Raw genomic sequence first — 56,588 nt, 5'->3', positions numbered from 1 at the left:
ATTTCCTGCTGGGTACGGTTAACGATCACACCGGCAACCATACCGGCACGCAGGCCCTGGCTGGCACACATGGTCAGCAGCGTGGCGGATTCCATTTCATAGTTCATCACGCCCATCGATTGCCATTCTTCCATCGAGCCTTTGAAACGACTAACGACGCGCCCGGAGAAGGTATCGTAACGTTCCTGGCCTGGATAGAAGGTGTCGGAAGACGCGGTTACGCCGATGTGCGTGGTCGCGCCTGCTGCCTTGGCAGCTTCGACCAGTGCGGTAGTACAGGCGAAGTCGGCCACCGCCGGGAACTCCATCGGCGCGAAGTGCAGGCTGGCACCGTCCAGACGAACCGCCGCGGTGGTGACCAGAACGTCACCTACATTGATGTCTGACTGGATCGCACCGGTGGTACCAATACGCAGGAAGGTGCGAATACCCAGCTGTGCCAGCTCTTCAACCGCGATAGACGTCGAAGGACCGCCGATACCGGTGGAACAGACGATCACTGCCTTGCCGTCCAGCTCTGCACGCCAGGAGGTGAATTCACGATGGGAAGCCAGGTGCACCGGATTTTCCATCAGCTTGGCAATTTTCTCTACGCGCTGCGGATCGCCAGGAACGATGGCAAGCTGGGCCCCTTGTAAATCGTTTTTGGTCAGGCCGAGATGGAAAACGTCAGATTGAGACATACGAGACTCCTCATAGATCATGTTTATTGGGAGGAACAAAAAAGTACTCTACTGAAAATCGCCACGCAATTTCGTGACGGCAATCACTACAGACAAAGAAACAGAATGCAATCTACATAACTCTTGTGACTAAAGTCACAAAAATTAGCAAGACGCCCCGCCTGTTGGCCCCAATAGCCACCAGTCTAGTCGACAAATCGCCCCGCCGGTTTCCCCTGCTACTCGGAGTTTATCAAGGCGGTTTGCCAATAAATCCCCTATGCAGTCACAGAAAAATAGCCTTGGTTTGTCGGGGACTTAGCCCGAATAAGCGGAACTAACGCACCTTATGGTACTAATGCAGGTCAACTTGCGTAATAGCATGATAAAAAGACAATAAAAACGCGGTAAAGCCGGATATTTAATCGTTTTTTACAGACTTGACTGAAAATGCTCCACTCGATGCCAATAACGGGTAATCTTTCCTATAGTTAATCGCAGCGCTTTTCTCTATTGATTGCACGGAGACCGCAATGAAAACCGATCATGTGATGACATTAAAACAGGCCCAGGGGGGATTCACCCCGGCCGTAACCCCCCTGGCGGCTTCTACCATCCTCACCGACGAGCAGGGCATTCATACCGGGGAAACCACCATTCCTTCTCAGGGTGACAACCTGCCTGCCTATATCGCCAAACCGGCGGACCACAGCGGCCCCTTCCCGGTCGTTCTGGTGGTACAGGAGATATTTGGCGTACATGAACATATTCAGGACGTGTGCCGTCGTCTGGCGAAGCAGGGTTATCTGGCGATAGCGCCGGAGCTGTACTTCCGTCAAGGGGATGCCCGGGAATACACCGACATCAGCGAACTGTTCCAGAATCTGGTGAGCAAGGTGCCGGATCGTCAGGTGCTGGCGGATCTGGATCATGCTGCCCATTGGGCAACGCGCCACGGCGGCGATGCCGGCAAGCTGGCGATTACCGGTTTCTGCTGGGGCGGGCGTATTAGCTGGCTCTATGCCGCGCACAACCCGCAGTTAAAGGCTGCGGTGGCCTGGTACGGTAGGTTGGTGGGTGAAAAAACGCTGAATTCGCCAAAACACCCGGTCGACGTTGCGACACAGCTGACGGCACCGGTGCTGGGACTTTACGGCGGCCAGGACAGCAGCATCCCGCTGGAGACGGTGGAAAGCATGCGTCAGGCGATCCACGCCGCCAACGCCAATGCCGAGATCGTGGTGTATCCCGAGGCCGGCCATGCCTTCAATGCCGACTACCGGCCCAGCTACAACGCCGAAGCGGCAGAGGATGGCTGGCAACGTATGCTGGCTTGGTTCGCGCAGCACGGAGTGCCAGGCGTTAAATAGCCTCTCATCTTAAGGCTGCCCGATCGGCAGTCATTTGCGATATGAAAAAGGGCGCCGAAGCGCCCAGAATAATCTACACCCAAATGTCGCTATCAGACCTGCTGTTCACGCAGGCGCTGTGCGGCCAGCACCATGTTGGTCAGCGACTGACGGGTTTCCGGCCAGCCACGGGTTTTCAGGCCGCAGTCTGGGTTCACCCACAGACGCTCAGCCGGGATGTTCTGCGCAGCTTTGCGCAGCAGCGCTTCGATCCATTCCACGCTTGGCACGTTCGGCGAGTGGATGTCATACACGCCCGGGCCAATCTCATTCGGGTACTCAAACTCTTTGAAGGCTTCCAGCAGATCCATATCAGAACGCGAGGTTTCGATGGTGATCACGTCGGCATCCAGCGCCGCAATGGAATCCATGATGTCGTTGAACTCGCAATAACACATGTGAGTGTGGATCTGCGTGTCGTCTTGCGCGACAGCGGCGTTCAGTTTGAAAGCCTCCACCGCCCAGTTCAGATAGGCAGCCCAGTCGGATCGACGCAGCGGCAAACCTTCGCGCAGTGCAGGCTCATCAATCTGGATAATGCCGATACCGGCTTTTTCCAGATCTTCCACTTCGTCGCGCAGCGCCAGGGCAATCTGTTTGGCGATCACTTCGCGGGTCACATCTTCACGCGGGAACGACCAGCAGAGAATGGTGACCGGACCGGTCAGCATGCCTTTTACCGGCTTGTCGGTCAGCGACTGAGCATACTTCGCCCACTCGACGGTGATGGCTTCAGGGCGACTGATATCGCCAATGATCACCGGCGGTTTTACGCAGCGGGAACCGTAGCTCTGTACCCAGCCGTTTTGAGTGAACACGAAGCCGTCGAGGTTTTCACCGAAATATTCCACCATGTCGTTACGCTCGGCTTCGCCGTGCACCAACACATCCAGCCCCAGGCGTTCTTGTTCAACAATCGCCTGTTTGATGTGTTCGCTAATGCTGGTGCGGTAGTTATTGCCGTCCAAACGCCCCTGCTTGAAGTCCAGACGCAGGCCGCGAATTTCCGTGGTTTGCGGGAAAGACCCTATCGTGGTGGTCGGCCAGGCCGGCAGGTTAAAGCGCGCACGCTGTGCCTGAGCACGCTCGGCGTAAGGGCGCTGACGTTCGCTGTCCTGTGCGGTAATCGCCGCCAGGCGTTGGCTTACCTGCGCATTATGCACGCGGCTGGACTGGCGACGAGCGCGGATTGGTGCGCTATAGGCGTCCAGTTCGGCCTGCTTTTCTGCACCCGGTGCGTTCAGCGCCGCGCTCAACAGGGCCAATTCGGTGCATTTTTGCAGAGCAAAGGCGAACCAGCTTTTCACCTCTTCGTCCAGGCGAGTTTCCACGCTCAGATCGATAGGGCTGTGCAGCAGTGAACAGGAAGTGCCGATCCACAGTGGGCGGCTGCCGACCAACGGCTGCAGGCGTTCAAACCAACTGCTCAGATCCGCACGCCAGACGTTGCGACCATTGATGACGCCCAGAGACAGCAGCCACTCTGTTGGCAGCGCCTTGTTCAATGCGTCGATATCGTCATGACCTGCAACCAGATCAACGTGCAGCCCCTGAACCGGTAGCTCGCGGACGGTGTCGAGATTATGGCCCACGCTGTCGAAGTAGGTGGTCAGCAGCAGTTTTACCTGACCTTGCAGCGCTTCGTAAGCCGGCTTGAAGGCGTTCAGCCATTCCTGCGGCAATTCCAGCACCAGTGCTGGCTCGTCAATTTGTACCCACTCCACGCCGCGTTGCGCCAATTCAGCCAGCACCTGCTGGTAAACCGGCAGGATGTCTTTCAGCAGCGACAAACGGTCAAACGCTTCACCTTTCACTTTACCCAGCCACAGATAGGTCACCGGCCCCAGCAACACCGGCTTGATTTTGTGGCCCAGAGCCAGCGCTTCGTCCACTTCTTCCAGCAGTTGGGTCCATCCCAGTTTGAACTGCTGACCTTTGTGAAATTCAGGCACCATGTAGTGGTAGTTGGTGTTAAACCATTTGGTCATTTCTGCCGCCGCTGCCGGTTTTCCGGTTGGTGCGCGACCACGGCCGATGCGGAATAGCGTATCCAGATCGATTGAGCCATCCGCATTCTGATGACGTGCCGGCACGTTGCCCAGCAGCAGGCTGGTGGTCAATACATGGTCGTACCAAGCGAAATCGCCGACCGGCACCAAATCCACTCCGGCCTGCTGTTGTTGTTGCCAATGGCGAGCGCGCAGCTCGCGGCCAACCGCCAACAGTTCTTCCTGCGTTGAGTTACCAGCCCAGTAGCTTTCCTGAGCTTTTTTCAGTTCACGTCTTAGCCCAACGCGAGGAAAACCCAGTGTGTGATTTAAAATTGCCATCGTCATATTCCCCATTTAGCCGTCCAGATGTTTACACATCCATAATCCGCAGGTACTGTATTAACCACAAGCGCAATTTATTCACTGTCACTGTGAAGGACTCTCATGATCGAACTGAAACACTTACGGACGCTGCAGGCGCTGCGCAATACCGGCTCGCTGGCGGCCGCGGCGGCCCAACTCCATCAGACACAGTCTGCTCTGTCGCATCAGTTCAGCGATCTGGAGCAGCGTCTGGGCTTCAAGCTGTTCGTTCGCAAAAGCCAGCCGCTGCGCTTTACCGCGCAGGGAGAGATCCTGTTGCAGTTGGCAGAACAGGTACTGCCGCAAATCCAGCACGCGCTACAGGCGTGTCACGAACCTCATCAGGCCACGTTGCGCATCGCCATTGAATGCCACAGCTGCATTCAATGGCTGACGCCCGCGCTGGATAACTTCCGTCAGAGTTGGCCACAGGTGATCATGGACTTCAAATCCGGCGTGACCTTTGATCCGCAGCCGGCGCTGCAACAGGGTGAACTGGATCTGGTGCTGACCTCCGACATTCTGCCGCGCAGTGGGCTGCACTATTCACCGATGTTTGATTTCGAAGTACGCCTGGTGCTGGCGCCGGATCATCCATTGGCCAGCAAGCTGCACATTGAGCCTGAAGATTTGATTGACGAAACGCTGATGATTTACCCGGTACAGCGTCAGAGACTGGATATCTGGCGCCATTTCCTGCAGCCCGCAGGCATCAGCCCGGCGCTTAAAAACGTGGATAACACCCTGTTGCTGATCCAGATGGTATCGGCCCGCATGGGGATCGCGGCGTTGCCGCACTGGGTGGTGGAAAGTTTTGAACGCCAGGGGTTAGTGGTGACCAAAACCCTGGGGGATGGGCTTTGGAGCCGCCTGTACGCGGCGGTACGGGACGGTGAACAGCGCCAGGCCGTCACCGAAGCCTTTATCCGCTCGGCTCGGCAACATGCCTGCAACCATCTGCCATTCGTGCGTGATGCTGCACGCCCAAGCGCCGGTGTCGCCAGCGTCAAACCGCTGGCTTCGCAACCCTAAATATCAGGGCAGCTCGCGCTTGGGCTGCCCGTTTATTTGCTGACTATTTTAGGCGCCACCCAACGGCGATGCACCCACAGCGAAGCGACAATCACCGCCCCGCCGATAATGAAACTTGGCCAATGCGGCTGTTGCTGCCAGATGGCCAGATTAACCAACAGTCCTGCCGGCACATGCATGTTATTCATGATGCCCAAAGTACCGGCATCCACCTGCGTTGCGCCGTAGTTCCACATGAAATAACCCAGCCCGGAAGCCACTACGCCCAGCCAGACCAGAATGCCCCACTGCAGGTTAGTGGTTGGCAGCTGCTGCGGATTGCCCCACAGGCACCAGGCGACCACCGCCACGACCAAGGCCCCCAGATAGAACCAGGAAAATGCGGTGTGTTGCGGCAGCGGGTGCACTTCCATCAACCGTTTGTAACCGACCATGCCGATGGCAAAGCTGATGTTCGCCGCCTGCACCAGCAACAGCCCCCACCAAAAATGCTCGCTCAATTGATGATATCGAATAATCGCAGCGCCCAGCACCGCCAATAGCGCACTGAACACATAACCCCAGCGCAGGCGCTGTCCACTGATCAAGTCATAAATCAGCGTAACGTACAGCGGCGTCAGCACGGTAAACAGCAGGAATTCCGGCACCGTCAGGTACATGTACGCGCGGAAGCTGAACAGATACATGATGCCAAGCTGGCAAGCCCCCACCAGCATGTACAACAGGATCACTTTTGGCTTGATGTTGCGCCAGCGCAGGAAAGGCAGGAACACCGCCGCCGCCAGGCCGATGCGCATCAGCACCGAGAACCAGCTGTCGACCTGGCCCGCCAGGTATTCGCCAATCAGGCTGAAAGAAAATGCCCACAGGATGGTAGTAATCACCAGAAGCAGCACGATGGGTTCACCCTAAAGATTCAGAAAGGGCGATTGTAACGGAAGGCAGAAAGGGGTGTAGCGAAAAGAAGGTTTACATCTGAGCAAAATACAAACTTTCAGCAAATTTGCACCGCTGGGTTAGGCTTAATAAAAGACGAGGAGAACATCATGAAAAGTTATCATCTGCTCTATGGCCTGTTGCTGCTGTCCGGATTGGCCACCGCGGCCAACGGCGTCACCGAGCTCAGCTCGCAACAGCAGTTTCTCAACCAACGCACTCAACAGGCGCAGCAACAGCGTATGTTGAATAATCAGCAGCTGGATCAGCGCCGCCTGCAACAGCAGCGGCAGTTCGATAATAACCAGCAACAACTGCAGCAAACGGCGCCAAACGGTGGGAAGTTGTTACCCAACGGCAACCAGCCGCGCAGCCCATTTAACCGCACAGCACCTGCAGTCCCCCAGGCACCGCTGCCGGCTAGCCCCGCACGCCCATGATGGTCAGGATCAATGGCGTAGTCACTGCTGCCAGCACGGTGGACATCACCAGGCTGGTGGCGGCAGGCCCGGTCAATACGTTGAACTGGCGTGACATCAGGTAAACATTGACCCCGACCGCCATCGAACCCAGCAACACCACCACCCGGGTTTCCATCGGCGGCAGGTCCATCATCCAGGCCAGTAGCCAGATGATCAGCGGTTGAACAATCAGCTTGAGGAAACAGATGCCGCTGCTGAGGCGCCAGCCTTCGCTGATGCGATACTCCGCCAGCCCCATACCCAGCACTACCAGCGACAGCGGTGCGGCAACCTGACCAAGCATGCTGACCGGCTGGTCGACAAACGTCGGCAGCGGCAAGCCGGTCAGGCTGAACAGCGTGCCGGAAAGAATGCCGATAATCAGCGGGTTGGTCAGCACGCTACGCGCCGTTTTGATAAAGCCCTGCAGCGTCGGCGAACCATTGCGCGCCCATTCGATGGAGATAGTCACCAGCGTCCAGAGGATCAGGCCGTTAAACACCAATACCAATGCCACCGATGGGATTGCCGCCTCGCCAAGCATGACGCTGGCGATGGGCAGGCCCAGCATCACGTTATTGGAGAAAATTCCACCCAACGCGAAAACCGATCCCGCCACTCCATCCAGTTTAAACACCCGACGCGCGGTGATGCGACCGATCACGAACACAATCAGGCAACTGCCGAAAAAGGCGATCAACAGGCGGGCATCTACCGCTGGACGCTGCGAAAAGTCGCACATCATGCGGAACAACATGGCGGGGAGAGCCAAAGAGAAGACAAAACGCGTTAAACCGTCGGTGATGGTCGCTGGCCATTTACCCCAGCGGATAAGCCCATATCCCAACACGATCAGCACAAATAGCGGCAAAGACAGCGCTATTTGATGCCATAACGAACCCATAAAAACAGACATCACATCCCTTCCGTTAGCGCGGCGGCAAAGGACTGACGTCGCAAAATTCAACAGGCGCCGACGACTTTCTCACGGACGCAGCAAACTGCGTCCGTGGCAACGGGATCACGCGTTGGGAAAGTCCGGGCCGATCAAATCTATCCGGTCAGTGCAAATGCAGTCAACGCCCCAGTTCAACAACAAGCGCGCACGCGCCGGCTGGTTAACGGTATAAACCAGGATGCGCAGCCCTGCCGCCTTCAGTGCCGACACCCGTTCGGCCGTCAGTTCTTTATGGTTGATGTGCAACGAAACGCAGCCCAATCGTTCGGTCAACGCCTGCCAGTTGTCGTCCCACTGATCCAGCAACAGGCCGCGCGGGAGTTCCGGTACCGTACGCTGCGCCGCCTCAAGCGCCTCAATCGAGAAAGAAGAGAGCAGCGGATCGGTCTGCCCCTGCCACAGCAAACGTGCGGCTAGCGCCACGACACGACCGGTTTCATCATCGCTGCCGGTGGTAGGCTTGATTTCAATGTTCGCCATCATGCCGTGCTGCTGACAGCGCTCCGCCACTTCGGCCAACAACGGTAAACGTTCGCCCTTGTAAGCGGAGTTATACCAGTTGCCGGCATCCAGCTGTACCAGCTTGTCCCACGGCAGCTCACCCGCCACGCCCCAGCCGTTGCTGGTGCGATCCAGGGTATCGTCGTGCAACAGAAATATTTGCCCGTCCTGCGCCAGCTTGGCGTCGAACTCAATCATTTTATGACCGTGGCGTGCGCCGACGTCGATCGCCGCCAGGGTATTTTCCGGTGCCAGAGAACCGCCGCCGCGGTGGGCGACAATGTGAGGGTAAGGCCAGGCTGTGGTCATGATTCCATCCGTAATCCGCTATCGGTATCAAAAAAGTGCAGCGCCTGTGCAGGCAACTGCAAATATAGCGTGCTGCCCGCCGTCGGCATAGTTTCATGCGACAAACGCGCAATCACGCCGTGACCGCCCCACTGCCCATGCGCCAGGTTATCTGCGCCCAATAACTCCAGCGTTTGCAGCGCCAAGGGCACGCCCCCTTGCTCGGCGGTGGTCAGTTGAAGATGTTCCGGGCGGATGCCAAGCGTCAACCGGCGGCCGCCCCACTGCGCCTTGGGTTGCGGTAAATTCAGCGTCATCCCCTCTGCCAGTTGCAGTTGGCTGCCGTCGGCGCTCAACGTGCCGGGCAACAGGTTCATCGCCGGCGAACCGATAAAGCTGGCGACGAACAGCGACGCCGGGCGCTGATAGACCTCACTGGGGGTGCCAATTTGTTCTGCCACGCCTTTGTTCATGACAATCACCCGCTGTGCCAACGTCATCGCCTCTACCTGATCGTGGGTCACGTACAGGCTGGTGGTTTTCAGCCGGCGATGCAGTTGTTGCAGTTCCAGACGCATTTGGACGCGCAGCTTGGCATCCAGATTCGACAGCGGTTCATCAAACAGGAATACCGCCGGCTCGCGCACGATAGCGCGCCCCATCGCCACCCGTTGGCGTTGGCCGCCGGAAAGCTCGCGCGGCTTGCGTTGCAACAACGGCTCCAGCTCTAAAATGCGCGCGGCTTCCTCCACCCGCTGTTGAATATGCTGTTTGCCGAAGCCGCGAATTTTCAGGCCATAGGCCATGTTGTCGTATACGCTCATGTGCGGATACAGCGCATAGTTCTGGAACACCATCGCGATACCGCGATCTTTCGGCTCCATATCCGTTACGCGTTGACTGTCGATATAAATATCGCCGCTGGTGGTGCGTTCCAGCCCGGCCACCATGCGCAACAGCGTCGATTTACCGCAGCCGGACGGGCCGACCATCACGATAAATTCGCCGTCCGCCACGTCGAGGTCAATTTGCTTGATCACCGGCGTTTTACCGTCGTAAGACTTGGTGACTGCCTGTAGTTTTAAACCTGCCATGTGAAAATTTCTCTCGTTACTTTTCGCTATCAACCAGGCCGCGTACAAACCAGCGCTGCATCAGAAGAACCACCGTCAGCGGTGGAATTAAAGTCAGAATCATCGCCGCCATCACCTGATTCCACTGGGTCGGCGCGCCGGAGGTGGAGATCATGCTCTTGATGCCCGCCACTGCGGTGCCCATCGAGGCATCGCTGGTGATCAGAATCGGCCACAGGTACTGGTTCCAGCCGTAGATAAAGGTGATGACAAACAGCGCCGCCAGATTGGTCTTCGACAGCGGCAACACGATATCCCAGAAAAAACGCATCGGGCCGGCGCCGTCAATCCGCGCCGCTTCCAGCAGTTCGTCCGGTAACGTCATAAAGAACTGGCGCAGCAGGAAGGTGGCGGTCGCCGACGCCATCAGCGGCAACGTCAGGCCGGTGTAGCTGTCCAGCAGGTTGAGGTTGGAGATAACCTCCACCGTCGGGAAAATACGCACCTCAACCGGCAACATCAGGGTGAGGAATATCAGCCAGAAGAACAGGCTGCGCAGCGGGAAACGGAAATAAACGATGGCATAGGCGGACAACACCGATACCACAATCTTACCGAAGGTGATGGCCAGCGCCATCACCACGCTGTTCAGCAGCAGCAGCGAAAACGGCACCTTAAGGTTGCCCACGCCACCCTGCCAAATATTGCTGATGTTTTCCCACAGGTGACCGCCGGGGATCAGGGTCATCGGCACCTGAAACACCTGTTTGTCGTCCAGCGTAGCCGCCACAAAGGCCACGTACAGCGGGAACAGCACCACCAGCACGCCGATAATCAGCATTACGTGGCTGAAAATGTCCAGCCCGCGTCGGTTCTCAATCATTGGTAACGCACCTTACGTTCGACAAAACGGAACTGGATCACCGTCAGGCCAATCACCAGCAACATCAGGATCACCGACTGTGCCGCAGAGCTGGACAGATCCAGACCGGCAAAACCTTCACGGTAAATCTTGTAGATCAGCGTGGTGGTGGACTGTACCGGTCCACCGCCGGTCGCGGCATCGATCACCGGGAAGGTATCGAAGAAGGCGTACACCAGATTCACCACCAGCAGGAAGAAGCTCACCGGCGTGATTAACGGCAGCACCAGATTGAAGAAACGCCGTACCGGGCCGGCACCGTCAATGGCCGCCGCCTCAACCAGAGAGCGGGGAATTGACTGCAACGCGGCCAGGAAAAACAGGAAGTTATAGCTGATTTGCTGCCATACCGAGGCCAACACCACCAGGAACATCGCCTGCCCGCTGTTTTGCGCGTGGTTCCAGCTGTAGCCCAGTCCATTGAGGAAATGGGTAATCAACCCCAGGCCGGGGTTGAACAAGAAAATCCACAGCACCGCCGCCACTGCGGGCGCCACGGCGTAAGGCAGGATCATCAGCGTCTGGTAGATTCGGCTGCCGCGCAGCACGTAATCCACTAACGCGGCGAAGAACAGCGACACGACCAGCCCGATACCTGCCACCAGGAAACTGAAAATCAGCGTGGTGTAAAACGAGTCCAGATAGTAAGGGTCGTGGAACAGTTGGGTAAAGTTGTCCAGCCCGACAAACTGGCTGGACAGGCCAAACGGGTCAAGGCTTTGCACCGAATACCACAGCGCCTCACCGGCGGGCCACAGAAAGAATATTGCGGTAATCAGCAACTGTGGCAGCACTAAAACATAGGGCAGCCAACTGCAGCCGAAACCGGGACGATGTGAACTCATCATTAGGGACTCATGAAGACAAAAAACGGGTGACTCGAAGCAGGGCGTCGCGAGCAAAGCCAGTCTGGGTGCGGACAGCGCACAGCTCCCGGAGTGGACATAAAGTCCATGAGGAGAGCGAGCACTGCCCAATCCCAGAATGGCAAAGCGCAGTAGCTGCTATTACTTAGCCTGAGACTCGAAGCGACGCAGCAACACATCACCGCGCTGTACGGCGGCATCCAATGCCTGCTGTGGCGTTTTCTTACCGGTCCACACGCCCTCCAGCTCTTCATCCACGACGGTGCGAATCTGCGGCATATTGCCCAAACGCAGCCCCTTGGTGAACGGCAATGGCGGCTTGTTCAGCATTTGACGCGTCGCCACGTCCGCCCCTGGGTTCTTGTCATAGAACCCCTGTTGTTTGGTCAGGTCGTACGCTGCGGTGGTGATCGGCAGATAACCGGTCTTCTGGTGCCACTCGGCGGCGATTTCCGGCTGTGCCAGATACTGCAGGAACTCGGCTACGCCTTTATAGGTGGCGGCATCTTTACCGTTCATCACCCACAGGCTGGCGCCACCGATAATGGCGTTCTGCGGTGCATTTTTGGCATCGGCATCATACGGCATCATGCCCACGCCATAGTTGAATTTGGCGTAATGCTTGATGTCCGCCAGCGAGCCGGATGAAGCGGTGGTAATCGCACAGTCACCGCTGTAGAACTTCTCGGTGGATTCGTCTTTACGGCCGAAATAGGTGAAGTCACCTTTTTTGTTCATCTCTTCCAGCAGTTGGATATGCTTGACCTGCAACGGCTTGTTGAACTCCAGCTTAGCGCTCGTGCCCCCAAAACCATTGTTCTCCGTGGCGAATGGCACGCCGTGCCAGGCACTGAAGTTCTCCAGTTGGATCCAGCCCTGCCAACCGCTGGCATAACCGCATTTCATGCCGGCTTCACGCAGTTTGGCGGTGTCCGCCGCCAGCTCCTGCCAGGTTTTTGGCGGCTGGTCTGGGTTCAAACCGGCTTTCTTGAAGGCATCTTTGTTGTAATACAGCACCGGGGTGGAGCTGTTGAACGGCTGCGACAGCAGGTGTCCGCTTTTGTTGTCGGTGTAGTAACCGGACACCGTAGGCACGAATACCGATTCGTCAAAGCTGATGCCCGCGTCTTTAAACACTTCGTACACCGGCTTGATCGCCTTGCTGGCCATCATGGTGGCCGTACCCACTTCATACACCTGCAGGATCGCCGGCGCTTTACCGGAGCGGTAGGCCGCGATGCCCGCCGCCAGGCTCTGTTCGTAGTTGCCTTTGTAAACCGGAACAATTTTGACGTCGGTGTGCAACTGGTTAAAGCGGTCCGCCAGGGAATCCACTTCTTTACCCAGTTCACCCTCCATCGAATGCCAGAACGGGATCTCGGTCGCCGCCAGTGCCTGAGTGCTGACCGCCAGGGTCAACGCAACGCACAGCGTGGTTTTGCGAATAGCGTAGGTGAGCATGCCTAACTCCTGAAAAAGCTGGTGTATCCCCTGCATCTTTCACGCCGCAGCCGTGTTGGTTTCCCGCCATCACCTCAGTCATTTACCTATGTAAACTCCTGAGGATTCTGGCGGTCACCGCCTTGCTGCTACGTGAAATCTATTGGGGCAATAAGCGCGTGAGCGAAAAGAATCAGTTTTTTGTTCGGAAGCTAACATGCCATGCTCGGATGACAGAAAAATAACCGTTAGATGACAGCCATATGACGGAAGAGTGAAGTGCAGATTGCGGTTTGATGTCGGCGACGGGGAAAGATCCCCGCCGCCGTGAGGATCACAGTGAACGGCGCAGGCGGGCAACCGCTTCCTGCATTTGCTGTTCTGTGGCGGTGGCGAACGACAGGCGGAAGGTAGAACGGTCCGGATTGTCTGAGAAGAAGTATTCTCCCGGCACAAACACCACGCCCTGCTGCAGGGTGGTTTTCAGCCATTCGGTGGCGTTGAACGGCTGACGGAAACGCGCCCACAGGAACATGCCGCCTTTCGGCATATCGAAGCTGATATGGTCACCCAGCTCTTTTTCCACCAGCCCGGCCAGGATCTCACCCTTTTGTTTGTAAGCCGCGCGGATCTTTTCGATCTGCGCCGGCAGGCGATCCAGCCCCAGGTAACACTCTACGATGCTCTGCGACAATGCGCTGGCATGCAGATCCGCCGCCTGCTTGATGATTGCCACTTTATGCAGCAAAAACGGCGGCAGGATAGCCCAGCCCAGACGCAACCCCGGAGCCAGGATCTTGGAGAAGGTCGAGGTATAGATAATGTTATCGGTATGGCCCAGCACCTGCTGCGAAACCTGGTGCAGCGTCGCGTTACGCTCGTCGGTAAAACGCAGTTCGCCGTACGGGTCATCCTCGATGATCAGGAAATTGTGCTCGGCCGCCAGCTTGACCAACAGTTCGCGACGCGGGGCGCTCAGGGTAATGCCGCTTGGGTTGCCGAAGTTCGGCACCACATACACGCCCTTGATGCGCTGCGTTTTCAACAGCTCGGCCAGTTCTTCGACCACCATGCCATCGCTGTCGGACGATACCGACATGATGTTGGCTTCCGCCAGTTCCAGCGTCTGCAACGCCGCCAGGTAGGTCGGACGTTCCACCACGAACACGTCGCCCGGGTTCACAATGGCGCGCATCACCAGATCCAGCGCCTGCTGGGAGCCAGCCGTGACCATCACTTCATCGGCGGTGGCGGTGACGCCGCGTTCGGCACACAGCTCGCAGATGCGTTCGCGCAGCACCGGGCTGCCTTCGGTCAGACCGTACTGAAAAGCGCTTTTCGGCTGTTCGGTGATCGCCTGATGAGTGGCGATGCTCAGCCCTTCGAAATCAAACAGGGCATCAGAGGGGATGCCGCCCGCCAGCGAAATGACGTTTTCCATCTTACTGTGCTTGAGCAATTCACGGATTGCCGAGCTTTTTACTTTTACGATGCGCTGCGCGAGTAACCCTTCTGTGTTCATTTCTTATTCTTCTCGTAATCGTTAAAAATGTTGTAGGGGTCCGATACGCTGCGCCCGAGTCGCTCGGGGCGAAGATATTCGCCCCCTACCGCTTCGACGGGTATTTCAACCGCCCAGATACGCCGACCTAACTGCTTCGTTTGCTAACAATTCGGCCCCCGTATCTTCCAACACCACGCGCCCGTTTTCCAGTACATAACCGCGATCTGCCAGTTTCAGCGCCTGATTGGCGTTTTGTTCGACCAGGAAGATGGTCATGCCCTCTTCACGCAGCTGTTGAATGATGTCAAAAATCTGCTGAATGATGATCGGCGCCAGCCCCAGAGAGGGCTCGTCGAGCAACAGCAGCTTCGGCTGGCTCATCAGTGCACGGCCTATCGCCAACATCTGTTGCTCACCGCCGGACATGGTGCCCGAGCGCTGTGTACGGCGTTCCAGCAGGCGCGGAAACAGACCAAACACCCTTTCGATGCGCTGTTGATATTGGTGACGGTCGGCAAAGAAACCGCCCATCGCCAGGTTCTCCTCCACCGTCATGCGCGAGAATACCCGCCGGCCTTCCGGCACGATAGCCACCGCTTCGCGCATGATGCGCGACGTCTGCCACTGGGTAATGTCCTGATCGAGAAAGGTGATGCTGCCTTCGCTGGCGCGGGGTTCACCGCACAACGTGCCGAGCAGCGTGGTTTTACCGGCGCCGTTAGCGCCGATCAGAGTGACAATCTCGCCCTGCTTTATGTTCAGACTAACCTGATGCAGCGCCTGGATTTTGCCGTAATGGGCGGATACCTGATTAAATGACAACATAAATTATTCGCCCAGATAGGCCCGGATCACGTCCGGGTTGTTACGGATTTCTGCCGGGGTGCCCTGCGCCAACGGCGTGCCCTGGTTCACCACGTAGATACGATCGGAGATGCCCATCACCAGTTTCATGTCGTGCTCGATCAGCAGCACCGACACCTTATGCTGATTGCGCAATTCGACGATCAGGTGATCCAGCTCGTCGGTTTCCTTTGGGTTCAGGCCCGCCGCCGGCTCGTCCAGCATCAGTAATTCCGGCCGGGTGACCATGCAGCGCGCAATCTCCAGCCGCCGTTGCTGGCCGTAAGCCAGATTACCCGCCGAACGGTTCGCCATCTCCAACAGACCAACCCGTTGTAACCAAACCGAGGCACGCTCCAGCGCATCGGCTTCGGCACGGCGGAAGGCCGGCGTTTTCAGCAGCCCGGCGAACACGCCGCTTTTCAGATGCTGATGCTGTGCGACCAACAGGTTTTCGATCACCGTCATCTCGCGAAACAGCCGTACGTGCTGGAAAGTCCGCACCACGCCCATCCGGGCGATGGCCTGGCCGGGTAACCCTTCCAGATGGCGCTCACGCAGTTTGATGGTGCCGCTGGTCGGACGGTAAAAGCCGGTCAGGCAGTTAAACACCGTGGTTTTTCCAGCACCGTTCGGGCCGATCAGCGAGACAATCTCGCCCTCGTTGAGCGTCAGCGCCACGTTATTAACCGCCAGCAGGCCGCCGAAACGCATCGACAGCCCTTCGACCTTCAGCAAAGGTTGCATGCTCATACTTGCTCCCCCTTGCCTGCTTGCATATCCGCCGCCTTCAGTTTTAGCTGTGGCCGCTTCATCGGCAGCAGTCCCTGCGGCCGCCAAATCATCATCAATACCATTAAGGCACCCAGCAACAGCATGCTGTATTCGTTCAGGTCACGCATCAATTCGCGCGACACCACCAGCAGGATCGCCGCCAGGATCACCGCGAACTGCGATCCCATGCCGCCCAAGACCACGATCGCCAACACGAAGGCCGACTCGACAAAGGTGAAGGATTCCGGGCTGACGAAGCCCTGGCGCGCAGCGAACAGCGTGCCGGCAAAACCGGCGAAGGCGGCGCTGATGGTAAAAGCGGTCAGTTTGATTCTGGTCGGATTAAGCCCCAGCGAACGGCAGGCGATTTCATCTTCGCGCAAGGCTTCCCAGGCACGGCCCAGCGGCATGCGCAGCAGGCGGTTGATCACAAACAGCGTCAGCACCACCAGCAACAACGCCACCAGGTACAAAAAGACAATGCGATCGCTCGGATCATATTGCAGGCCAAAGAAGTTATGGAAGGTATCCCAGCCGCCGTCACGCGCGCTGCGGTTGAACTCCAGGCCGAAAAAGGTCGGTTTCGGGATCTGGCTGATCCCGTTCGGCCCGCCGGTGATCTCGGTATTGTTCAACAACAGGATGCGCACGATCTCACCGAACCCCAGCGTGACAATCGCCAGATAATCGCCGCGCAGGCGCAGCACCGGGAACCCGAGCAGAAAACCAAAGAGGGCGGTGACCATACCCGCCAGCGGCAGGCTCTCCCAGAAACCCAGGCCGTAATAATGGTTCAGCAGTGCGTAAGTGTAAGCGCCAATCGCATAGAAACCGCCGTAGCCCAATACCAGCAAACCGGACAGCCCCACCACCACGTTCAGGCCGAGGCCCAACATCACATAGATCAACGTCAGCGTGGCGATATCCACCGAGCCGCGTGAGACCAGAAATGGCCAGGCAACCGCGGCGATAATGATCGCTGCGGCCAACAGCTTCTGCCGGGCGGTCGTGCCATCGAAGCTCGGTAATACCCAGGCCGGGCCGGAGATTTTTTTCAGCCCGTGCTGCATCAGCGGGCGCAGCAGTTGGAAGAAAAACACAATGACGCAGCCGATGCCGATCCACATCCAGCGCACTTCCGCCGCGCCGTGCACCACCAGTTTGGTACCGTCCAGGCTCAGCTGCATGCCCATCAGGAATGAAGCCATCACAAACAGCACCAGGGTGGCGATCAGCGCGTTGAGCAAATTGAGTTTCATACTTTCTCAACCTCCGGGCGCCCAAGGATGCCGGTAGGCATGATCAGCAGCACCACAATCAGCAGCGCGAACGACACCACGTCTTTATATTCGGTACTCAGGTAAGCCGAAGTCAGCGCCTCTGCCACCCCCAATACCAGGCCGCCAATCATCGCGCCGGGGATGCTGCCGATGCCGCCCAACACCGCCGCGGTGAAGGCCTTCATGCCGGCCATAAAGCCGATATAGGGGTTAATCACTCCGTAGAATTGCCCGAGCAGTACGCCAGCGACCGCCGCCATCACCGCACCGATCACAAAGGTCAGCGAGATAACCCGGTCGGTATTGATGCCCAGCAGGCTGGCCATCTTCAAATCCTCCGCACAGGCGCGGCAGGCGCGGCCCATACGTGAATAACGAATAAACATCGTCAACGCCAGCATCGCCAGGAAAGTGACTACCCAGATAATCAGTTGCATGGTGCTGATGGTGGCGGCAAAGCCGTTGCTTTCCCCCAGCACCCATTGCCCGGTGACCAGGCTTGGCAACGCCAGGTCGCGCGAGCCCTGGGTCAGGCTGACGTAGTTTTGCAGGAATATCGACATCCCTATGGCGGAAATCAGCGCGATCAGGCGTTTGGAGTTGCGTACCGGCTTGTAGGCCACCCGCTCGATGCTCCAGCCGTAAGCGCTGGCGATCACGATCGATACCAGGAAAGCCGCGCCAATCAGCAGCCAACCGACGTCGATGCCGATCATCATCAGGGCGGCGATAACAATAAAAGAGACATAGCTGCCGATCATATACACCTCACCGTGGGCGAAGTTGATCATGCCGATGATGCCGTAGACCATGGTGTAACCGATGGCGATCAATGCATAGGTGCTGCCCAACGTGACGCCGTTGAACATTTGCTGCAGAAAATAGAGAACCTGCTCAGACATACTCTAACCCTTGGCTGTGCTTTCTATACCCATCACACTTGAAGCTGCATTTGTGTTGGCTGCACTCATTCACCCGAATCGTTCCCTTGCCGCCTTGATGCAACTTCAATTTATTTTGGGTAAAGCAAACCTGAAATGACAATCATTAAAAACGCTTATACCCAATGGATTTCGCGTTGCAGCTAGGCGGCAAGCGGGTAAATCCCCAGGAGCTTAGTAAACTAAGTGACTGGGGTGTACCCGTGAAGCCAACAACGCTGCAACGTGAAAGACGACGGGTATATTATTTAATCGGCGTTGAAGTGCCGTCAGCATGCCATTCGAACACGCCGAACTCGAAGCCTTTAAGATCCCCTTTGTCATCCCAGCTCAACGGCCCCATCACGGTGTCCACCGGCTTGCCGGTTTTCAGGTCCTTGACGATGTCGGCCGGTTCCTGGCTGCCGCTGCGCTCCATCCCGGCAGTCAGAGATTGCAGCGCCGCGTAAGTGGTCCAGACGAACGGCCCGGTTGGATCCAGCTTTTTGGCTTTAAGCGCATCTACAACAGGTTTGTTGGCAGGGACCTGATCGTAACGTTTAGGCAGGGTCACCAGCATGCCTTCAGAGGCGGCACCGGCGATATTGGACAGTGAGGAGTTGCCCACGCCTTCCGGCCCCATAAAGCGGGTGGTCAAACCGGCCTGTTTAGCCTGACGCAGGATCTGGCCCATTTCCGGGTAGTAACCGCCAAAGTAAACGAAATCGACATTTTCTTTCTTCAGGCGCGCCACCAGGGTGGAGAAATCTTTATCGCCGGCGGTGATACCTTCAAACATCACCACGTCGGTGCCCTGCTTTTTCAGGCTGTCGCGCACCGAGCGCGCCAGGCCTTCGCCATACTGCTGCTTGTCGTGAACCACGGCAATGCGCTTGGGTTTGATCTCGCTGAGGATGTATTTCGCCGCCGTTGGCCCCTGATCGGAATCCAGGCCGGTGGTACGCATGATCATTTTGTAACCACGAGTGGTCAGATCGGCGTTAGTGGCCGCCGGGGTGATCATGATGACGCCTTCATCTTCATAGATGTCGGAAGCCGGCTGCGTCGAGGATGAGCACAGGTGGCCAATCACATAGCGGATACCGTCATTGATTACCTTGTTGGCGACGGCTACTGCCTGTTTTGGATCGCAGGCGTCGTCATATTCCACGCCGACCAGTTTGTCGCCCTTGATACCGCCCTTGGCGTTGATATCGGCAATCGCCTGACGGGCGCCGGTGAATTCCATATCGCCATACTGCGCCACCGGGCCGGACATCGCCCCGACGATCGCCACCTTGATGTCTTTCGCCATTGCCGCATGCCCGATAGCCATCGCGATACAACCCGCCAACAGCGCCTTACCTTTTGTTAATTTCATCCGCAAATCCCCATCTGTCGTTGTGAACGTACCTGTTGTGTTTGCCGACACCCAACCCTTATTTACTGCTTTTATTCATAAGTAATAATGATTTAGGTGTTTCTGTGGCAATATTTTCTAATAAGACTTTATTTTTCATGCCATTAAACAGGAATTTTCTGCTGCAAATCAACTTACACAATCAGAAACAAGCGGTGTAAACAGCATAAAATCCGGATTAAATCTGCGCTGTTTTGCATCAGGCACAGCGCGTTATGCTGGTTCTCGATCGATTAACTACATATTTACTCGGAAAATGCGTCCTGCAAAAAACATTTTGCGCAGTAATCGTACAGAAAAACTTACACAACGCTCTGTGCAAGATCTATTACACTGTCGGCATCGATTAGCCGTTCGGAAATCCTGCATGAAACTGACTATTGAGCGATTAACCACGCTGTCCCAGCAAGACCTTATCGACCTTGGCAAAATCTGGCCGCATCAGCAGCCGGAACAGTGGCAAAGCGGGTTGAACGGCAATAAAGCGCTGTTCGCCGCACGCTTCAATGAGCGGCTGCTGGGTGCGGTGAAACTCGAGCTGGACGGTGAACGTGCCCAACTGCAGGATTTGCTGGTGCGTGAAGTCACGCGCCGTCGCGGCGTCGGGCTGTATCTGGTGCAGGACGTGCAGCGTCAGTTACCGCAGATAACGCATTGGCAGCTTTCGACCGCCGGTCTGACCCCACGCGAGCGGGGCGAGGTGGATAACTTTATGCGCGCCTGCGGTTTCACTCAGCAAGGCGAACTCTGGCAACGATGAAGCGCAGGTTCCTCGCACTGTTGGTGCTGGTGCTGGCGTTAATCGCCTGGTTCGGCGGCCGCCAGCAGGCGCTGCGGATACAGCCGACCTGGGATAATCAGGTCTACGTCTGGCAACGCGTTTGGACGCCGCAGCATGTTGCCGCACTGGCGCAAAGCCGCGATCTGTTCCCTACGCTGCGGGTGCTGGGTTTACAAGTGCACCCGCGTGAGGGCTGGCGGGAAATCCCGGTCAATCTCCCCTTACTGAAACAAGATGGCCGCCCGCTGTGGCTGGTGGCCCGTCTGGATGGGCAGTTGACGCAACTGGATGAAGTCGCGATTCGCCAACGTTTGCTAAAACAGGTGCAACGCTGGCAAGCCGCCGGGCTGCAAGTGATCGGCGTTGAAATCGATCATGACGCAGCTACCGCGCGCCTGCCCGCCTATCAGCATTTCCTGCAGCAGTTGCGTCAGCAATTGCCCTCCTCACTGCAACTGGGCATTACCGCATTGCCGGCCTGGATCGGCTCAGCTGCGCTTCCCGGTGTTTTGCAACAGGCAGACAGCTCCGTGCTGCAGGTGCATGCCGTACTGTCGCCCGAACAAGGCCTGTTTGCTGCCCCGCTGGCACTGCGGTGGGTAAAACAGTACGCACAAATCACGCCAAGACCTTTCCGGGTGGCGCTGCCTGCCTATGGCATGGGTTTGGTGGGGTTCGATACGCAAGGCGCGCAGGTGGAAAGCGAAGCCTCCGTACGCGTGGCGGGTACCTCGCGCGAACTGACGGTCGCGCCGCAGCAGGTGGCCGATTTTCTGCGCCAGTTGAACACACGGACCACACCGCACCTGCTGGGCCTGATCTGGTTCCGTTTGCCACTGGAGGAAGATCGCCGCGCCTGGTCACTGGCTACGCTGAGGGCGGTAATAGAAAAGCAACCACTCGACGTCAGCTGGCAGGTAAAATTTAGCCCTCAGGCGCTGCAAAATGGGCTGAATGATCTGATAATTCAAAATAACGGGCCGGTGGATGCACCGCTGCCGCATGAAATCGTCATCACCGCCAGCGAGTGCCTGGCGGCGGACGCGGCAGGCAACTACCGGCTGGAAAGCGAGCCTCAACGACTACGCTTTGTGCTTACCCGCAGTGACCAGCTGCGCGCCGGGCAGTCCCGGCCGTTGGGCTGGATCCGCTGCCAACAACTGACGCCAGGAGGCACCCTTGTCACACCGTAATGCACGCGCTACACGGACTCTGCGCGGCCGAACTCTTCCACTGGCTGCCCTGATCGGCTCGGCGCTGGCGATGCCACTTAATGGCTACGCCTGCGGGCCGGATTTCCCTAACCGTTTACTGGTCGATCGCAACGGCACGCTGCTGTATATGCCGGAAGGCAACTTTGCCTTTGAAGCCGGGCGTCTGGTCGCAGTGGATAAACAGCTGCCGTTGTGGAAAGCACCGCCACCGGCGATGCCACCGAAACCGATGCCGCTGTCGCCGGAAACTATCATCATCGAGAAAATGCGTGCGGCAAAAACCGTTGAAGAGGCCGATGCGGTCAATAGCCAGGGGCTGTCTGACGCGGCCCGCCTTTACCAACTGGGTGCAGTGGCCTTCGCCGGTAAAGACCCGCGCGCCAGCGAGTACTTCCAACAGGTTCTGGCGCTACCTGCCGCAGATCAAGGTGACTGGGGGCTAAGGGCGCAGTATTCACTCGGTCGGTTGTTGATGGGCGATTACGGCACGCCGGAAAACGAAGGTGACGGCTCGAGCATCGCAGTCGAACATCCCGCGAAGCCCCAGCTCGAGCAGGCGCTAGCGGCCTTCCAGCAGGTGATTGATAAAGTGAAAGGCGGTACGGCCGATCCAGATCAACTGGCACTAAGCAGCCTTGGGCAGCAGGCCCGCATTCATTTCTGGCTCGGCAACGTCACCCAGGCAGCGAAGTTATATGCTCAACAGGCGGCACAGGGTGACCAAAATGGGGCACTGTCGCTGCAGTACGTCTCCAGTTACCTGGTCAATCCGGATCACTTCGATATTCTTAAGCAAACAATCGCCGATCCGTTGATCCAACAACTGGTCACCATTGAGCTGTTTGCCCGCAGCAGTAATCTGCAAATGACCGATACGGACGGCACCGGCACTCGCTCAGCACAAATCATCAGCCAAATCCTGACGCTGCTGGACGCCTCGGTGAAAAGCGGTTTCAGCGGCAGCGACCGGCTGGCGGCGCTGGCCTACCGAGCAGGACAATACCCGATGGCGGCCAGCCTGCTGAAACACGCTGGCGACAGTGGCCTGGCCTGGTGGTTACGCGCCAAAATGGCGCTGCGCGACGGGGATGTTAAAGCCGCTACCGCAGACTACGCCAAAGCGGCGGCCGCATTCCCCTCCAATGAAAGCTGGGGCGAACAGCGTAATGCGGACTTTACGCCAGAAACCATCGTGCCCGAATGCCGGGTGGCGGGGGAGCAGGCTATTCTGGCCCTGGATCGCGGCGACTATCTGCAGGCAATGGACTTCCTCTATCGCGGCAAAGATATTTACTGGGCGGACGTCGCCGACGTGGCCGAACGCGTGCTGACCATCGATGAACTGAAAGGCTTTGTTGATAAGCATGTGCCAGCCCCAGCTACGCCGTTGAAACCGGTCAATCCCGACGACTACAACGGCCAGCCGCTTACGCCGGAGGTGCAACTGCGCGAGCTGCTGGCGCGGCGGCTGATGCGCGCCGGACGCCCTCAAGAAGCAATGGCCTACTTTGACATCCCGAACTATCGTCAGGTTGCCCAACAGTACGCCGATACGCTGAAAACGGCGCAGGATAAATCCGCAGACAAGCTGGCGCGGGCCAAAGCCTACTATCAGGCTGCAACGCTGCTGCGCAGCCAGGGATTGGTGTTCACGGGTTATGAGATGACACCGGACTATGCAATTTATGACGCCGGTTATTCCTATCTGGGGGATGCCTTTGATACGCGTGAGCTCAAGCATAAGAGCTGGATCAGCAGTGCCGAGGCAGCACGGGCCAAAGCGGCGTTACCGCCGCAGGATAATCGCTTCCTGCACTACCGCTGGCAGGCGGTTGATCTGGCGCAGCAGGCCGCCGACTTACTGCCGCCAAAAAGCCAGGCCTATGCCGCCGTGTTGTGTAATGCCGCCGGTTGGGTGATTAAACGTGACGCGAAAACCGGCCGGGCGCTGTATCAGCGCTATATCAATAACGGGACGCGCTATGCCTGGGCCAACAAGTTTGGTTATGACTGTCCGGTACCCGATTTTGCGGCGATCGCGCCATAACGCCGAATTTCAGGCACAAAAAAGCCCGGCTAGCCGGGCTTTTTAACGCTTATGCGGGATTAGGCTTCGATCGCCATTTTCAGTTTCTTCATGGCGTTCTTTTCTAGCTGGCGCACACGCTCAGCGGAAACACCGTACTGATCGGCCAGCTCTTGCAACGTGGATTTATTGTCGTCATCCAACCAACGGGCGCGAATGATATGCTGGCTACGCTCGTCCAGACCTTCCAGCGCATAGGCCAGTTTGTCTGCGGCGTTGCTTTCCCAGTTATCTTCCTCGATGCCTTCGGCGAAGTCCGAGCTTTTATCCTGCAGGTACAGCACCGGCGCCATAGACTGGCCATCACGGGCTTCGTCGTCCGGCGTAGGATCGAACGTCATGTCCTGCGCCGCCATGCGGGATTCCATCTCGCGGACATCCTTGCTGGTCACACCCAACTCGCGAGCAACCAATTCCACCTCATCCTGATTGAACCAGCCCAGACGCTGCTTGGTTTTACGCAGATTAAAGAACAGCTTGCGCTGTGCTTTGGTGGTAGCCACTTTGACGATACGCCAGTTGCGCAGTACGTACTCGTGAATTTCTGCCTTGATCCAATGCACCGCAAAGGAAACCAGACGCACACCAACCTCTGGGTTGAAGCGGCGAACAGCTTTCATCAGGCCAATATTACCTTCCTGGATCAGGTCTGCCTGAGGCAGGCCGTAACCGGAGTAATTACGGGCAATATGAGCGACAAAGCGCAGGTGAGACAGGATGAGCTGCTTAGCGGCTTCCAGATCGCCCTGATAATGCAGCCGTTCAGCCAGCTCCCGCTCTTCCTCTGCCGTCAGCATCGGATAGGTGTTGGCGGCCCGGATATAGGCTTCCAAACTGCCCTGGGGCACTAAAGCTAAAGTTTGCATTTCTTTGGTCATTCAAACCCTCTCTTGAAAAAACAGGTCATGCAGGTGATTGTCACGGCGGGGAAATGATTGATTCTACGGCAGTTGCTATTGCAAAAGCGGTCCACACACCGGGCACCATAACATTTTGCTGCAGATTTTGACCGCGTTCCGCCCTATTAGTTCACAGTTTTTCGATCGCATTGTCCATGACAATACGTGACGAATATTCAGGCCGATAGGGAATTTGTGCGCTAAGAAGAGACTGGATGGTGCTTAAGTTAGTGCCGGTAGCTCTTCTCCCGCAACACGCTCGGAGCAGCAGGAGAAGAGTATACCAAAAAATCTTTATTGTGGTGTAAATCGGCGTAAATGTTGCACCGTCGCCAGCCAGGCGGCGATCCAGCCGATCATCGCGGAAACAATCAGCAGCAACAGCGCCTCATCCCAACCCAGGCCGTGCAGGGTAAAGGTGGTACCAAATACCTTGGCTACGCCGGTGACCACCGACTCCAGCCGCCACACCATCGCCCCGGACAACACCAACGACAGCAATGCGCCAAAGAAGCCCAGCATCGCTCCGCCGTTCAGGAACGGCCGCAGGATGAAACCGTCGGTGGCGCCAATCAGCTTCATCACGTTGATAGTATCGCGGCGGCTGAAGATGCTCAGACGTACGCTGTTGCCGATCACCAGGAACACGGCCACCACCATCAGCACGCCGATCATTGCAGCCACTTGCCCCACCAGCCCGGTCAGTGCAGCCAGACGGGCAAACCAACTGTCGTCCATCCGCACTTCATCCACCCCCTGCACTGCCGCGACGCGATCGCGCAGGGTATTGAGGGTGTCGGAACTTTGGAAGCTCATTTTCGGCGTGATGATAGCGACCGCCGGTAGCGGGTTCTCTTCCAACATATCCAGCGCGCCGCCAAAGCCGGACCAGTTGCGGAATTCGCCCCGGGCCTCTTCACGCGACAGGTAATTCACTTTCTCAACGCCAGCTTCTGCTTTGATGGCGTCGAGCACTTTCACCGCCGCGTCGTCATCCAGGGATTTATCCAGGTACACCGTTAACTGCGGCGTAGGGTACCATTGCGTCGCCGCGGTGCTGACGTTTTTCCAAACGATATAACACACGCTTGGCAGCGTCAGGGAGATGGCGATGACCATCACCGTCAGCAGCGTCGCCAGTGGCTGGCGCAGCATATCCTTGACGGCGTTCATCCAGGCGTAGCGCCATTGTTCCCGCCAGCCGCCACGCAGCGCTTTGCTCTTGGCGGTTTTTGCATTATTCGCCATGATGCGCTCCTCCAGCCATGCGGCCCTGGCTCAGGCGCAGAATACGGTAATTGCGACGGGCGATCAGCCCGGTGTCGTGGGTGGCCATCAACACGGTGACACCCACGCGGTTAAACTCTTCGAACAGGCGCAGAATGCCTTCCGACAACGCATCGTCCAGGTTACCGGTAGGCTCATCCGCCAGCAGTACCGCCGGCTTGTTCACCACCGCGCGGGCGATACCCACACGCTGCTGCTCACCGCCGGAAAGCTGAATCGGGAAGTTCTTCGCCTTATCCAGCAGCCCGACTTTGTCCAACGCAGCGGAAACGCGGCGACGGATGTCTTCGGTGCTGGCGCCGGCGATAATCAGTGGCATTGCCACGTTGTCATAAACCGTGCGATCCAGCAGCAGATGGTGATCCTGGAAAATCATGCCGATTTGACGACGCAGGAACGGCACCTCGCGGTTTTTCAACCGGCTGATGTCATGGCCGCCAAACCAAATATGGCCGGCGCTTGGCCGTTCGATACCACAAATCAGTTTCAGCAGGGTACTCTTCCCCGCGCCGGAATGGCCGGTCAGAAACGCCATCTCTGCCGGGCGCAGATGGAAATCGACCCCCTGCAGGGCCTGCCGTCCGCCCAGATAAGCTTTACTGACCTGTTCAAAGCGAATCATCCGTATTAATCCTCTCGGGCAAAAAGTGCCTCAATAAAATCGTCAGCCTTAAATGGCCGCAAATCTTCGATGCCTTCCCCAACGCCGATATAGCGAATCGGGATACCGAACTGATCGGCAATGGCGAAGATCACCCCGCCCTTGGCGGTACCGTCCAGTTTAGTCAGTGTGATACCGGTTAAGCCCACGGCTTCATTAAATAATTTCGCCTGGCTGACAGCATTCTGTCCGGTGCTGGCATCGAGAGTCAGCATAACCTCATGGGGGGCCTGGTCGTCCAGTTTTTTCATGACGCGGACAATCTTCTTCAGCTCTTCCATCAGGTGCGCTTTGTTCTGCAAACGCCCTGCCGTATCGGCCAGCAGCACGTCGATGCCACGGGCCTTGGCGGCCTGGACCGCATCGTAAATCACCGAGGCGGAATCCGCGCCGGTATGCTGCGCCACCACTGGAATACGGTTGCGCTCGCCCCACACCTGCAGTTGCTCTACCGCCGCGGCACGGAAGGTGTCCCCCGCCGCCAGCATCACCGATTTGCCTTCCGCCTGGAACTGGCGAGCCAGCTTACCGATGGTGGTGGTTTTACCCACGCCGTTCACCCCAACCATCAGAATGACATACGGGTTTTTACCGCCAACATCCAGCGGCTGATCAACTTTAGCCAGAATTTCGGACATTTCCTCCTTCAGCTTGCCGTATAACGCATCGGCGTCTTTCAACTGCTTGCGGCTGGCATGCTGAGTCAGAGAGGTAATGATTTTACGCGTGGTTTCCACGCCGACGTCGGCAATCAGCAACTGTTCTTCCAGCTCTTCAAACAGTTCGTCGTCAATTTTCTTGCCGCGGAACAAGCCGACAAAACCGGAGCCCAAATTTTGCTTGGTTTTCACCAGGCTACGTTTCAGCCGGGCAAAGAAGCCTTCTTTGGTCGGACGCTCCTGTTCCTGAGTGACCGCAGGAGCCAACAGCTCAGTTTCTTTTTCTTCTTCAATAGCCGGCGCGACAATAATCGGTTCCAGCGCAACGCTGGCCGACAATGGCTCTGGCTCTGGCTCTGGCTCTGGCTCTGGCTCTGGCTCTGGCTCTGGCTCTGGCTCTGGCTCTGGCTCTGGCTCTGGCTCTGGCACGATAGTAGGTTCAGGCTCAATTACTTCCAGTTCGGGCACCATCACCGGTTCCGGTTCAACCACTTCCGGTTCTGGCGCAATAATCGGCTCTGGCGTAACCACTTCGGGTTCTGATACCGCGGTCGTTTCTGGCTTAGGCTCGATGACAAGTTCGGGTTCAGGCTGAACCACGGCCACAGGCACGGCAATCTCTTCCGCTGCCGGCTGTTGCTGTTCTGCCGCCACCTGTTCAGTAAGGGTGACAATCTCTTCCGCCAGCTTTTCTGCCGGGGCAGTGTGTTCGACGATCGCCGGCACGCTTTCTGCAATATGCTCGCCGGTCAGACTGCCGTCCCACTCCCCAGGCGTCTCTACGGAAGCGGCAGGTTCAGATTCCTGCGCGGGGAGCTGGTCATCCAGCTTGGGAGCGACCGGTTCAGCCGGGGTCTCCACGGCCTGATTTTCCGCCGCTTCTACCGGCGTCTCAGGTTGCTGTTGCTCTTCTTCCTTCTGGCCGAAGCCCAGCCAGGAGAAAAACCCGCGTTTCTTATCTTTTGCCATGTTATGACTCTACTCCGTACCGAAGGCTTGCTTATGCTGACAATAATTCGCCGAGTCTATCACTTTCCCTCGTTCAGCAACACGCATCCGGCATGCTTTCCACTGTGAAATCAGGCAACAAAGTTTTACCGTTTCCCCCGGCGCCTCTCACCGGTAGAATAGAGGCAACTTATCGCCAACTCATTCGGCCTCACCGCCAGAAAACAATCAAAGCAAACCTATGACAAGACTATCGCCACGGGCATCGGCAAAAAAACCGCCTCAGGCTGCGGCCGGGCAGATCCGCATTATCGGTGGCCAATGGCGCGGGCGAAAACTGCCAGTACCCAACAGCCCCGGGCTGCGTCCGACCACCGATCGCGTTCGGGAAACCCTGTTCAACTGGCTGGCGCCGGTGATCCAGGGCGCACGCTGCCTGGACTGCTTCGCCGGTAGCGGCGCACTCGGCCTGGAAGCGCTGTCGCGCTATGCCGGCAGCGTCACGCTGTTGGAGTTTGAACGCCCAGTGGCGCAGCAACTGGAAAAAAATCTGGCCCTGCTGCAGGGCAATGGCAAGGTGGTCAATACCAACACGCTAAACTGGCTGGCGAACTCTGCTCAGCCGTTTGACGTGGTGTTTCTCGATCCGCCATTTCGCAAAGGCTTGCTGGCTGAAACCGTCACGCTGCTGGAGCAACAGGGCTGGCTGGCCGATGAGGCCTGGATCTATGTAGAAGCCGAAGCCGAAAGCGCCGCCGCTGATGTCCCGGCCAACTGGCAATTACACCGTGAAAAAGTCGCCGGCCAGGTGGCTTATCGTCTTTATATCCGTTCGCAAGAGAAAACCGAAAATGCTGATTAATCTGGGTCGCCTGCTGATGCTGTGCGTGTGGGGCTTTCTGCTCTCCAACCTGTTTCACCCCTTTCCCAAGCCGCTGAAATATTTCATCGACGTGGCGCTGTTCTTTATGGTGGTGATGCACGGGCTGCAGCTGGTTCTGTTGAAGTCCACGCAACCGAAAGATCAGCCGATAAGCTACTGGCAAGAAGCCAAGATCTTCATCTTTGGCGTATTCGAACTGCTGGCCTGGCAGAAAAAACAGCCGCCAATCAAAAGAAAATAACCCCACATGGGCACCGGGTCCGGTGCCCTACGGCTGGGCAGTAAAGGAGACAAACCGCGTGCCCTGCATGCTCAACGTGCCCTGTGCGCCTTTTTCAATCGGATTATACTGCCACGGCTTCAACCGCAGCCGGATCTCCTCGCCACCGCGCTGCGGGCTAAACACCACCTCATAATGCATCGGCTCATTGACCAGCGGCTCACGCTGCGGTGCCCGGGTCTTGGCGACCGGAAACTCACGTTTATCACTCACCGTGACCTGCAAACTGCGTACCGGCGCACGGTCGTTATCCGCTTCAATACGGCGCTGATTGAAATAGCGGTGCGTCGCCAATACGGCGATCAACGCGATCACAGCGATAAAAAACAGCGGTGGCTTACTCATCTTACTTCCCATCTCCACGCGGTGAAATCAGCGTAAACATAGCACAAGCCCTAAACTGACACCGCTGTTGCCTGGGACAACCCCATGCATAACATTGATTAGCGGCTTATTACGAACGGCTCTTCAGCATGATGGGTTATGTCGAGTAACTCCCCAAGGGAGTATGAGGAATGTTGATGCCTGCATAGCGCAGGATATCCAACAGGCGATTTTCCCCCTGGTGATGGAATAGCCGCCGATCGCTACTGGCACCCAGCTTGCGCAAGGCATGGGCCTTATGTGAACTGATGGTTTTTTCACTTCGCCCCAACCGCCGCGCCAGTTGCTTTTGCGGCTCGCCATGCGCCAACGCGCTGATAACCAAAAGCTCTTTTTGCGTCAGATGACAACAGACGCGCATCTGGGTCCGGCGGTGTTCAGCCAAAAAATGATGATGTCCCAGCCGATGACGCAACACCAACAGTGAGTTCAACTCGGTCGGACGCAGCGTTTTTTGCAGACAAACCGGCAGTATCATTTTGGAAGATAAACCCGACAAGAAAGGACTATAACCGTCGCTCCACATCAGCCAGGTCACATTAGCGTGCTTCTTCCAGAATCTCCCACGGAAAACAAAGAAGTCATCCAAGCTTTCATCGTGTCCGTGGGTATCTGACAACAACAGGTCGAGCGGTTGTTTGTGCAACAGGCCGCGCAATTCCGACAGCCGGTCAGTCACCCCACAAACCTCATACTGGGCGGGGAGTGACGCAAGCACCGCCAGGACTCCGTGCCGAAACCAGGGATTCGGCTCCATAACCATCACTTTTAGAGGTGTCATTGTTTCTCCTTAAACCTGGGGCCGTGACGACCACCGTACGATATTCCACTTCAGCCACCCCGCCCTGTGGCAAAAACAGCTGATCCAACAGTTGCCTACCGGCCAGCCGGTGCAACATGTCACAGAAACGATTAAGTTCGCAGCGTTGGACGCGGGTCAATGGAGGACTGACATCGGTTTCAGGGCCAATTCCCCATTGAGCGAAGCGATCGCTCAGAACATGGAAATAACGCCCGGCATGGTTCGCAGGCGAAGCGTCGAGTATTTTGGCGTCATGACGGCATTGTGCCAGCCGCTGAGGCAATGCGTTCTTCCCACTGCGACCAATAAAGGACGTCGGCAAGCCATTCAACAGCGTGCCAGCCTCAGCTTGAGGGAAAAACAGCACGCCCCACAACAAAGTCACCGCCACCCTAACAGTGAGCGTAATGACCTGAGGGCATAAGCACTTGTCGGTAAATTGTTTTAAGAGCCGGCTTGACCAAGCGCGGCCAACCATTAAATACCGCCGAATTTCAGTGCGCACCAAATTACCCCCCACCCAAAGATGCCGCATACCAGCAACATGGCCAACCAAGTGTAGCGGCGGATGTGTTTATCTCTGGCTGAGGGCAACATCAGGCAACCTCCTTGTTGGGCATAAGCGAGAACCATACAGCAACGCATGGAGTTCTTGATCGCGATGCACACCCAGTTTGCGCATCGCGCTACGTTTATGGGCACTCAGGGTCTTCGTCGTAAATCCCCCCGTTGGCGTAACGAGGTGTTCAAGCGCATCACAGACAAAATGACTGAGGACCTGTAACTCCGGCCAACTGAGAGCAATCTCCGACGGCGTCCGACACAGCAGGCCCTTGGCCATAAAAGCCGGATGCCCCAACGCCTGACGTTTCAGCAACAAATCGTGCAACTGATGCGGCTGCAGATCGTGCGGTAGGCACAATGGCCCTTCACTCGGCCTCAACGGGCTCAGAGTGGTTAGCAACGGTGTTAACGGTTCGCTGTACAACAGCCAGGTAGTATTGAGGTCGAAACGCAGATAGTGGGAATAAAACAGGAAAAAATCGCGCAGTTTGTCGCGATGTCCGCAGAGCCCAGTGATAATGATATCTGCTCCGTCTTGCGATAACGTCTGTCGCAGAGTCAATAGATCGTCGACCACAATTAACGATGCGATCGCCTGACGGGTAAGTGCTAACACTTTCAGGGTGCCTTCTCGCACCAGCCCCGGCGCCATCATCACGACCACGCGCAAACGCGATGGAAAAGAGGTAGCTGACATAAGGGAGTCCCTCTGCTGTAGATTCAGAACTGCTGGTGATCGGCCTGATAACGTTGACGCACCAGCAAATGAGTGGCTGGATGAGCACAGTGGTGATAGCGTAGCCGGGCATAGTGACGTTCGTTTTCAGCCAACAAGGGCGTTTCACTAAGGCTACGCCACAATTCGGCGGCCTTGTGCAACGCACACAGCCAATCTTCTACACCGTAAGCCATCCCGCTGAGTTGCATGATGCGCCGTTCCAGGCTGGCGGCTTTGCCAGCAACGGCACGGGCGGCCTTGCGGGTGAGTATCGTGGGTGCTGCCATCGCGGTTAATTCATGCTGCATGGTGGTTTTTACTCCTCCTGTCAGATCAACTGCCGCCATTTATTCGCAAAGAAAATAGATGCGTAAAAAAATGGAAACAGGCTATTTTCTCTCCAGTAAGATCCTCATACGGCATCGGGTCGGAGAGGCTATATGGAGCCAAAATAATGAAAACTCGAAAACACCTCACTCTCGGTGAAATAAATGACATCCTGCTTGCCACGCACATTGGAAAACATCCGGAGCGTGACCGTTGTTTAATACAGATGTGTTTTATCCACGGGCTGCGCGCCAGCGAAGCCTGTCAGTTAAAAATATCTGATATCGATCTGCGCGATAACGTGATTTATATCCGCCGCCTGAAGAACGGTTTTTCGACCGTGCATCCCTTAGCGCAAGATGAGCTGCCGCACTTGTTGTGCTGGCTCAATTTGCGCGACAAGTGGCGCGATGCTGACAGCGAGTGGTTATTCCTGTCGCAAAAAGGCGGCCAACTGACGCGCAAACACGTGCATTACTTGATTAAACGCTACGGCGAGGCCGCCAATATTACGGTGGCATCGCACCCACATATGCTGCGACATGCCTGTGGCTATGCGCTGGCGGATTCGGGCGTCGACACGCGTTTGATTCAGGATTATCTGGGTCACCGGAATATTCGACATACGGTGATATATACCGCCAGCAATCCCAATCGCTTTATTGGATTATGGCAAAAAAAGTGAGGTGGAAAATAGGTCATTTTGGACCAAAGTGTTACATATCTTAGTTTTGTACGATTTCAAGTCAATAAGAATACCCCCGTTTTTACGCAACAATTTTATTTCCTTCAATATCAACAACCCACTAAACAAAATAAAAAAGGCTCACCGAAGCGAACCTTTGTTAAATAAATTAACGCAATTAAACAGCGAAGCAACGTCATTTTATTTTCAGATACATACACTGACAAATCCGTCAGCGCCCCACTAAAACTAAAACATTAGCCCGCTGGAACGCCTAAAAACAGATTAATTATCTGAATGTCACATTTTGGTCCAAAATGTCGCATTTTCAGCTCAAAAAAAACAACGCATCACACTGAAATAAAAGGAGAAAATAAAAAATAACTTTAATTATTATACCAAATGGAAATTCTGCATCTTTGCACCGGTCCCCTTTAAAACAGCAAAGGTGGAAATACTGGTGGAAACATGCACGTGAAGAAAATACGCAATAGTGACGACAGATTCACTCTTGTTTTTTTCAAGACACCCAACACGGGTTTCAGCATTAATCGGAAGCACCGGGCGCAAGAAAATTTATCCATGGCAAAGCCACCCCAACAACTATTCATTGTACAAGGAGACAGGGGGTTTTATGAAGCTTCAGCATGACGAGAATATCACCCTGCCGGAAACGGTAGCGCACCTGGCCGAACAGCCGTTATGTCGCATTGTGGCCACCTGGGGGTTGCTGCAAAACCACTATCTGAATCGTCAGCGCATCATGCAGGCCTTTAACGTACCGCGCCGTAAAGCGGGTTACATTCTGCGCTATATCGTTCACAGCCCTTGCATCACCTGCGACCAACACGTTTATACGCATCCGCGATCGCACCGCCAGGAACTGCGGGTCTGGATCCGCACGGTAAGCCAACCTCTGCCATTACGAACAAAGAGCACCAGGGTGCGCAATGTAGACAGGCAAAGCGTCTGGGCACAACTGCTTCAACGGCCGTGGAGCGAACTGCATCTGTGATAACAGGCCCTTTTCGCTCCCCTAATTAGAGAGGTTGCCTATAGACAACTTTTTCCCATCGGGGCCAAGCCGTGATGACATGAACAGCGTTGCGTCTAACCGGCCCCGACTTTTTCAAACCAAGGGGAATGACCCTGTCTTGACCAAAAGAACCTTGTATCACCTGGAGCGGCTTGCCTGGAACCTGATGCTTACCCTCAGTGCACTACTCTGGTGTCTTTTTGCGCTGCTGCTCTACTGGTTTTTTTAACCCCGGCGCAATTTTTTCATTTGATTGCAGGAGAGATGATATGCGTTTGACCGTTAACGATCGCACCGGCTATTTCCCCGCTCCCAAAGAGCTGGACCTGCTTCGTAATATTGCCACGGCGGACAGTCTGCCCAGCATTGTTCTCAAACTGCACCCCGCCGCCGAAAGCGCCGTGCGGCTAGAGCCCCTGCCCCATACCGGCGGTGTCAAATGGCTACCGCTGCTGTGGCAACTGGTGGTGCTGAAGTCTTGCCGGCATGACCTGAAACTGAGTCTGCAAGCACCATTTTCCACCCCCGCATGGCACCGTCTGTTAGGCGTGCTGAACATCTCTCCCGATCTGTCCACCAAACAACCACAGAGCCTGCCACTTTTGACGCTAACAGAGAGTCGGGTGTTGCTGACATTGCTTGGCGGCATGCATCCCTGGCAGCTGGCCGCCCGCATGAACCGAGATATTCGCACCATTTCCAGCCATAAAAAACGGGCCATGGACAAAGCCGGTTTGCAACACAACGGCGAACTCTATGCGCTGGGGGCGCTGCTTTACGGCCCACAGCATGCGACCGCGCAGATTGCCTTACCGGCAGCGGAACAGCAGGTGTTGACCGCCCTGCTGCGCAACGGCAGCGTCACGGCGACCGCGAAGTTGCTGGGGAAAAGCGTCAAAACGGTGAGTGGCCAAAAACTCAATCTTATGCGCCGACTTAATGTGCCCCATGAGGTGGCACTGTTTGCCGCCGCCGAACACTACAATACAGAGCAAAAAAAACCACCCCCAGTCATGCTGAATAAGTATCAAATATTCAGCCAATGACCTAATAGGAATAAACCGTCGCTTAATTATCACACTGTTGCCATTTCGCGCGAATTAAGCCCTGGCCGAAAGTTAAAATTCAATTCTTTTGAATCGTTGGGCATTGCTGGCGGTATAGAGTACCGTATGCTGAATATTCCGGTGGCCGAGATAGTCTTGTATCAGTCGGGTGTCCATACCTTTATTTGCCAGGCTATAACCGCAGGCGTGACGCAACATGTGGGGATGGGCAGGTAATTCGAGACATGCCGCTTTGCCGTAATCGCGGATCAGTCGGTAGATTTGCTGGCGCGATAGCCGGCCGCCCTTGCGCGACAAAAACAACCAGGGCTGGCCGGCATGCGGGCTGTCTTTACGATCATCCAGCCAGCGTTTAAGCATCAGGGTCTCATCCGGTTGTAATGGGTGCTGAACCGACAGACCATTCTTCAGTCGCGAAATAAAAACCCGCCGCTCGGCGAGTTCTATATTGTCCAGCGTCATACGGCTTAACTCGCTGGCCCGCAAACCGTGAACAAAGCACATGGTGATCATACAGCTGTCCCGTACCGAGTTTAGTCCTCCCTTTATATTTTTTATCATTTTTTTTATTTCTGATTCATTCAGATATTTTCTTATTTCCAATTGCATAACTCCCCAGAAACATCATGTATCAAGCAGGACCGATGGCGGGTTTAAAAAACAGCCAAAAATGCAAATACAGTTACCCAACTGTGCTAAATAATAATGAGACTCTAAGATTAATCCTTAGCTATTATTGTCACGCGCAGCATTAATTACTAATTAATTAGCATTCGCATCGAGCAGCTATGGCTCTCAGAAAATGATCCGCAACGGTAGAGTAGCCATTGTCAGTAAGTTTTTCCGAAAAAAACCACGTCCCCCTTTCTTACTCTGCAAATAAGTTACAGTTCATCAGCAAGAAAGCATTGTCGATCGCAGAGGCGCTGCCTACACTGCAAACAGAAGTGACGCTGGTGACAATTTGGAGCCGGAAGCTACGGTTCCCATAATGAATAAGGAAGACATAATGAGTTGGCCGTTCCTTGCCGTATTCTTTTCCGGTTGGCTGTTCGTCGATGCCTCCTACCGTGGGCCTCGCTGGCAGCGCTGGGTGTTTAAGCCCATCACTCTGCTGCTGTTGTTATTGCTGGCCTGGCAAGCGCCGGTGTTGGGGCCTGCAGGGTATCTGATCGTCCTCGGCCTGCTGGCAACCTTAATCGCCGACACCTTGCTGCTGCTGCCGCGCGAACGCGTGCTTTACGCCATCGGTGCCTTTTTCCTGTCGCACTTGCTGTATACCCTGAGCTTCGCCAGTCAGATGACCTTCAGCCTGTTTTGGCCGCTGCCGCTGGCGCTGCTGATTATCGGCGTGCTGTTACTGGCAACAATTTGGACGCGACTGGAAGAAATGCGTTGGCCGATCGCCACTTATGTAGCGATGACGCTGCTGATGGTGTGGCTGGCGGGTGAGCAGTACTTTATGCGCAGCACCGATTTCGGTTTCTCGCTGCTGGCGGGCACTTCACTGCTGCTGCTGGCCAACGTGGTGTGGCTGGTTAACCGCTATCGCTGGACCTTCCGCGCTGCGGATGCGCTGGTGGCCTTCTGCTATTTCTCCGGCCATTTCCTGATCGTACGTTCGCTGTATCTGTAAGGCTGCTCAGGGCGGGTTCGACTGCCGAACCCGCTGTTGTTATACCAGCGCTTTCAGCGTCAGTCCGTCATCCGCGCCAAGCTGGTTGCGGTAAATATCGCCATCGCGCGAGAAGAACGCCAGCGTACTGCCATCCGCCCGCAGCAAAGCGATGCCGTCCGGTGCCGGGCGCCAACCGACCACCTCGGCGGTTAACACCTTTTCCAAACAGTGCTGCCGATCAACCAAGGAGTAGCCGTTGATTTCACTCTGTTCACCGGCCAAAAACTCAATCTGACATTGTTGTTCGGCATTGGCGACCTGCCATTGCCCCGCCAATGATTGCGCGCTGGGAAGAACCAAACTGCTGGCCATAACTGCTCCCGTTACCATCATACCGCCCACGACTGCAGCGACGTGCGTCACCTTGCCCTTCATATCGGCTCCTGTATAACGCCCGGCCAACCGGCGCCGGGCGTTACCGCCTGCACTGTTAAACGATAAAGTCAGTGGCGACGTCAACCTGGCCGACGATTTTCACCAGGAAGTCCGGGGCCTGATGGCCACCGATATTCAGGGCCAGATCGCTGACGTTATTCGACGCATTGTAAGACAACAAGGCTTCGCCCGCTGCGCCACTGAAATGATCGACGAAGTGGATCTGATCGCCACCCTGCGCGCCCTGATTGAAGAATGACAGGTCGATTTTATCGATGCCTTTCTGGAAATCCTTGATCCAGTCGGAGGCACCCGGCGCAGAATCGCTGACCGCAGAGAAGACAAAGGTGTCTTTGCCCGCACCGCCCCACAGCTCATCAGCCCCACCACCGCCGAACAACACGTCGTTGCCCGCGCCACCTTTCAACACGTTGTTGGCCGCATTGCCGACGATCACGTCATTGCCTGAACCGCCAATCGCATTCTCGATGGTCACACCTGCGGCAATGGACACGTTGCCTTTCAGCCCACCCACGTCGGAGAAAGATTTCTCGTTCAGATTAATACGCTGGTTAGCGGTGTAACCGGAGAAATCGAAGGTGTCATTGCCGCCCGCATCCCAGGCCGCAAAGATCACTTTTTGCGAATTGCTGGTGGTGCTGAGGAAGTCACGTCCGGTATTTGAGTTGAAGCCATACACGGTATCGCCGGTACGGGTGGTCTGGTTGGCACCATACAGATGCTGAATAGCGGAAATGTCATCCAGCAGTGGCGCCGCAGCGTAGTGCCCGCCGTTATCGCCACCGGTGTTGGTTTCGCTCCAGTAACTCATCAGGCTGAACTCACGAGTATCTTCGGCGTAGCTGGCATCTCTGTAAGTCGGGTTGCCTTCGCCGGCGTTGTAATCGCCCGGATGGCTCAAGCCCAACGCATGGCCAATTTCGTGGGTAAAGGTCTGGCGGCCGTAGTCTTCGCTGGCCGGATGTTTCACGTTGGACTGGTTGACGTTGTACCAGGTCTGCCCGCCCAGGTTTTGGCCCTGATAAATGGTGTTCGGCAGGAAGGCGTAAGCCTGGGTATCGTAGTCATAATGGCCGGGACGATCCTGGCTGTAGTTACCGAAGGTGATATTGGCCTTCTGGCCGGCACCAACTTCGGTAAAGGTGATATTGGCCACGTCAGACCAGGACTGCAGCGACAGCTTAGCCTGCTGCTGCTGTTCCGCGCTGAATTTGCTCAGTCCGGTATCGCCGGCGACGTTGGTGGAAGAGAATTTATAATCCGGGAAAGAGAACGTTAATTTAACCGGTTGGCCAAAAACTTTATAACCGTTCCAGGTTTGGTTCTCGCGGGTAATAAACAGCCCGGCTTGTTCGGTAGAAAATGAGTCCTTGCCATTAACCTGAATCCCGTTGCCTCGCTCATGATAATGCAGCAAATCATCTACTGCATTGTAAGCGGAGCTCGCAGCCGCAAGGCTGGATTCAGTAATTTCAATTGCCTTTTTAGTAGATTGCATTGGTTCGATTCCACTCATTAGCTGATTGTTTTCAATCAGACAGATAGACATAACCTGCCAGGAAGCCACGGAGAACGAACCGCACGCTTACGGGAAGGAGTTTATGCGCCGTTGCCGGCAGTGTGTTAGAGAGAATTAATGCATATATATCAGCAAATAAGATTACCACCATAAATGGTAATCGATTCCAATTATAGGCAGCAGTGTAAAACTGCACATAAAATAATCAGCCATTTATTATCGTTTCGAAGGCGATTTATGCTGGTTTTTTGCGTTATTTACAATATTAATGAAACTTAAATGCCATGAGTTGGTAACAAACTCCAACAAAAATGCGGCCTGCAGAGCCAAGCGAATCGTGCTGGGATTTAGACGGCTAAAAGTTAAATTTTGCTAAAGCGTTATAGATTAATAACTCTTTATTATTAGCCGCCGGTACTTTTTAGTTCCCGCAGGAATAACATTTTCTTTTTTTGACTAATCATCTCGTGCTTTCCGGGTCTTTCGCGCTCGTCGCCTCCTGATAAACGACATGGGAAAAAAGAAATACCCCAATTCTCCCTCCGGTGCGCCATTAGCAATAATTCTCATCCGTCGCTTGACTCTGGAGTGGACTCCAGGGTGTAGAGTTGGTTGCAAGAAGCTCATTAACTGCCCTGAGGGGGGACGTTATGCATAACCATGAAAATCACAATCATCAGGAACATAACCATGCCGAAGGTGGCTGTGGGTGCAATCACAGCCACAGCAAAACCCAGCACGGTTGCAGCAGTGAAAAACAAAACGCCGTCAACCCTGGCGAACACACTCATGCTCACGATCATGGCGCCAGCTGTTGCAGCGCTGACGATCATGGGGATCCGGACGAGGAAAGTGACAGGCTCGCTGCCGCCCCTCTCTCCGGCAGCGAGCGCTACAGTTGGAAAGTCACGGGTATGGACTGCCCCAGCTGCGCTAAAAAGATTGAAAATGCCGTCACTGCCATCCCGGGTGTCGTAAATGCACGGGTGTTATTCGCCACCGAAAAGCTGGTGGTAGACGGCCAGTCGAACCTTAGCCTGCGCATCCAGGACGCAGTGCAACAAGCCGGGTTTACCCTGCTCGGCACCCAGGCAAACCAAGCCGAGCCGCCTAAACCTTCACGCCTGGGGGAATTCGGCCCGTTGCTGCTGCTCACCGCGCTGATGATCGTCAGTTGGGCACTCAGCATGGTCAATCCAGAGCTGAGCCGCATCGCCTTTATCGCCACCACGCTGGTGGGGTTGGCACCGGTCGCCACCAAGGCGATACGTCTGATCCGCTCCGGCACGCCGTTTGCCATCGAAACGCTGATGAGCGTGGCAGCCATCGGCGCGCTGTTTATCGGCGCTACCGCCGAAGCGGCCATGGTGCTGTTGCTGTTTATGGTCGGCGAAATGCTCGAATCCTACGCCGCCAACCGCGCCCGTCGTGGCGTGAAAGCGTTGATGGAGCTGGTTCCTGAAGATGCCCTGCTGCTGCAGGGTACCGAGCGTAGACGCGTGCCGGTCTCCAGCTTGCGTCCTGGCGATGTGATTGAAATTGCCCCCGGCGGTCGCCTTCCGGCCGATGCCGAACTGCTCAACCCGTTCGCCAGCTTCGACGAAAGCGCCCTGACCGGCGAGTCGGTCCCGGTCGAACGTCAGCAAGGTCAGAAAGTGGCGGCGGGCAGTTTGTCGGTCGATCAGGCCGCGCAGATGAAGGTGATTTCCGAGCCGGGCAAAAACGCCATCGACCGTATACTGCAACTGATTGAGGAAGCCGAAGAACGCCGTGCGCCGATCGAGCGTTTCCTTGACCGTTTCAGCCGTTACTACACCCCGGCCATTATGCTGCTGGCCATCGCGGTAATTCTGGTGCCACCGTTGATGTATGCTCAACCCTGGGATGTCTGGATTTATCGCGGCCTGACCCTGTTGCTGATCGGCTGTCCTTGTGCACTGGTGATTTCCACTCCGGCAGCCATTACCTCCGGACTGGCGGCGGCAACCCGTCGCGGCGCGTTGATTAAAGGTGGCGCGGCGCTGGAACAGCTCGGCCAGGTGCAAACCATCGCCTTCGATAAAACCGGTACCCTGACGGAAGGCAAACCGACGGTGACGGATGTGCTGCCGCTCAACGGCATCAGCGAACAGTCACTGTTGATCCTTGCCGCAGCGGTAGAAGCTGGCTCCCATCACCCGTTGGCGCAGGCCATTATCAATCGCGCCGAACAATATGGTGCTCCTTTGCCGCCGGCACAGAACCGTCGTGCGTTGGCCGGCGTCGGTGTGGAAGGCATTGTCGACGGTAAAACCGTACTGATCAGTACACCGGCCAAACTGGCTGCAGGCTTGCTCAATCAGCAAGGTGCTAACCAGGTGGAACGGTTGGAAAATGCCGGTAAAACGGCAGTAGTGGTACTGGAAGATGGCGTGCCGATCGGCCTGCTGGCCCTGCGCGATACGCTGCGCAGCGACGCCAAGCAGGCGATTGCCGAACTGAATGCGTTGGGGATCAACGGCGTAATGTTAACCGGCGACAACCCTCGTGCCGCCGCAGCGATTGCCGCCGAGCTGGGGCTGGACTACCGTGCCGGTTTGCTGCCGGAAGATAAAGTGAGGGCGGTAACCGAGTTGAGCGAGTTACGCCCAACGGCGATGATCGGCGATGGCATCAACGATGCGCCGGCAATGAAAGCCTCCAGCATCGGTATTGCCATGGGCAGTGGCACCGACGTGGCGCTGGAAACCGCCGACGCGGCGCTGACGCACAATCGGCTGCTGGGCGTGGCGGAGATGATCCGCATCTCACGCGCTACACACGCCAATATCCGCCAGAACATCACCATTGCGTTGGGGCTGAAAGGGATATTCCTGATCACCACTCTGATGGGTCTGACCGGGCTGTGGCTGGCAGTGCTGGCGGACTCTGGCGCTACCGCGCTGGTCACCGCCAACGCCCTACGCCTGCTGAAGAAACGTCAGTAATAAGAACCACATATCAGGATGCCAGCAATGGCATCCTGATTCACTTAGCCGAAAAATAACACCGGCAAGTCGCACGTAATAACCATAAAACCAGCATGCCTTTCTATATTCTTCCGCCACCTATTCCTGAAACCCGATAAGCCTACTTAACTTATCAGAGTCATGGCCGAATGAATGAAACCGCTATATTTTAAAATCCTGAACCTGATCGTCGTCCCTTTTATCCCTACACTGGCTCTGGCGCAGCAGCCTGATTCTGCCGCCACAGAGCAACTCATTGATAGCGCCGATCGCCCCCTTTTCACCACCCCTAACGCCTTACCCGCAGCCCAGCATAACGATGCGCCCAAGGCAAAACCCCAGCCTGAGCATCGCCTGTTGCCGATTTGGGGGGATGAAGCACGCGCCCGTGGTTATGATCTGCCGGAACCCTTCGGGATCGGCATCAACTACATGAACATGCGGCAAAATATCGATGTCGACAGTATCCAATTTTCCGGCCTCAGCCTGGGTAAAACTCCCTTGCCATCCAATTTGTTCAACATTGACGTGGGCAAAACTCGCGAGAAAAGCAAAACGGAAACCATGCGTCTGGACACCTGGGTACTGCCATTCCTCAATGTTTACGGCATCATCGGCCATACCAAAGGCAGCTCGCTGTCCCAGGTTTCCGTAGACGCCGATCCCAGTCAACAAAAAGGCTTCCTGAACAAGGTTATCGCGGGTCAGGTGCACCGCATGAATCAAAGTGGGCAACTGCGCGATCTGGATTTTAAGCTCGATTTTAAAGGCACCACTTACGGCGCCGGTTTCACGCTGGTTGGGGGATATGAGAACTGGTTCACCTCGGTCGATACCAACTACACCCGCACCAATTTCGATATCCTTGATGGTCAGATTTCCGCACTGACGGTGTCGCCTCGGGTAGGTTACCGCTTCTTGGTGCCCGGTATCAGTGGCCAAACCCATCTCAACCTGTGGGTCGGCACCATGTATCAGGACGTCCAGCAGAGGTTCAAAGGCAGCCTGAGTGATTTAAAAATGCCAACCGAACTTCAGAGCCTGATGATGATGGCCAATCAGCAGGGTGAAGGCCGTTTTGACGTGAAACAGCACCTGCAATCGCCGTGGAACGTACTGATTGGCACGCAATACGAGATCACCAGACACTTTAACCTGTTGACCGAATTTGGCTTTAGCGAACGTAACAGCTTTATGGTCTCCGGTGAATATCGCTTCTGATGGCAATATCGATCCGCAGTTTGCCGCTGGTATTGTTGGTTCTGCTACCCGGAGCTCACGCTACTTTGTTGTCACGCCAGCAAATAGATGAAATGTTGGCCCCTTTGGGGTCTAACAACCAATTCGACAGCAGCAAAGCCATCGATTGGGGAGTCTTGCCCGGCCCGTTCTATACGCCAGAACTCGGTCTTGGTATCGGTACCGCCGTCGTGGGGATATATCGCCCGGACAGCCAGGATAAAGTCAGCCAAAACTCGACGCTGGCGTTAAAGGGCTTTTTCAGCACCACCGGTGCCTTCGGCGTCGGTTTCCAAAACCACAGTTTTTTCGCTGACGACCAATGGCGTTTTTTTGCCGACGGCTCGTTGAATAATATGCCCACCTATTTCTGGGGCACCGGTTACCAGGCTGGGCATAACAACGGCAACAAAGAAAAGTACACGCAGCAGGCATTCCAGATAGCCCCACAGCTGCTGTATCGCATTGCCAATGCCACCTACGCGGGGGTTGGCTGGGATTTTTCCTCGACGCACGCCAGCAAAACTGATGAGGATGACAGCAGCCTGTTAAGGGCCCAAAAAGCCGGCGTTTCATCGCTAAGTTCAGGAGTCAGCGGTTCGCTGAGTTACGATACGCGCGACTTCGTTTCTAATGCCAGCCGTGGCCAGTATCTTCGCCTGAGCGACACCTATTTTGCGCCAGAATTGGGCGGCGACAGCCGTTTCAATGCTGTAGAAGGCCAGTACAATGCCTACCACAGCTTGAGTGCGAAAAGCGTGCTGGCGTTAGACGCTTACAGCCGCCTGACGACGGGCGAGGTGCCCTGGGACAGGCTGTCCGGCCTGGGTGACGACAAACGCATGCGCGGCTATTATCAAGGCCGCTATCGCGACAGAAATGTGTTCAGCAGCCAGATCGAATATCGTCGCAAGCTGAACTGGCGCCACGGTTACGTTCTTTGGGCCGGTGCGGGAACGCTAAGTAGCAAGGCTGGCGATTTGGGCCAGGGGCCCTGGTTACCCACGCTGGGAGCGGGTTACCGTTTTGAATTCAAACCGAAAATGAACGTGCGGCTCGATTTTGGCATCGGACGTGGCAGCAGTGGATTTTACTTTCAGGTTGGGGAAGCTTTTTAATGCGCTCTGTTGTACTGCTGGTTTTGTTGTCGTTTACTTCCGCGCTATCTGCCAAACCCGTGGAAACGTTGGTGACCTCGCAACCCATCAACGAAAGCCGTATCGCCTGGCCGGTAGCTACGCCGCTGTCCCCGCCGGATGGTTTGCGCCCCTGCTGTGCCTTTGGCTACAACCTCAAAGCGCAAGTTTGGGGTATCCCAGTCCCCTTTTATCAGTTGGGTAACCTGGTGGATGCCGACCGGCTTGGCCGTCACCACTATAACGACAGCGCTTTCAATGCCGTTAGCAACTTGATGGGACTTGGCAGCGAGCAATTGGGGGTGATGTACACCCGCCGCGGGGGATTTATCGATATCGCTCACGTACGCGACACCGCCGACAATACCCTTTTCCTGTTCAGCCAACTGTTACCCCGATTGGGCCAGCAATGGAATATCGATCTTAGCCCCGAGTTGGCAATACGCCGTATCCAGCTGAACGCCTTTACCCCGCCTCAGGATGCTGCGCAGCGCTATACGCTCGCGGCGTATTTGGCAGGAGAACTCGCCTTTCAAATGGCGGCGTGGCATGAAGTGGCACAGTGGTATGGCTACCAGTCGGTACCGGGGTTTTCGGAGGAGGTCTCGGCTTTTTCACCGGAAGATTTGTATTCCAACCTGCTGGGATCACGGCTGGCGATCGATGCTATCTTGCAGGGGCAGGCGGTTTCCCTAACGGCCTACAACCACGCCATGGAGAATTTGCTCCCCCAGGCCCTGCACCAGCTTGGCGCCGTCTCCATCAGGGCAACTCAGCGGCAGTTTGACGGGATTGACGGCGACTGGTGGGACAGCCATCGCCGGGTACCGGAGAAGTTTCTGGTCTTAAAACGGGATTACACGACCGGCAGCAATCGCCTGCCGGCTCTGCCGCCGTTCGAAAACACCGCCCCACAACGCCTGATGTTACCGCTGCAGATTCAGGGGTTCTGGCTGGCAAAGCTGGGTGAACTGCAACTCTGGCCGACGGATGCGATGCATTCTCTGCCGGTGCCGCCCCACTATTACCGCCCGCAGGATTTCAGGGGGCTGGCAATGCATGCTCGCGCATCGGACGCACAGCAAATACTGCAAAAACGCTAGGCAAAAGCGGCGATTAGCGCTCAACACCTTTACGCAATAAATAGCGGTAAGGCGTTTTTTCAGTTTCCTGCGCCACCAGCGTGTGCTCCATAAAACGGCAAAAACCCGGAATATCGCGGGTGGTGGCCGGATCGTCAGCAATAATCAGCAGGGTTTCACCGTTATCCATATGGCGCACGGTTTTACGCACCATCATTACCGGTTCCGGACAGCGCAGCCCCAGCGCATCAAGCGTCTGGTCGGCCTGGGCAAACAAGTCAGTCATGCAATTTTTCTCGGTCAAAAGCGATCGGCGTACGCTCGCCGCATCTCATTAGCGCCTAGTTTACGCCGGTAGTTTTTCTGTGCAAGATGCGTTAACGTTTGCGTTAAATTTAACCATTGCATTGGTTGCGCAAACGCGTATCATGCGGCCGCGCAGCTTATTTCGCTGCACAGACAAGACATTCTGGGTTCCCTCACCCCACTGCTAAAAAGGCTACAACATGTATTCGTTTACCGCTCGACAGCGCCTCACCGCGTTGGTCTGGCTATCGCTGTTCCATATTGTCATCATTACCTCCAGTAACTACCTGGTGCAGTTGCCGATGTCCATTTTCGGTTTCCATACCACCTGGGGTGCGTTTACCTTCCCATTTATCTTTCTGGCAACCGACCTGACGGTGCGTATTTTTGGCGCCCCGCTGGCGAGACGCATCATTCTTTCGGTGATGGTGCCGGCCCTGTTTATCTCGTACGTCATCTCCACCGTCACCTATCAGGGGGAATGGCAGGGGTTTGCCGCACTGGGTAGCTTTAACCTGTTTGTCGCACGTATCGCCGTCGCCAGCTTTATGGCTTACGTGCTCGGTCAGATCCTCGACGTACACGTTTTCAACCGGTTACGCCAGCGCAGCGCCTGGTGGGTGGCCCCTGCCGCGGCCATGTTCCTTGGCAATATCAGCGACACGCTGTCGTTCTTCTTTATTGCATTCTACAAGAGCAGCGACGCCTTTATGGCCAACAACTGGGTCGAGATTGCGCTGGTCGATTACAGCTTCAAGGTGCTGATCTGCATGCTGTTCTTCCTGCCAATGTATGGCGTGCTGCTGAATATGCTGCTCAAACGCATTGCCGCACGCCAGGGCGACAGCAGCCTGCAACCGAGCTGACCCGTGTTATCATTGGCGGCCTACCCATCCGGAGGCCGCCATGACCGTCACCACCCGCCACGCCACCCTCGAAGAAATTCATCGTCTGTATCAGCAAATCCCCGAATTCGGCAATCTGCACAACCTCAACGATCTGCAACAGCGCATCGGCTCGCTCCCGATGGCCGCACTGATCGCCGAAGTCGACGGCCAGGCTGCCGGTTTCAAACTCGGTTATCAGCAACAAGACCGAGTGTTTTACAGCTGGTTGGGTGCCGTATTGCCGGCTTATCGCCGCCACGGTGTGGCGTTAGCGCTATTGGCCGAGCAGGAAAACTGGGCACGGGCGCAGGGTTATCACCAGTTGAGGGTGAAAACCCGGAATCAGTTCCGTGCGATGCTGATGATGCTTATCAACAATCACTATCAGATTGTTCAACTGGAAAAGAAAGGCGAAGTGGCTGATTATCGGCTATTACTTGAGAAAACCTTGTGACAACATCTGCCTTGCATTTCACCCTGGAATAGGTTGCGATACGGCAGTGAAACCCTACCTGAAAGGAAGAAGGAAGCCCAATGCGTAAAGTAGCAAAATTGATGGGTATCAGCCTGTTAGTGCTTGGCCTCGCGGCCTGCGACGGCGAAACCAAAGACACCAAAGCGCCGGCGGGCGATGCCGCAGCCAGCGCACCGGCCGGGCAACAGGTAAGCTTGCTGGAGGGTAAGCTGGCGTTCACCCTGCCGGTCGGTATGGCGGACCAAAGCGGCAAGCTGGGTAATCAGGCGAACAACATGCACGTTTACGCCGACAGCACCGGCCAACGCGCAGTGATCGTGATCCTCGGCGACAAAACCGCCGACAGTCTGGAAACCCTGAGCAAGCGTCTGGAAGATACCCAGCGCGCGCGTGATGCGAACCTGCAGGTGGTCACCAACAAAGCCATCGACGTAAACGGCGTGCCGCTGCGTCAGTTGGACAGCATCATTACCAGCGGCGGCGAGAAGGCCTACTCCTCCATCCTGATTGGCACGCTGGATAACAACATGCTGACCATTCAGGTGACGCTGCCAGCGGATAACCAGCAGCAGGCGCAAAGTGAAGCCGAAGGCATCATCAAAACGCTGAAACTGAACAAGTAAACTTTTACTGACTCAGCCTATAGGGCGCAGTTCACACTGCTGCGCCCTACGCCAGGGCCTGTGCCAACAGGGTAATCGGGTGTTCGCAGCGCTTGCTGGTCGACATCTCGATTTGCCATTTACAGGTTTCGCAGTCCGTCACCACCAAATCGGCCCCACTCTCCTCAATCTGGCGAAACAGCGATGCGCCAATCCCTTGCGAAGTCGCATAGTTCTCGGATTTAAATCCGTAGGTGCCGGCAATGCCGCAACACTGCGAATCCAATACCACCAGCTCCAGCCCCGGTATCTGCCGCAATAATTCCAGCGTATAGGCCGTCCAGCCCATTTTCTCCATGTGACACGGCGTATGGTAGGCCACCCGCAATGGCGTGCGCTTCAGCGGCAGGCTGCGCCCCTGATTGAGCAGGCGGTACAGATAGCGCGTCGCCAGCTCCACCCGTTCACGCACCGCCGAGGTATCCACCTCCAGCAAATGCGGGTATTCGTCACGCAGTGTAAAAGTACAGCTCGATGATGTGGCCACAACAGGGATGCCGCGCTCCAACACCGCCTCATGCAGCGATTCGGCATTCACCTTGGCCTGTTTCTTGGCCTGGGCGATAAAGCCGTTGGCAATCAGCGGCACACCGCAGCATTTTTCGCGCTTAAGCAGCTGCACGCCGATATCCATCGCATTGAAGACTTTGATCAGATCCTTACCCAGCTGCGGGTGGTTGTAATTGACGAAGCAGCCGTGGAAAAAAGCCACCTGCTCAGCGTAACGCTGTTGGGCCTGCGCTTGCTGGCGGTACCAGCGGCGGAAGGTGCCGAACGAGTATTTGGGCAGTTCGCGACGGTGATCAATTTTCAACGCCTTGTCCAGCAGCGCGCGCACCGGCTTCAACCCGGTGGCAGCGTTGACGATCGGCGCAAACGGCGTCGACAGCGAGCCCATGATATCGGTATGACTGAGGATGGCGTCGCGCAGCGTCGGCTTGCTCTGGGCAAAGTCGGCACGCGCCCGCTGAATGATATCGCCAATTTTGACGTCGGACGGGCAGGCCACCTCACAGCGTTTGCAGTTGGTGCAATACTTCAGCGCTTCGTCGTACAGCGCCGGATCTTTTAACCGTAGGCGTTCGCCGTCCGGCCCAGCCTGCTTGGGCCCGGGATAAAGCGGATTGACCTTGGCCACCGGGCAATAGGTGGTGCAGACGGTGCACTTGATGCAGTTCTCAAAACTGTTGTCTTTGTGCAGGCTCATGGTTGCTCCTCCTGTGCCGCAATCTGTTGCGCGACATGCAATGCTCCCACCAACGAAACACCTGCACCGCAGCCCTGCTGCAGCGGATCGTAGCCGCCGGTCACCGCCCCTATGGCATACAGGTTACTCAAAGGCTCTCCCTGCCTTAGGGCACGCAGTTGGTTATCGGTGCGTACCCCAAACTGCAAATAGGGTTGCGGAGCAAACAGCTCGCGACAACTCCAGTCTGCACGCTCCGCCTTACTGTCGACATCCAGTCCAAATACCGGTTCACGTATGCCGTCGAAGTCCGCCACCAGCCCATTACTGAAAAAACTGCCGCTGGCCAGCACCACCTGCTGCGCCACCAACGGAATGTCGGTGTGGTTGCGGGTATAAACACCGGTGACTCGCCCAGCTTCAATATCCGCCCGCAGCACGCTGTCCCCCGGCATAAAAACGCCGCCCAATTGCTGTAATCGCGAACGCAGCGCCTGGTGCAACCTCATCCCGAGCACTGAAGGCGGCAGCGTCGGCAGCAGGCGAATCGGTTTGCCGACCGCCGCCTGCAGCGCCGCCAATGGCGCGTCATCCTCCAGCCCCAGACAGGCCGGCAAGAATATCGCCTCGGCGTCCGCAGCCAACCGCCGAAGCTCGTCCGCCATTGGCGTCAGGTTTTCCGGCAGATCCAGTACCCTGGCGATATTTACCGCTCGGAACTCACTGGGGTTATTGCGCAGCCGGTCCAGCGCCGGCAAGTGCATATCTGCCACCTCAGCCCGAACGCCCAGGGACTGCGTCAGGGAACTGGCGGCCAACTGTGGCTGAAAATCCAAAAAGCCTTCAATGCCGATCACCGCAATGTGCCGCCACGGCAGTTCACCGCCTAACGGCGTAACGGGGATAGCCTGCGGGCTGAGCCAGGTCGCCCGGCGTGTGCCCAGCGGCGTGATGCGCAGATGATTGCGTTCGCTGTCACCCTGTAAATCAAGCCCACAGCGCTGTAGCAGCGATGCAGCTTCACCCGACAGCGCCGCCACCCGCTCGGCACCGATCAACGCATAGGGATGCCGGGGTGCCTGTGTTGCCAGTGCGGACAGCGCCGCCAATGGCTCTGTCACCGGGGTGCCGTCGGGCAGTTGCGCCAACAGATCAAGCGAGCCGGATGAAAAATAGAGTGCACTCTGGCCAGAACTGACCACCGCACAGCGCTTGCCCTGTTCCGCCAGGCGGATGGCGCAGGTCATACCCGCCAGGCCACCGCCAATCACCACTACGTCAAATCGCATCATCGGCCTCCTGTTCCCCCCGGGCATCGAGCCCGCACAATCCCTGGTAAACCCAACTGGTAAATTCACTTTCGCGCAGCGCATCGCCCCAGGCGATAGGCCGGACGCCTTTCCAACGCTCGTTGAGGAAATGCGATAGCTGGTCGATCGACTGCTGCGGGGTGGTGACGTTAAAGCGTGTCAGCAGCCCCGCGGCACGGCAGGCGCAAAGCTCCCCCTGGCAGGTGCCCATGCCAACGCGGGTACGGCGACGCAAATCGACCAGGTTATTGACGGTGAGAGAGTTAACCGCATAACGCACCTCGCCGGCGGTCACCGCTTCGCATTCGCACACCAGGCTGTTGTCCAACCGATCCCCCGCCGGTACGCGGTTTGCACGGTCGCCGTGGCGATAAACCGCCGAGCCACGAATACTGGCAGGCAAAGACACCACGCTACGCACCGTTTCTTCCGCCGACTGACGAGAACCCGGCAACGCCTCCTGTGCGGTAGTGCAGGGGCTGTCTACCCGAAGCTTTTCGCACACTTTATCGGTCGCCCACTGCGCCATCAGCCGGTAGGTCATCAGCTTGCCGCCGGTGATGGTGATAAAGCCTTCCAGACCGTCGCGGCTGGCATGATCGAGCAGCACGATGCCACGGCTGACGTTGCGACCGCTAGGGTCGTCGTCACTGGCTACCAAAGGCCGAACGCCGGCATAAGCACGCAGAATTCGGGTTTGCGCCAATTCAGGTGCCAGCAGCGCGCCCTCGCGGATTAAAATGTCCACTTCCTGCGGGGTCACCAGCATGTTGTCGATCTGATCATAATCAATGTGGGTGGAGGTGGTGCCAATCAGCGAGATGGTGTCGCCCGGAACCAGAATGTCGGCGTCCGCCGGCTTGCGGCAGCGGTTGATCACCATGTTGTTGATGCGATGACCCAGGATCAGCAAAGCGCCCTTAGCCGGGAACATGCGAATTCGCAGATCGGCATATTCGGCAATCTGCTGACCCCAGATACCGGCAGCGTTGACCACCACTTCGGCGTGAATATCATAACGGCGCGACGATTGATGGTCGAAAACACGCACTCCGGTAACGCGATCGCCCGTGCGTAATAAACCGACCACCTGGTGATAAGTGAGGATCTGTGCGCCATGCTCACGGGCATCGAGCATATTGGCGGCGGTCAAACGGAAAGGATCGACAGTGCCGTCCGGCACGCGCACGGCACCGATGAGCGCCGGATTAGCCGCCGGCTCCAGCCGCAACGCCAACTGCGGATCAATAGCTTCAGCGTTGATACCGGCGCTGTGGCAGGAGACAATAAACTGCTGTTGGTAAGCCAGCGAATCCTGCGGCAGGGTGATAAACAGCCCGTCGGTTCGCTCGATGCAGTGGTGCGCAATGCGTTTGAGGATACGGTTCTCTTCTATGCATTCGCGCGCAGATTCGCCGTCGGTTACCGCATATCGCGCACCGCTGTGTAGCAGGCCGTGGTTGCGCCCGGTCGCGCCGGTCGCGATATCATGACGCTCCAGCAGTATGCAACGCAGCCCGCGGCGTGCGCAGTCACGAGCAATGCCCGCGCCGGTCGCGCCGCCGCCAATGATGATCACATCCGTTTCGTTTTCTGCTGAATGGCTGCTCATGACGCTCCCTCTGGATCCGTGGTTATTGCCCTATTGGGCCACAGTCATTGGGGTCTTTGTTTGATAAGGAACAATAACGAACTTAAAACGAAAGTAAAATGTCCACAAAAAACCACGAATGTGATCACAATCACGATTTTTAGGCGTTTTTCTATTTCATAACGTTAACGAATCGCTCAAAATCCGCCGGTGTTTCATAAAAGTGTAACATTTGCGCCATTCATCACAGCGACACCAGGCGGTTTTGACTAGGATGACGCTCGTTATGGAACAAAAAAACACCACATTCGATATCCGCTCAATCATCAAATGAACGTAAAAGATCATATTGATGTGATAACTAGATAAAGCCATCGGAGGCGCTCATGTTGAGTATTTTTAAGCCGGCAGCACACATTTCACGTGTGCCGGTCGACAAAGTCGACCCGCTGTACCGTAAATTGCGCTGGCAAATATTTATGGGGATTTTCTTCGGTTATGCCGCCTACTACCTGGTGCGCAAGAACTTCACCCTGGCCATGCCTTACCTGATTGACCAGGGCTTCAGCCGCGGTGACCTCGGTTTCGCGCTGTCCGGTATTTCCATCGCCTACGGTTTCTCAAAATTTATCATGGGGTCGGTTTCTGACCGCTCCAACCCACGCGTGTTCCTGCCCGCAGGCCTGATTTTGGCTGCTGCGGTCATGCTGTTCATGGGCTTCGTTCCATGGGCGACATCGAGCATCGCGGTCATGTTCGTGCTGCTGTTCCTGTGCGGTTGGTTCCAGGGCATGGGCTGGCCGCCTTGTGGCCGCACCATGGTGCACTGGTGGTCGCAGAAAGAGCGTGGCGGTATCGTTTCGGTCTGGAACTGCGCCCATAACGTGGGTGGCGGTCTGCCACCGCTGCTGTTCTTGCTGGGTATGGCCTGGTTCAACGACTGGCACGCGGCGCTGTACATGCCGGCCTTCGGTGCCATTCTGGTAGCCCTGATCGCCTTTGCCCTGATGCGCGACACCCCGCAATCCTGCGGCCTGCCGCCGATTGAAGAATACAAAAACGATTATCCGGACGACTACACCGACAAAGCGGAAGAAGAGCTGACGGCCAAGCAGATCTTCATGCAGTACATCCTGCCGAACAAACTGCTGTGGTACATCGCCGTAGCTAACGTGTTCGTTTATCTGCTGCGTTACGGCATTCTGGACTGGTCACCGACCTACCTGAAAGAAGTGAAACACTTCGCGCTGGACAAGTCTTCATGGGCTTACTTCCTGTACGAGTATGCCGGTATTCCGGGCACCCTGCTGTGCGGCTGGATGTCGGACAAGGTGTTCAAGGGTAACCGCGGCGCTACCGGCGTGTTCTTCATGACGCTGGTGACCATTGCCACCGTCGTTTACTGGCTGAACCCGGTCGGTAATCCTGGCATCGATATGGCCTGTATGATCACCATCGGCTTCCTGATTTACGGCCCGGTCATGCTGATCGGCCTGCACGCACTGGAACTGGCGCCGAAGAAAGCCGCCGGCACCGCCGCAGGCTTCACCGGTCTGTTCGGTTACCTGGGCGGCTCTGTTGCAGCCAGCGCCATCGTCGGCTACACCGTTGACTACTTCGGTTGGGACGGCGGCTTTATGGTGATGATTGGCGGTAGCATCGGCGCGGTAGTGCTGCTGTTGCTGACCATGATGAGCGAGAAAAAACACCACGCGGAAATCGCTGCCAACAAACGCGGTTAAGCGTCATACAACTTTCGCATTATTTAAAGGCCGCCTTGCGGCCTTTATCTGATGACAAACACCCGAAAAATGGGATTTTCGGGCGTTTGGAGTAGCTCATAAGACATAATCCTTTGTTTTTATTAGTCCCCAGATCATAACGTTTAACTGCAAAGGACTTTGTCAGCAGTCTTAGGCCGGTTAATCACCGGCCTTTTTACTACCCCTGCACCTACAACATGGAGAACAACAATATGCGGACTCAAGTCAAAGCCCTGCTGGCAGGGATTATCCTGGCCACCTCAATGGTCAGCGCCGCACAAGCCGCCGACAAGGTGGTGATCGCCCACCGTGGCGCCAGCGGTTATCTGCCGGAACACACGCTGCCAGCGAAGGCCATGGCCTACGCGCAGGGCGCGGATTTCCTCGAACAAGATCTGGTGATGACCAAGGACAACGAGCTGGTGGTGTTGCATGACCACTACCTCGATCGCGTCACCGACGTAGCAGAGCGTTTCCCGGACCGCGCGCGCAAAGACGGCCGTTATTACGCCATCGACTTTACGCTGCCTGAAATCAAGTCGCTGAAGTTCACCGAAGGTTTTGAGATCGAAAATGGCAAGAAGGTACAGGGTTACCCGGGTCGTTTCCCGATGGGTAAATCCGACTTCCGCGTCCATACCTTCCAGGAAGAGATCGAATTTGTGCAGGGGTTGAATCATTCAACCGGCAAAAACATCGGTATTTACCCGGAAATCAAAGCGCCGTGGTTCCATAAGCAGGAAGGGAAAGACATTTCCAGCAAGGTGCTGGCGGTTCTGAAACAGTACGGCTACACCGGCAAGGGCGATAACGTCTATCTGCAATGCTTCGATGCCAACGAGCTGAAGCGGATTAAAACCGAGCTGGGACCGAAAATGGGCATGGATCTGAAGCTGATCCAATTGATCGCCTATAACAAGTGGCAGGAAACCTACGAGCAGAAAGCCGACGGCAAATGGGTGGAATACGACTATGACTGGATGTTCAAACCGGGCGCGATGAAGCAAATCGCCCAGTATGCCGACGGCATCGGACCGGACTACCACATGCTGGTGGTGGCGGAAAAATCCAAGCCGGGCAAGGTGGTGCTGACCGACATGGTGAAAGAAGCGCATGCCAACAAGTTGGCGGTGCACCCATTCACCATCCGCGCCGATGCGCTGCCAGACTACGTGACCGACGTGAATCAGCTGTATGACGTGATTTACAACCAGGCGGGCGTGGACGGCGTGTTCACCGACTTCCCTGACAAGGGCGTGCAATTCCTGCAAAAGCAGGGCCAGCACAAGTAATACCAATCAGGGCGCCGCAAGGCGCCCTGTTCATATCAACCCAGGAACATTTTCCGCAGGTAATGTGGCACCGCGTCGTCGACGTTGGAGCCAATGACTTCCAGCTCAGGCAGTTTATCTTTCAAACGCTGATGCGCGTAGCGCATGATGCAGCCTTTACCGGCCATCGACAGCATTTCCAGATCGTTCATGCCGTCGCCGAAGGCGATGCACTCTTTCAACGTATAACCGATGATCTTGGCCACTTCTTCCAGCGCATGCCCTTTTGACACGCCACCCGCCATCACTTCCAGACAGGTTGGGAACGAGAAGCTGACGTTAACCCGATCGCCCCAGCGTGCATTGATGGCATCTTCCAGCGGCAGCAGCTTTTCGTGATCGTCGCAGGTGAAGTACACCTTGCACACGCCGTCGGTTTCCAACAGGCCCGGTTCGAACAACTGGTACTGGAAAATGGATTCCTGGAAAAACTCTTTCTGTTCAGGGCTTTCGCGGTTGATGTACCAGTCGTCGTTGCGGTAGACGTTGGTGGTGATATCGGCATCGTTATGCAGCATGCCGTAAAGGTCGCGGGCAATGTCTTCGGCCAGGTTATGGCTGAAAATCAGCTCACCGTCGGTGTTGTGCACGCGAGCGCCGTTGGACGTGATCATAAAGGCGCTGATGTCGAGGTTATCGCGGATCTGCGCAACGTCGATATGGTGACGCCCGGTAGCGAAGACGAAATGTACCCCACGCTGGGTCAGCAGCTTCAAGGTCTCTTTGGCGTACGGGGACAAGGTGTGGTCAGGTGACAGCAGCGTGCCATCTAAATCGGAAGCGACGACGTGATACATAGCGGTATGTTCTAACCTCTGATGGAGTGGTCGGCGGTAGGGGTACCACCTAAGTGTTGAGCAAAGAAACGCAGGATTGCGTTCAGTGCTTCGGCGCGCATCGCGTCCCGCTCAAACAGGATCTCATGCCGTGCGCCTTCGATAACCTGCGGTTTTTCCCCTTCGCAAGGGTGCCCCGCTTCTGACAATGCCTGACAAAAAGCCTGGTGAGAGCGGTTGTCGACCACCCGATCCTCCCCGGCCTGCAATAACAATAGCGGCGTAGTGATGTTAGCCGCCTGAGCGATGATATCCCGACCGGCCTGGAGACTTTCTCGCACCCAATGGTAAGTGGGCCCCCCCACCTGCAGCTCGGGATAGTCGGCGTAATAGCGCAAGCAGCGCCGATAACGTTCACGACTGTGGGTCAACACGTTGACCACGTACGGCAGTGGGCGCCACTGGCCGGTGCCTATCGCATAGTACTCACGCACCTTCGGGTGCTTCTCCGCCCAGTCAAGAATGCGATTGGCCATCCAACCCGGCATCGGTAAATAAATGCCGAACATTGGCGCACAAAACGCGGCGGCGTCAAAGGCCTGCGGCTGACGAGCCAGGAATTGCGCCAGGATCGCGCCCCCCATTGAGTGCGCCAGCGCAAAGCGTTGCCGGTAACCGCGTGGCTTCACTTCCTGCTGATAGAACTGGGTGAAATCGTCGACGTAATCGCTGAAGTTTATCACATGACCACGGTGCGTATCCGCCAGCAAACGGCCGGAACGGCCTTGCCCACGGTGATCTAAAATCATCACATCATAGCCACACTGGAACAGATCGTAGGCAACCTCTGGATATTTAACGTAACTTTCGATGCGGCCGGGGCTTACCACCACCACCCGCTGATGACGCGCAGAACAGAATCGTACGAAGCGGATGGGTACGCCGCCAACGCCGATGAACTCGCCCTCCTCACGCAGCCGCCAAAAGTCCAGCAGCGGGCCGGTGGCGAAAGCAGCAAACTGCGTTTCACGCGTTAACCAGTCATCGGTGCTAAGAGTAAACGACGTCATCAAATGCTTTTCCCTGAGCCGCCAGCGGTAAAAATGTGACCGCTGGCACAAGAAATAATACTAGCGTATTGTGATTCAATTCCTACAAAAACCGAATCATTTTGGCACAAATTGGCGCTTTCAGGGAGCACTGCAATGACTTTGGACTGGTGGCTAACCTACCTGCTGACAACCCTTATCCTCAGCCTGTCACCCGGCTCTGGAGCGATCAACACCATGAGCACCGGCATCAGCCACGGTTATCGTGGGGCAGCAGCCTCGATCGCCGGG

55 protein-coding genes (2 of these 55 only partly in view) are annotated in these 56,588 nt (G+C 56.2%); 22 read left to right on the top strand and 33 right to left on the bottom strand.

Annotated elements, in window-relative coordinates; all coding sequences use genetic code 11:
- Nucleotides 1-683, bottom strand: partial view of a uridine phosphorylase gene (udp, locus tag AAZT04_RS21915; RefSeq protein ID WP_020824835.1) — the 5' portion only. 79 nt of this gene lie to the left of the window's left edge; the window shows 683 of its 762 coding nt (coding positions 1-683); its start codon is at nt 681-683; its stop codon lies off the left edge, out of view.
- A gap of 512 nt (nt 684-1,195) precedes the next feature.
- Here udp and AAZT04_RS21910 point away from each other — a divergent pair.
- On the top strand, nt 1,196-2,032 hold the full coding sequence (locus tag AAZT04_RS21910; protein WP_048762276.1) for a dienelactone hydrolase family protein: 837 nt from the start codon (nt 1,196-1,198) through the stop codon (nt 2,030-2,032).
- 92 nt (nt 2,033-2,124) lie between these two features.
- Here AAZT04_RS21910 and metE read toward each other — a convergent pair whose 3' ends face one another.
- Nucleotides 2,125-4,416, bottom strand: a complete 2,292-nt coding sequence (gene metE, locus AAZT04_RS21905; protein WP_071888881.1) for a 5-methyltetrahydropteroyltriglutamate--homocysteine S-methyltransferase — start codon at nt 4,414-4,416, stop codon at nt 2,125-2,127.
- Between the two features lie 90 nt (nt 4,417-4,506).
- Between metE and metR the strand changes: the two genes are divergently transcribed.
- Nucleotides 4,507-5,457 (top strand): HTH-type transcriptional regulator MetR, encoded by a 951-nt coding sequence (gene metR / locus AAZT04_RS21900; protein WP_020824832.1) that lies wholly within the window; start codon nt 4,507-4,509, stop codon nt 5,455-5,457.
- Nucleotides 5,458-5,489: 32 nt separating this feature from the next.
- On the opposite strand, the gene AAZT04_RS21895 is transcribed toward metR, so the two are convergent.
- Nucleotides 5,490-6,353, bottom strand: coding sequence for a carboxylate/amino acid/amine transporter (locus tag AAZT04_RS21895; protein ID WP_020824831.1), 864 nt, complete (start codon nt 6,351-6,353; stop codon nt 5,490-5,492).
- A 150-nt stretch (nt 6,354-6,503) separates the two neighbouring features.
- On the opposite strand from AAZT04_RS21895, the gene AAZT04_RS21890 reads away from it, so the two are divergent.
- Complete coding sequence (locus AAZT04_RS21890; RefSeq protein ID WP_020824830.1) at nt 6,504-6,833, top strand: hypothetical protein; 330 nt, start codon at nt 6,504-6,506, stop codon at nt 6,831-6,833.
- On the opposite strand, the gene AAZT04_RS21885 is transcribed toward AAZT04_RS21890, so the two are convergent.
- The 12 genes from AAZT04_RS21885 to AAZT04_RS21830 form a co-directional block, all read right to left on the bottom strand.
- On the bottom strand, nt 6,814-7,770 hold the full coding sequence (locus tag AAZT04_RS21885) for an AEC family transporter (protein WP_020824829.1): 957 nt from the start codon (nt 7,768-7,770) through the stop codon (nt 6,814-6,816). The genes AAZT04_RS21890 and AAZT04_RS21885 overlap by 20 nt on opposite strands.
- Nucleotides 7,771-7,875: 105 nt before the next feature.
- Nucleotides 7,876-8,622: a glycerophosphodiester phosphodiesterase gene (gene ugpQ, locus AAZT04_RS21880; protein ID WP_048762269.1), complete on the bottom strand. Its 747-nt coding sequence runs from the start codon at nt 8,620-8,622 to the stop codon at nt 7,876-7,878.
- Nucleotides 8,619-9,695: a sn-glycerol-3-phosphate import ATP-binding protein UgpC gene (locus AAZT04_RS21875; RefSeq protein WP_048762267.1), complete on the bottom strand. Its 1,077-nt coding sequence runs from the start codon at nt 9,693-9,695 to the stop codon at nt 8,619-8,621. The genes ugpQ and AAZT04_RS21875 overlap by 4 nt, the downstream gene beginning before the upstream one ends.
- 16 nt (nt 9,696-9,711) lie before the next feature.
- Nucleotides 9,712-10,557: a sn-glycerol-3-phosphate ABC transporter permease UgpE gene (ugpE, locus tag AAZT04_RS21870; RefSeq protein WP_020824827.1), complete on the bottom strand. Its 846-nt coding sequence runs from the start codon at nt 10,555-10,557 to the stop codon at nt 9,712-9,714.
- The gene (ugpA, locus tag AAZT04_RS21865; RefSeq protein WP_041415156.1) at nt 10,554-11,441 is read right to left on the bottom strand and encodes a sn-glycerol-3-phosphate ABC transporter permease UgpA; all 888 of its coding nucleotides are present in this window, start codon (nt 11,439-11,441) and stop codon (nt 10,554-10,556) included. Before ugpA ends, ugpE begins: the two co-directional genes overlap by 4 nt.
- Nucleotides 11,442-11,603: 162 nt before the next feature.
- Entirely contained in the window at nt 11,604-12,923 is a 1,320-nt protein-coding gene (ugpB, locus tag AAZT04_RS21860; protein WP_434681706.1) for a sn-glycerol-3-phosphate ABC transporter substrate-binding protein UgpB, read from the bottom strand.
- A 313-nt stretch (nt 12,924-13,236) separates the two neighbouring features.
- Nucleotides 13,237-14,424, bottom strand: coding sequence for a PLP-dependent aminotransferase family protein (locus AAZT04_RS21855; RefSeq protein ID WP_048762265.1), 1,188 nt, complete (start codon nt 14,422-14,424; stop codon nt 13,237-13,239).
- Nucleotides 14,425-14,529: 105 nt separating this feature from the next.
- On the bottom strand, nt 14,530-15,231 hold the full coding sequence (gene livF, locus AAZT04_RS21850; protein WP_020824823.1) for a high-affinity branched-chain amino acid ABC transporter ATP-binding protein LivF: 702 nt from the start codon (nt 15,229-15,231) through the stop codon (nt 14,530-14,532).
- Between the two features lie 3 nt (nt 15,232-15,234).
- Nucleotides 15,235-16,002 carry a high-affinity branched-chain amino acid ABC transporter ATP-binding protein LivG gene (livG, locus tag AAZT04_RS21845; RefSeq protein ID WP_020824822.1) on the bottom strand — a complete coding sequence of 256 codons (768 nt, stop codon included), beginning with the start codon at nt 16,000-16,002 and terminating at the stop codon, nt 15,235-15,237.
- A complete protein-coding gene (locus AAZT04_RS21840; RefSeq protein WP_434681701.1) occupies nt 15,999-17,282 on the bottom strand; it encodes a high-affinity branched-chain amino acid ABC transporter permease LivM in 1,284 nt (427 codons plus the stop codon). Before AAZT04_RS21840 ends, livG begins: the two co-directional genes overlap by 4 nt.
- A complete protein-coding gene (gene livH, locus AAZT04_RS21835; protein ID WP_020824820.1) occupies nt 17,279-18,205 on the bottom strand; it encodes a high-affinity branched-chain amino acid ABC transporter permease LivH in 927 nt (308 codons plus the stop codon). The genes AAZT04_RS21840 and livH overlap by 4 nt, the downstream gene beginning before the upstream one ends.
- 283 nt (nt 18,206-18,488) lie before the next feature.
- A complete protein-coding gene (locus AAZT04_RS21830) occupies nt 18,489-19,604 on the bottom strand; it encodes a branched-chain amino acid ABC transporter substrate-binding protein (protein WP_046374714.1) in 1,116 nt (371 codons plus the stop codon).
- 406 nt (nt 19,605-20,010) lie between these two features.
- On the opposite strand from AAZT04_RS21830, the gene panM reads away from it, so the two are divergent.
- The 3 genes from panM (at nt 20,011) to AAZT04_RS21815 (ending at nt 23,685) form a co-directional block, all read left to right on the top strand.
- The gene (gene panM, locus AAZT04_RS21825; RefSeq protein ID WP_048762262.1) at nt 20,011-20,403 is read left to right on the top strand and encodes an aspartate 1-decarboxylase autocleavage activator PanM; all 393 of its coding nucleotides are present in this window, start codon (nt 20,011-20,013) and stop codon (nt 20,401-20,403) included.
- Nucleotides 20,400-21,617: a DUF3142 domain-containing protein gene (locus tag AAZT04_RS21820; protein WP_174573617.1), complete on the top strand. Its 1,218-nt coding sequence runs from the start codon at nt 20,400-20,402 to the stop codon at nt 21,615-21,617. Before panM ends, AAZT04_RS21820 begins: the two co-directional genes overlap by 4 nt.
- Nucleotides 21,618-21,687: 70 nt before the next feature.
- On the top strand, nt 21,688-23,685 hold the full coding sequence (locus AAZT04_RS21815) for a hypothetical protein (protein ID WP_234529559.1): 1,998 nt from the start codon (nt 21,688-21,690) through the stop codon (nt 23,683-23,685).
- A 59-nt stretch (nt 23,686-23,744) separates the two neighbouring features.
- Here AAZT04_RS21815 and rpoH read toward each other — a convergent pair whose 3' ends face one another.
- The 4 genes from rpoH to ftsY all read right to left on the bottom strand — a co-directional run bounded on the left by rpoH (nt 23,745) and on the right by ftsY (nt 28,199).
- Nucleotides 23,745-24,602 carry an RNA polymerase sigma factor RpoH gene (gene rpoH / locus AAZT04_RS21810; RefSeq protein WP_020824815.1) on the bottom strand — a complete coding sequence of 286 codons (858 nt, stop codon included), beginning with the start codon at nt 24,600-24,602 and terminating at the stop codon, nt 23,745-23,747.
- A gap of 315 nt (nt 24,603-24,917) precedes the next feature.
- Nucleotides 24,918-25,871 (bottom strand): permease-like cell division protein FtsX, encoded by a 954-nt coding sequence (gene ftsX, locus AAZT04_RS21805; protein WP_020824814.1) that lies wholly within the window; start codon nt 25,869-25,871, stop codon nt 24,918-24,920.
- The gene (gene ftsE, locus AAZT04_RS21800; protein WP_020824813.1) at nt 25,861-26,532 is read right to left on the bottom strand and encodes a cell division ATP-binding protein FtsE; all 672 of its coding nucleotides are present in this window, start codon (nt 26,530-26,532) and stop codon (nt 25,861-25,863) included. Before ftsE ends, ftsX begins: the two co-directional genes overlap by 11 nt.
- A gap of 5 nt (nt 26,533-26,537) precedes the next feature.
- On the bottom strand, nt 26,538-28,199 hold the full coding sequence (gene ftsY, locus AAZT04_RS21795; RefSeq protein ID WP_434681693.1) for a signal recognition particle-docking protein FtsY: 1,662 nt from the start codon (nt 28,197-28,199) through the stop codon (nt 26,538-26,540).
- Nucleotides 28,200-28,419: 220 nt separating this feature from the next.
- Between ftsY and rsmD the strand changes: the two genes are divergently transcribed.
- Nucleotides 28,420-29,040 (top strand): 16S rRNA (guanine(966)-N(2))-methyltransferase, encoded by a 621-nt coding sequence (gene rsmD / locus AAZT04_RS21790; RefSeq protein ID WP_048762257.1) that lies wholly within the window; start codon nt 28,420-28,422, stop codon nt 29,038-29,040.
- The gene (locus tag AAZT04_RS21785) at nt 29,030-29,302 is read left to right on the top strand and encodes a DUF1145 family protein (protein WP_006317223.1); all 273 of its coding nucleotides are present in this window, start codon (nt 29,030-29,032) and stop codon (nt 29,300-29,302) included. The genes rsmD and AAZT04_RS21785 overlap by 11 nt, the downstream gene beginning before the upstream one ends.
- A 27-nt stretch (nt 29,303-29,329) precedes the next feature.
- Here AAZT04_RS21785 and AAZT04_RS21780 read toward each other — a convergent pair whose 3' ends face one another.
- The 5 genes from AAZT04_RS21780 to AAZT04_RS21760 form a co-directional block, all read right to left on the bottom strand.
- Nucleotides 29,330-29,686: a DUF2500 domain-containing protein gene (locus AAZT04_RS21780; RefSeq protein ID WP_020824810.1), complete on the bottom strand. Its 357-nt coding sequence runs from the start codon at nt 29,684-29,686 to the stop codon at nt 29,330-29,332.
- Between the two features lie 136 nt (nt 29,687-29,822).
- The gene (locus AAZT04_RS21775) at nt 29,823-30,443 is read right to left on the bottom strand and encodes a helix-turn-helix transcriptional regulator (protein ID WP_161800674.1); all 621 of its coding nucleotides are present in this window, start codon (nt 30,441-30,443) and stop codon (nt 29,823-29,825) included.
- Nucleotides 30,415-31,032: a hypothetical protein gene (locus AAZT04_RS21770; RefSeq protein WP_153263162.1), complete on the bottom strand. Its 618-nt coding sequence runs from the start codon at nt 31,030-31,032 to the stop codon at nt 30,415-30,417. The genes AAZT04_RS21775 and AAZT04_RS21770 overlap by 29 nt, the downstream gene beginning before the upstream one ends.
- A 69-nt stretch (nt 31,033-31,101) precedes the next feature.
- Complete coding sequence (locus tag AAZT04_RS21765; RefSeq protein ID WP_046374723.1) at nt 31,102-31,788, bottom strand: hypothetical protein; 687 nt, start codon at nt 31,786-31,788, stop codon at nt 31,102-31,104.
- Nucleotides 31,789-31,811: 23 nt separating this feature from the next.
- Nucleotides 31,812-32,117, bottom strand: coding sequence for a hypothetical protein (locus tag AAZT04_RS21760; protein WP_046374724.1), 306 nt, complete (start codon nt 32,115-32,117; stop codon nt 31,812-31,814).
- A gap of 146 nt (nt 32,118-32,263) precedes the next feature.
- Here AAZT04_RS21760 and AAZT04_RS21755 point away from each other — a divergent pair, with 146 nt between their 5' ends.
- From AAZT04_RS21755 to AAZT04_RS21745, 3 genes are all read left to right on the top strand, one after another.
- Nucleotides 32,264-32,821, top strand: coding sequence for a tyrosine-type DNA invertase (locus AAZT04_RS21755; RefSeq protein ID WP_048762248.1), 558 nt, complete (start codon nt 32,264-32,266; stop codon nt 32,819-32,821).
- A 634-nt stretch (nt 32,822-33,455) separates the two neighbouring features.
- Complete coding sequence (locus tag AAZT04_RS21750) at nt 33,456-33,836, top strand: CaiF/GrlA family transcriptional regulator (protein WP_020824804.1); 381 nt, start codon at nt 33,456-33,458, stop codon at nt 33,834-33,836.
- A gap of 290 nt (nt 33,837-34,126) precedes the next feature.
- Nucleotides 34,127-34,903 carry a helix-turn-helix transcriptional regulator gene (locus AAZT04_RS21745; RefSeq protein WP_129941173.1) on the top strand — a complete coding sequence of 259 codons (777 nt, stop codon included), beginning with the start codon at nt 34,127-34,129 and terminating at the stop codon, nt 34,901-34,903.
- Between the two features lie 72 nt (nt 34,904-34,975).
- On the opposite strand, the gene AAZT04_RS21740 is transcribed toward AAZT04_RS21745, so the two are convergent.
- Entirely contained in the window at nt 34,976-35,533 is a 558-nt protein-coding gene (locus AAZT04_RS21740; RefSeq protein ID WP_369982314.1) for a tyrosine-type DNA invertase, read from the bottom strand.
- A 400-nt stretch (nt 35,534-35,933) separates the two neighbouring features.
- Here AAZT04_RS21740 and AAZT04_RS21735 point away from each other — a divergent pair, with 400 nt between their 5' ends.
- Nucleotides 35,934-36,560, top strand: a complete 627-nt coding sequence (locus tag AAZT04_RS21735; RefSeq protein ID WP_020824800.1) for a lysoplasmalogenase — start codon at nt 35,934-35,936, stop codon at nt 36,558-36,560.
- Nucleotides 36,561-36,599: 39 nt separating this feature from the next.
- Here AAZT04_RS21735 and AAZT04_RS21730 read toward each other — a convergent pair whose 3' ends face one another.
- Together AAZT04_RS21730 and AAZT04_RS21725 are read right to left on the bottom strand one after the other, a co-directional pair.
- On the bottom strand, nt 36,600-36,977 hold the full coding sequence (locus AAZT04_RS21730) for an AprI/Inh family metalloprotease inhibitor (protein WP_046374727.1): 378 nt from the start codon (nt 36,975-36,977) through the stop codon (nt 36,600-36,602).
- Nucleotides 36,978-37,032: 55 nt separating this feature from the next.
- Nucleotides 37,033-38,496: a serralysin family metalloprotease gene (locus tag AAZT04_RS21725; RefSeq protein WP_020824798.1), complete on the bottom strand. Its 1,464-nt coding sequence runs from the start codon at nt 38,494-38,496 to the stop codon at nt 37,033-37,035.
- Nucleotides 38,497-39,167: 671 nt separating this feature from the next.
- Between AAZT04_RS21725 and AAZT04_RS21720 the strand changes: the two genes are divergently transcribed.
- The 4 genes from AAZT04_RS21720 to AAZT04_RS21705 all read left to right on the top strand — a co-directional run bounded on the left by AAZT04_RS21720 (nt 39,168) and on the right by AAZT04_RS21705 (nt 44,982).
- Nucleotides 39,168-41,483, top strand: a complete 2,316-nt coding sequence (locus tag AAZT04_RS21720; RefSeq protein WP_262034159.1) for a zinc/cadmium/mercury/lead-transporting ATPase — start codon at nt 39,168-39,170, stop codon at nt 41,481-41,483.
- A gap of 174 nt (nt 41,484-41,657) precedes the next feature.
- Nucleotides 41,658-42,725, top strand: coding sequence for a hypothetical protein (locus tag AAZT04_RS21715; RefSeq protein ID WP_116691456.1), 1,068 nt, complete (start codon nt 41,658-41,660; stop codon nt 42,723-42,725).
- Nucleotides 42,725-43,861 carry a BamA/TamA family outer membrane protein gene (locus AAZT04_RS21710; RefSeq protein WP_020824795.1) on the top strand — a complete coding sequence of 379 codons (1,137 nt, stop codon included), beginning with the start codon at nt 42,725-42,727 and terminating at the stop codon, nt 43,859-43,861. Before AAZT04_RS21715 ends, AAZT04_RS21710 begins: the two co-directional genes overlap by 1 nt.
- The gene (locus AAZT04_RS21705; protein WP_165367007.1) at nt 43,861-44,982 is read left to right on the top strand and encodes a DUF4056 domain-containing protein; all 1,122 of its coding nucleotides are present in this window, start codon (nt 43,861-43,863) and stop codon (nt 44,980-44,982) included. Before AAZT04_RS21710 ends, AAZT04_RS21705 begins: the two co-directional genes overlap by 1 nt.
- 13 nt (nt 44,983-44,995) lie before the next feature.
- On the opposite strand, the gene tusA is transcribed toward AAZT04_RS21705, so the two are convergent.
- Nucleotides 44,996-45,247 carry a sulfurtransferase TusA gene (tusA, locus tag AAZT04_RS21700; RefSeq protein WP_020824793.1) on the bottom strand — a complete coding sequence of 84 codons (252 nt, stop codon included), beginning with the start codon at nt 45,245-45,247 and terminating at the stop codon, nt 44,996-44,998.
- A 220-nt stretch (nt 45,248-45,467) separates the two neighbouring features.
- On the opposite strand from tusA, the gene AAZT04_RS21695 reads away from it, so the two are divergent.
- From AAZT04_RS21695 to AAZT04_RS21685, 3 genes are all read left to right on the top strand, one after another.
- A complete protein-coding gene (locus AAZT04_RS21695; RefSeq protein WP_020824792.1) occupies nt 45,468-46,133 on the top strand; it encodes a 7-cyano-7-deazaguanine/7-aminomethyl-7-deazaguanine transporter in 666 nt (221 codons plus the stop codon).
- 40 nt (nt 46,134-46,173) lie between these two features.
- Nucleotides 46,174-46,608 (top strand): GNAT family N-acetyltransferase, encoded by a 435-nt coding sequence (locus tag AAZT04_RS21690; RefSeq protein ID WP_046374732.1) that lies wholly within the window; start codon nt 46,174-46,176, stop codon nt 46,606-46,608.
- 80 nt (nt 46,609-46,688) lie between these two features.
- Nucleotides 46,689-47,252, top strand: a complete 564-nt coding sequence (locus AAZT04_RS21685; protein WP_048762234.1) for a DcrB family lipoprotein — start codon at nt 46,689-46,691, stop codon at nt 47,250-47,252.
- 46 nt (nt 47,253-47,298) lie between these two features.
- Here AAZT04_RS21685 and glpC read toward each other — a convergent pair whose 3' ends face one another.
- Genes glpC through glpA form a run of 3 tightly spaced genes read right to left on the bottom strand, consistent with a single transcriptional unit; the run spans nt 47,299 to nt 51,399 of the window.
- Complete coding sequence (glpC, locus tag AAZT04_RS21680) at nt 47,299-48,498, bottom strand: anaerobic glycerol-3-phosphate dehydrogenase subunit GlpC (protein WP_261110203.1); 1,200 nt, start codon at nt 48,496-48,498, stop codon at nt 47,299-47,301.
- Nucleotides 48,495-49,766 (bottom strand): glycerol-3-phosphate dehydrogenase subunit GlpB, encoded by a 1,272-nt coding sequence (gene glpB, locus AAZT04_RS21675; protein WP_116691457.1) that lies wholly within the window; start codon nt 49,764-49,766, stop codon nt 48,495-48,497. Before glpB ends, glpC begins: the two co-directional genes overlap by 4 nt.
- Nucleotides 49,756-51,399: an anaerobic glycerol-3-phosphate dehydrogenase subunit A gene (gene glpA, locus AAZT04_RS21670; protein ID WP_020824787.1), complete on the bottom strand. Its 1,644-nt coding sequence runs from the start codon at nt 51,397-51,399 to the stop codon at nt 49,756-49,758. The genes glpB and glpA overlap by 11 nt, the downstream gene beginning before the upstream one ends.
- 365 nt (nt 51,400-51,764) lie before the next feature.
- On the opposite strand from glpA, the gene glpT reads away from it, so the two are divergent.
- Together glpT and glpQ are read left to right on the top strand one after the other, a co-directional pair.
- Nucleotides 51,765-53,120: a glycerol-3-phosphate transporter gene (glpT, locus tag AAZT04_RS21665; RefSeq protein WP_020824786.1), complete on the top strand. Its 1,356-nt coding sequence runs from the start codon at nt 51,765-51,767 to the stop codon at nt 53,118-53,120.
- 233 nt (nt 53,121-53,353) lie between these two features.
- A complete protein-coding gene (gene glpQ, locus AAZT04_RS21660) occupies nt 53,354-54,433 on the top strand; it encodes a glycerophosphodiester phosphodiesterase (protein WP_434681678.1) in 1,080 nt (359 codons plus the stop codon).
- Between the two features lie 35 nt (nt 54,434-54,468).
- Here the strand turns inward: glpQ and yigL are convergent, their stop codons facing one another.
- Complete coding sequence (yigL, locus tag AAZT04_RS21655) at nt 54,469-55,269, bottom strand: sugar/pyridoxal phosphate phosphatase YigL (RefSeq protein WP_434681676.1); 801 nt, start codon at nt 55,267-55,269, stop codon at nt 54,469-54,471.
- Between the two features lie 11 nt (nt 55,270-55,280).
- Nucleotides 55,281-56,318 (bottom strand): lysophospholipase L2, encoded by a 1,038-nt coding sequence (pldB, locus tag AAZT04_RS21650; protein ID WP_046374738.1) that lies wholly within the window; start codon nt 56,316-56,318, stop codon nt 55,281-55,283.
- 135 nt (nt 56,319-56,453) lie between these two features.
- On the opposite strand from pldB, the gene rhtB reads away from it, so the two are divergent.
- Nucleotides 56,454-56,588 carry the 5' end (the start) of a homoserine/homoserine lactone efflux protein gene (rhtB, locus tag AAZT04_RS21645; protein WP_020824782.1) on the top strand. The gene runs 486 nt beyond the window's last position, so 135 of the gene's 621 nt are visible here — the first part of the coding sequence; the start codon lies at nt 56,454-56,456; the stop codon falls past the right edge of the window.

It is taken from the genome of Serratia sp. Je.1.23.a (assembly GCF_051129805.1).
GTDB classification, from domain to species: Bacteria; Pseudomonadota; Gammaproteobacteria; order Enterobacterales; family Enterobacteriaceae; genus Serratia; species Serratia liquefaciens.
The sequence above is the reverse complement of the archived record's forward strand: the minus strand, read 5'-3'. Positions and strand labels throughout refer to the sequence as shown.

Bases quoted from the DNA above. Each gene is read 5' to 3' on its own strand.
- AAZT04_RS21780 (WP_020824810.1), bottom strand. From the start codon at position 29,686: ATGAGTAAGCCACCGCTGTTTTTTATCGCTGTGATCGCGTTGATCGCC.
- AAZT04_RS21910 (WP_048762276.1), top strand. From the start codon at position 1,196: ATGAAAACCGATCATGTGATGACATTAAAACAGGCCCAGGGGGGATTC.
- AAZT04_RS21710 (WP_020824795.1), top strand. From the start codon at position 42,725: ATGGCAATATCGATCCGCAGTTTGCCGCTGGTATTGTTGGTTCTGCTA.
- AAZT04_RS21735 (WP_020824800.1), top strand. From the start codon at position 35,934: ATGAGTTGGCCGTTCCTTGCCGTATTCTTTTCCGGTTGGCTGTTCGTC.
- AAZT04_RS21685 (WP_048762234.1), top strand. From the start codon at position 46,689: ATGCGTAAAGTAGCAAAATTGATGGGTATCAGCCTGTTAGTGCTTGGC.
- tusA (WP_020824793.1), bottom strand. From the start codon at position 45,247: ATGACTGACTTGTTTGCCCAGGCCGACCAGACGCTTGATGCGCTGGGG.
- AAZT04_RS21830 (WP_046374714.1), bottom strand. From the start codon at position 19,604: ATGAAATTAACAAAAGGTAAGGCGCTGTTGGCGGGTTGTATCGCGATG.
- AAZT04_RS21815 (WP_234529559.1), top strand. From the start codon at position 21,688: ATGCCACTTAATGGCTACGCCTGCGGGCCGGATTTCCCTAACCGTTTA.
- glpA (WP_020824787.1), bottom strand. From the start codon at position 51,399: ATGAGCAGCCATTCAGCAGAAAACGAAACGGATGTGATCATCATTGGC.
- AAZT04_RS21750 (WP_020824804.1), top strand. From the start codon at position 33,456: ATGAAGCTTCAGCATGACGAGAATATCACCCTGCCGGAAACGGTAGCG.
- AAZT04_RS21690 (WP_046374732.1), top strand. From the start codon at position 46,174: ATGACCGTCACCACCCGCCACGCCACCCTCGAAGAAATTCATCGTCTG.
- rpoH (WP_020824815.1), bottom strand. From the start codon at position 24,602: ATGACCAAAGAAATGCAAACTTTAGCTTTAGTGCCCCAGGGCAGTTTG.
- ftsY (WP_434681693.1), bottom strand. From the start codon at position 28,199: ATGGCAAAAGATAAGAAACGCGGGTTTTTCTCCTGGCTGGGCTTCGGC.
- AAZT04_RS21785 (WP_006317223.1), top strand. From the start codon at position 29,030: ATGCTGATTAATCTGGGTCGCCTGCTGATGCTGTGCGTGTGGGGCTTT.
- AAZT04_RS21890 (WP_020824830.1), top strand. From the start codon at position 6,504: ATGAAAAGTTATCATCTGCTCTATGGCCTGTTGCTGCTGTCCGGATTG.
- metE (WP_071888881.1), bottom strand. From the start codon at position 4,416: ATGGGGAATATGACGATGGCAATTTTAAATCACACACTGGGTTTTCCT.
- AAZT04_RS21715 (WP_116691456.1), top strand. From the start codon at position 41,658: ATGAAACCGCTATATTTTAAAATCCTGAACCTGATCGTCGTCCCTTTT.
- ugpB (WP_434681706.1), bottom strand. From the start codon at position 12,923: ATGCTCACCTACGCTATTCGCAAAACCACGCTGTGCGTTGCGTTGACC.
- AAZT04_RS21875 (WP_048762267.1), bottom strand. From the start codon at position 9,695: ATGGCAGGTTTAAAACTACAGGCAGTCACCAAGTCTTACGACGGTAAA.
- metR (WP_020824832.1), top strand. From the start codon at position 4,507: ATGATCGAACTGAAACACTTACGGACGCTGCAGGCGCTGCGCAATACC.
- AAZT04_RS21820 (WP_174573617.1), top strand. From the start codon at position 20,400: ATGAAGCGCAGGTTCCTCGCACTGTTGGTGCTGGTGCTGGCGTTAATC.
- livF (WP_020824823.1), bottom strand. From the start codon at position 15,231: ATGTTGTCATTTAATCAGGTATCCGCCCATTACGGCAAAATCCAGGCG.
- yigL (WP_434681676.1), bottom strand. From the start codon at position 55,269: ATGTATCACGTCGTCGCTTCCGATTTAGATGGCACGCTGCTGTCACCT.
- AAZT04_RS21765 (WP_046374723.1), bottom strand. From the start codon at position 31,788: ATGTCAGCTACCTCTTTTCCATCGCGTTTGCGCGTGGTCGTGATGATG.
- AAZT04_RS21755 (WP_048762248.1), top strand. From the start codon at position 32,264: ATGAAAACTCGAAAACACCTCACTCTCGGTGAAATAAATGACATCCTG.
- glpB (WP_116691457.1), bottom strand. From the start codon at position 49,766: ATGCGATTTGACGTAGTGGTGATTGGCGGTGGCCTGGCGGGTATGACC.
- AAZT04_RS21885 (WP_020824829.1), bottom strand. From the start codon at position 7,770: ATGTCTGTTTTTATGGGTTCGTTATGGCATCAAATAGCGCTGTCTTTG.
- livG (WP_020824822.1), bottom strand. From the start codon at position 16,002: ATGAGCATGCAACCTTTGCTGAAGGTCGAAGGGCTGTCGATGCGTTTC.
- ftsX (WP_020824814.1), bottom strand. From the start codon at position 25,871: ATGGCGAATAATGCAAAAACCGCCAAGAGCAAAGCGCTGCGTGGCGGC.
- AAZT04_RS21760 (WP_046374724.1), bottom strand. From the start codon at position 32,117: ATGCAGCATGAATTAACCGCGATGGCAGCACCCACGATACTCACCCGC.
- glpT (WP_020824786.1), top strand. From the start codon at position 51,765: ATGTTGAGTATTTTTAAGCCGGCAGCACACATTTCACGTGTGCCGGTC.
- AAZT04_RS21725 (WP_020824798.1), bottom strand. From the start codon at position 38,496: ATGCAATCTACTAAAAAGGCAATTGAAATTACTGAATCCAGCCTTGCG.
- AAZT04_RS21740 (WP_369982314.1), bottom strand. From the start codon at position 35,533: ATGCAATTGGAAATAAGAAAATATCTGAATGAATCAGAAATAAAAAAA.
- livH (WP_020824820.1), bottom strand. From the start codon at position 18,205: ATGTCTGAGCAGGTTCTCTATTTTCTGCAGCAAATGTTCAACGGCGTC.
- AAZT04_RS21695 (WP_020824792.1), top strand. From the start codon at position 45,468: ATGTATTCGTTTACCGCTCGACAGCGCCTCACCGCGTTGGTCTGGCTA.
- ugpA (WP_041415156.1), bottom strand. From the start codon at position 11,441: ATGAGTTCACATCGTCCCGGTTTCGGCTGCAGTTGGCTGCCCTATGTT.
- AAZT04_RS21840 (WP_434681701.1), bottom strand. From the start codon at position 17,282: ATGAAACTCAATTTGCTCAACGCGCTGATCGCCACCCTGGTGCTGTTT.
- rsmD (WP_048762257.1), top strand. From the start codon at position 28,420: ATGACAAGACTATCGCCACGGGCATCGGCAAAAAAACCGCCTCAGGCT.
- panM (WP_048762262.1), top strand. From the start codon at position 20,011: ATGAAACTGACTATTGAGCGATTAACCACGCTGTCCCAGCAAGACCTT.
- AAZT04_RS21855 (WP_048762265.1), bottom strand. From the start codon at position 14,424: ATGAACACAGAAGGGTTACTCGCGCAGCGCATCGTAAAAGTAAAAAGC.
- ugpQ (WP_048762269.1), bottom strand. From the start codon at position 8,622: ATGACCACAGCCTGGCCTTACCCTCACATTGTCGCCCACCGCGGCGGC.
- glpQ (WP_434681678.1), top strand. From the start codon at position 53,354: ATGCGGACTCAAGTCAAAGCCCTGCTGGCAGGGATTATCCTGGCCACC.
- glpC (WP_261110203.1), bottom strand. From the start codon at position 48,498: ATGAGCCTGCACAAAGACAACAGTTTTGAGAACTGCATCAAGTGCACC.
- ftsE (WP_020824813.1), bottom strand. From the start codon at position 26,532: ATGATTCGCTTTGAACAGGTCAGTAAAGCTTATCTGGGCGGACGGCAG.
- AAZT04_RS21745 (WP_129941173.1), top strand. From the start codon at position 34,127: ATGCGTTTGACCGTTAACGATCGCACCGGCTATTTCCCCGCTCCCAAA.
- pldB (WP_046374738.1), bottom strand. From the start codon at position 56,318: ATGACGTCGTTTACTCTTAGCACCGATGACTGGTTAACGCGTGAAACG.
- AAZT04_RS21720 (WP_262034159.1), top strand. From the start codon at position 39,168: ATGCATAACCATGAAAATCACAATCATCAGGAACATAACCATGCCGAA.
- AAZT04_RS21705 (WP_165367007.1), top strand. From the start codon at position 43,861: ATGCGCTCTGTTGTACTGCTGGTTTTGTTGTCGTTTACTTCCGCGCTA.
- AAZT04_RS21730 (WP_046374727.1), bottom strand. From the start codon at position 36,977: ATGAAGGGCAAGGTGACGCACGTCGCTGCAGTCGTGGGCGGTATGATG.
- ugpE (WP_020824827.1), bottom strand. From the start codon at position 10,557: ATGATTGAGAACCGACGCGGGCTGGACATTTTCAGCCACGTAATGCTG.